This is a genomic window from Acinetobacter pittii ATCC 19004 = CIP 70.29 (genome assembly GCF_000369045.1).
GTDB classification, from domain to species: domain Bacteria; phylum Pseudomonadota; class Gammaproteobacteria; order Pseudomonadales; family Moraxellaceae; genus Acinetobacter; species Acinetobacter pittii.
In genome coordinates, this window is sequence record NZ_KB849789.1 from 184,586 (window position 1) to 242,256 (window position 57,671).

Genomic DNA, 57,671 nt, shown 5'->3' on the forward strand with positions numbered 1-57,671 from the left:
TGGCAGGGGCGGCTGGATTCGAACCAACGGATGCCGAGATCAAAACCCGGTGCCTTACCACTTGGCGACGCCCCTAACGTGTAACCTTAAAATGATTAAGAGGAGATTCTTTTAAGCTATTTACCAAGTAAGATTTACATGGCGAATGCTTAAGAATTTCATCAATATTCATTTCATTCGTTACTTCAATAAAAACACAAGCACCTGTACCTGTAAGCTTTGCTTGACCAAATTGATCTAAATATTGCATTGCTTCTTCTACTTCAGGGTATAACTGCCGAGCCAGTGGCTCAAAGTTATTTCCAAAATTAGAAGGTTCTAACTGATAGGCGCAAAATTTAGTGGTCTTAGAGTCTCTTGTCAATGTTTTTTGTGAAAAAAGCAATTGAGTGCTGATAAAACAATCAGGTTTTAAAATAATGAACTGTTTTTGATCTAAGTCTATGAATGATAAATGTTCACCGATGCCTTCAGCCCATGCATTTTTACCATAAATAAAAATTGGAACATCAGCACCGAGCTTAACACCGTAGTCCGCAAGTTGTTCTTGCTCTAGGCCACATTCCCATAATTGATTTAATACAATAAGTGTTGTGGCGGCATTAGATGAACCGCCGCCTAGACCCGCACCCATTGGAATATTTTTTTCAATTTTGATGTCCAAGCCACAAAGTTTTTTTGCATGTGGTTTTAGTATTTGGGCTGCTCGATAAATCAAATTTTCTTCAGGTCGAACTTCACTTAACCCATCGATTTTGACTTCTTCGCCCAAAGTCGGTGTAAATGTCATCCAATCATATAAATCAATCAGTTGGAAAATGGTTTGTAGCTCATGGTAACCATTTTCACGTCGGCCTGTAATATGTAAAAACAGGTTGAGCTTAGCAGGGGAAGGAACTCGAATCATAGATTTATATAATTAGACTTAGCGGTTTTGGATGACCATTGTAATACGGTTTTCTTTATCTTCAGCAAGAGCCTGCTTTAAAACCAGTTTGTTTGGCAAAGTTTGTTCACCATCGTAACTGAAATTAACTGTCCAGCCATCTTCAATCAGTTGACTCACTCGATTTGCAGCGTCTTTCGTAATTTGAGCATTTAGCGTTGCTGGTTTTGCTAAAATCCAGCTCGTTAAGTGTGTAATTGGTGCTTGCCAACCCGTTGCTCGCTCTAAAAGTTCTTCTGGAGAGGCTGCGCTAATAAGTCCTGTTTTAGAACTATTTAAAGTTACTTCGCCCGGTTTACCCTGAATTTGGGTTTTTCCAACGCCTAAAATACCGCTTAATTCGATATCAAAATTATCTTGCTGTTGAAGCCAAGTAAAAAAAGCACTACCAGTTTGCTGTGGTGTACGAACCCCAATCTTACCTTGCAAATTAAAGTGTTTTTCGTCTTGAACTTGTTGGGTAACCGCAGGTTTTGGTTGAGTAAAATGCTGACAACCGGTTAGAAATAATACACTTGATCCACAGATCGCTGTGCACAGTTGGGCAAATTTGCTCATATATTTAACTCTTTTTTGCAGATGTAGGTAAAATTAACGCATCAAGCTGTTGTAATTGTGGATCATTGGCATGTTTTTGTTTCAGTTGTTGTAACACTGCGCTAAATTGAGTGAGTGACCCTTGCATATACAAAGCTTTAGCATAACGAACGCCAATATTTATATTATGGCTAAGTTCATACGCTTTGCCTAAGGCTTCCGCCGCAGCTTCATAATCGTTCTGTAAAAATGCAATATAACCTAGAGTATCAAGAATTGAGGCCTGTTCAGGCGCATATTCTAATGCTTGCTCTGCATACTGACGTGCTTCTTTTAAACGACGGTTTTGCAGTGCCAGTGTATAAGCATATGCATTTAGATACGTTGGGCTGTTGGGCTCAAGTTGTAATAATTGTTTTAAGGTTTTGTCCAGCTTGTCACGGTCCGTATATGGATCAAGTAATAAAACTTCCGCATAAATCAGTTCTGGGTCGTCGGGTAGGTTTTTAATTGCTTCATCTAATAGATTTAGTGCAGCTTTTTTATTGCCCATTTTCTTTAAGATTTCAGCTTGGGCTTGATATAAGAAACTTGCATGTTGAGGATAATTTACTCGTTCTTGAGTAAGGAACCGTAAAGCATCGTGTAAATTTTCTTGTTTATCATATATTGCGATCAAGTTTCGTCTAGATACCACATATAAACTGCCATCAACTAAACGATAGTAAGCTTTTGCAGTTTCATAATGCTGTTTACGCTCTGCATTAATGGCTAAGTAGTAATACGCTTCATTTTGATATTTTGCCGAGTTTCGTAGGTCAACAAGATATTGTTCCGCTTTGTCATATTGCTTTAAATCAATACTTGTTAAGCCCGCAATAAATAAGGCTTCTTCAGCTTTAGGGTTGGTTTCTATAATCTTTTCAAGTTTTTCTAACGCAAGCTGAGATTGGTTAATTTGTATGAGATAGCGGATTTCAGCTAATCGAATATCTAAATTTTTCTTATTTTTACGACTCGACTTTGCATACCATTTAAGCGCACCTTCTTGATCGCTGAGAGCAATAAGTAAGTTTGCTTTCATTAAAATAAAGCTCGTTACTTTAGGACGTCGACGTAATGCTTTGTTAATGTTGGTTAGCGCAGTTTGTAATTGGCCATTTTGAGCTTCTAAATTGGCGATGAGTGCCAAAATAGAAGGATTGTCTTTTTCTGCGCTAGAACGTAAAGCTGTTAATAATACTTCTCGATCTTGCGCATTTTCTGGAGCAATGCTAGCTAAAATTTGTTCTAAATCGGCAGTGGGATCTATCTTTAAAATTTTATCTAATGTCTCAGCAGCAAGCTGATATTCGTGCGTTTTTAAAGCAATATGTGACAAATAAAATAAAGCTGGTACATCTTTAGGTTCTTGAGCTACCCAGTGTGTAGCAATATTTAACGCAGCTTGTAAATCATTATATTCAAGTGCAACGTCTAAAGCTCTCTGCTTAATTGATGTAGAGTTGCTTTTAATTGCGAGCACTGTGTAATTATGCAAAGCGTTTGGAATATCGTCATAAGCTAGAGCAAATTCAGCGACCATCGTTTGCTCTAGTGCCTGATCAAATGAATGCACGGCATAGGTCTCTTGCACAGGACGTGCATAGACATACGAGGACATGCTACCTAACAACAAGAATGTGGTAGAATACTGTCTTATCGAAGCACCGTTAAAATTAATACGGCTATTCATTTGACGCAATTTTTATTGATCCAAAGTAATGCTTTTTATGACACCGATGTTGCACAATAGCATAAATTTAGCGAAATGATGATCTGATATGTCTTTCTTTGCATTGGGTGTCAACCATCAAACAGCTTCTGTAGAACTCCGCGAACAAATTGCTTTCAATGCAGAGCGATTAAGTCGTTTGCTTGCCGAACAACGCCATCACCAAAACTTAAAGGATTTGGTGGTCGTCTCGACCTGTAACCGTACAGAAGTTTATGCCATGGCAGAAAACGCCGAAAGCCTTCTAAAATGGTTAGCCGATGCCAATAATATTGATGTAAAGCAGTTAATTCATCATGTTTATCGTTACGAGAATACGCAGGCGATTACACATTTAATGCGAGTGGCGAGTGGTCTAGACTCTCTCATGCTTGGTGAGCCACAAATTTTAGGGCAGGTCAAAAGCGCTTTGGCATTGTCTAAAGAAGCGCAAACGGTCTCTCCTGAATTAAATAGTGTTTTTGAATACGCTTTCTATGCAGCTAAACGTGTACGTTCCGAAACTGCGGTAGGTAGTCATGCTGTTTCAATGGGTTATGCAGTTGCACAACTGGCCTTACAGGTTTTTAGTAAGCCTGAAAAGCTTACTGTTATGGTGGTTGCTGCGGGTGAAATGAATAGCTTGGTGGCTAAACATTTGGCTGAAATGGGTGTCGCGAAGATTATTATTTGTAATCGTAGCCGTGAGCGTGCTGACCAGCTGGCTCAGGAGATTGCACATCAGGTTGAAGTTGAAATTATTGAGTTTTCAGCATTAGCAGAGAATTTATATCGTGCTGATGTCGTGTCGAGCTGTACTGGTAGTTTATATCAAGTTATTGCTTATTCTGATGTTAAGGCCGCATTGAAAAAACGTCGCTACCAACAAATGTTAATGGTTGATTTAGCGGTACCACGTGATATAGATCCTAAAGTGGAAGCACTTGATGGGGTCTATTTATATGGTGTTGATGATTTACAAAGTGTGATTGATGAGAACCTTGCACAACGTCGTCAGGCGGCTGTTGAAGCAGAGGTAATGGTTAATCAATTAGCTACTCAGCTTATTACGCATCAAAAAGTTAAAGAGGCGGGTAGCACAATTCATGCTTACCGCCAACACAGTGAAGAAATTAGTCAACAAGAGCTTACACATGCACTAGAAGCTTTGCATCATGGTGAGAATGCTGAACAAGTATTACAGCAATTTGCACACCGTTTGACGCAAAAGCTTATACATCCTACATCGATATTGCTACGTGAAGCCGCTAAGGCAGAAAATCCTGATTATTTTGAATGGTTACAACAGCATTTACAGGATGTATTTGATCATGAGCGTAAGCCAAAACATTAAGAAAGCAGTCTCAAGCTAATTTTCTTTGTTACTTCATTATACTGATGTCTTAAGTTGCTAGCTTCTTGTAGTGTTTTAGCTTTTTTTATTTTTAGTTTTAAATATTTATCTTGTAAGCCAAGAGAGTATTCATTGGCATGGTTAAAGGCTTTTTCTGGTGAAGTAAGCATAGAAAAAATATTTGTATGATTTAATACCTGAGAAATTTCATTAACGTACAAACTACAAGCGCCTAATACGTAATACATAGCCTGTTCTTGATCTTCTGGTATGTTTTCAGATACTTGATCTAATAGGGATAATATATCACCTAAGATCGTATCTTTATCTATGTAGGCTCTTAAGATTTCAAAATGTGTATATAAAAATGGATTTGCCATCAAAATTGCAATCGCAAAGTCTTCATCTTTTGTATAGATGTTAAACGAAAGCGAAGCATCGTGGCTGATTTGTGGGGTAAAACGTTTACCTAGTCCGAGTTTTTCACGGAAAGATTGAGTAAGTAAGTAACGGAAAGAACCTTGTTTTGGCAATAACTCGGTGAGTTCTCTGAGTTCTCCCATGACTAAGCTTTTCCCTTCAGGCGTACTGATATCGTGTTGACCTGTTAAGTGCGCAAACACGAAATCGGACAGAAGAGGGGCTTGTTGTAATAGTTTTTGAAAATTTTCGAGTCCTTCTCGACGGATGAGAGAGTCGGGGTCGTGATCATTGGGTAGAACAAAAAATTTAAGTTCACGACCATCATTGAGAAGGGGTAAAGCAATTTCTAAAGTTCTGCGTGCTGCTTTTTGACCAGCAGCATCACCATCAAAAGCAATGGTAATTCGGCTATTTTGTTTAAATAGAATATTAAGATGTTCTGTATTACTTGCAGTCCCTAACGTCGCTACAGCTCCAGTAATGCCATATTGCTGAAGCGCAATGACATCCATATAGCCTTCAACCATTAACCAATCGCTAGATTTAAGCTTTCTACCTTCATAAAGTCCATAAAGTAGCTGATTTTTATGAAAGACTTCTGAGTCTGGCGAGTTAATGTATTTGGGTTTTATTTCATCATTTAAGGCACGCCCACCAAAACCAACCACTCGGCCTTTAGGGTCGCGAATTGGGAAAATGACGCGGTCACGTAACAAATCAAAATCACGCCCATTATCACTTGAGCGGATAAGTCCGAGTTGTTTTAATCCGTCAATGTCATAAGGAAAAGCTTTTTCAAGGTGTTGCCAGTCTTCTGGAGCATAGCCTAAGCGCCAAAACTGAATCGTCTGATTAGTTAGTCCACGCTGTTTAAAGTAATTTTTGGCTTTTTGACTATGAGGTAATTGTTGTTCATAAAACTGAGCAACATTTTCCAGTAGGTCATATAAATTACCTTCTTGAACGGGTTCATCAAAGCTAAACGGCTGTTCGAACTGAGCAAAAGTGTCATCAAAAAATACTGGTTCAAGTGTGTTGTAGCTTTCATCCGATGGCTGCTGTGGAGTTACAGGTTCTGCTGCATTTGTTTTAGTAACGGGTGGCTTTGTAACCTGACGGGTATAAGATAGTTTTTTATTTTCAGTATTATCTTTAGGTAATTCAATTCCGGTACTACTCGATAACTCTTTCATTACCTCAATAAAGTTTCGGTTATCAATATCCATAAGAAAACGGATTGCATTTCCGTTAGCCTGACAACCAAAGCAGTGATAATACTGCTTGTCACGGTAAACATGGAATGATGGCGTTTTTTCTTGATGAAAAGGGCAGCAGCCGGAATATGTACGTCCGGTTTTTTTCAATTTCACACGCTGACCAATCAGATCGACAATATCTGTGCGATCTAGAATTTGATCAATCGTATGCTGTGGAATTGCCATAATTCAGATAACCGTAATAAAACTTGATGAGACAGTGAGTTAGAATATTCTGACATGATGAATCGAGATATGCCCAATAAATATTTTAACATTTTATAAAAACAAACAGGCAAGTGATATCACTTGCCTGTTTGTTGAAGTTTTTTTAAAGCTTAAACTTATTGAGCAGCGTCATCCGCACCTTTTGTTGCCTCATCTGATTGAACATCAGTTGAAGCTTCAGTAGAGGTTACAGCTGGTGCAACAGTTGTATTTTCTGCTGCTTGTGACTCAGGTTTGTCTAATAAACCGAAGCTTAAACGGTTTGTCCAACTACGTTCAGACTTAGGAGCTTCAACAGGTGTTTGTTCTGGTGCTTCAGTTTCTTCTTTATCTGAATTACCAATTAAACCAAAACTAACACGGTTGAGGAAACCACGTTTTGGAGCTTCTGCTTCAGTTGTGCTCTCTGGCGTTGCAGCAGTCGATTCACGACCGAAAATACCTAAAGTTGCACGGTTGATCCAGTTACCTTCTTTACGAGCAGCACGCATGTTAACTGTGCCGTCTTTTTTCACAAGGCTTGGATAATTAAGTTTTAAAACTTCAATATATTGTTGCGAAGTAGCTTTATCACCTAACTTGTCATAGCTATATGCCAAAGTGGCTAAAGCTTCTGGAATTTGAGGTGTTTGTGGATAGTGTTCAATCACCCATTGCGAACGTTCTGCGGCGGCGATCCAAGCTTTACGTTTAACGTTGAAGCGGGCAGCAGTCATTTCATTTTCGGCAAGTTCTTGCCCAATGAATTTCATACGCTGAGCAGCATCGACAGAATATTGGCTACTTGGGAAACGACGAATTAAATCAACAAAGTTTTGATACGCAACTTTTAAATAACTCACATCACGATGTGACTGTTGCAAAGAGGTATAACGCATCAAACTGTCGTAGTTTTGCTCCATATTGGCAACAGCACGAACATAATAAGCATAATCCACATTTGGATGTTGAGGATTTAAACGAATAAAACGTTCTGCTAAGGCAATGGCGCCTTCATAATCTTTTTGTTTAAATTTCGAATATAGAAGTTCAAGTTGTGCTTGTTGAGCGTATTGTCCAGTCGGATAATAAGTATCGATTGCTTCTAAAGACTTGGTCGCATCAAGATATTGACCACGGTCAAGCGACTTTTGGGCCTTTTCGAAGTAAGCTTGTTCACTAGATTGAGGGCCAGTATCGACCACTTCTTTTTTACTTGGATTGCTGCTACAGCCCACAAATGCAGACGCTACGCCTAAAGATAAGGCAAGCATCGTAATTTTATAACGTGGTAGCGACATAAAAACTCCTCTGTTATGTTGGGCAATGAGCTACAATTGCGCTATTAAACCACTTTTATCTCAATGATCAAATGACTTCAGCACAATCTTCAAACACAAACTTCTCTGAAACCGACTTCAATTTACTTGAAGATTCTGAGGATGCAGATAACCATACTTCTGATACAACTGCAACACGTTTATCGTTGCAAGTTCAGCTAGATGAAACCTATCTGGGACAACGTATCGATCAGGTAGCAGCTTTGGTGTGGAGCGAGTTTTCGCGTGAAAAGCTCAAGCAATGGTTGAAGGATGGCCATCTGTTGGTGAATGGTAACATTGTCAAGCCTAAGCACCGTTGTGAAGGAACAGAGCTACTTACGCTTGAAGTAGAGCTCGAAGCCCAGACGACGAGTCAACCTGAAAATATTCCACTTAATATTGTCTATGAAGACGATGATATTTTAGTCATTAATAAGCCAGTAGGCATGGTGGTACATCCAGGAGCAGGCAATAGTTCTGGAACTTTAGTGAATGCTTTGCTTTACCATTTCCCAAAATTGGCAGAACTTTCGCGCGCTGGTTTAGTACACCGTATTGATAAAGATACCAGCGGTTTACTGGTTGTCGCTAAAAGCCTAGAAGCTCAATTTTCTTTAAGTAAACAGTTGGCAAATAAAACGGTTTACCGTGTATATGATTTGGTTGTTTATGGAAATATTATTGCTGGCGGTACGATTGATGAACCAATCAAACGCCACCCAGTTGACCGTGTGAAAATGGCAATTTTACCGGGTGGGCGAGATGCGGTAACTCACTACAATGTAAAAGAACGCTTTAAAGATTTTACTCGTGTACAAGCTCGTCTTGAAACAGGACGAACACATCAGATCCGTGTGCATTTTAGTTATATTGGTTACGGTTTGATTGGCGATCAGGTTTATATGAACCGTGTACGTGTGCCAGCTGGTGCATCTGAATTACTGATTGAAACTCTACGTGGTTTTAAACGTCAAGCATTGCATGCAGCTAAATTAGGCTTGAAACACCCTCGTACTGGTGAAGAAATGCTGTTTGAAGCGCCGTGGCCTGAAGACTTTACACATTTAGTAAATGTGTTACGTTCAGAAAACGCTGCATATTAAGGACGTGCATATGGAATTTGTTCAAGGTTTACCTCAAGGCGTATTTGTAGGGCAGACACGTGTTCAACATCCTTTGGCATTACCAACGGATCAACTTGAATTATCTGGCTTTAATTTGGCTTTACATGTCAAAGATGAGGCACAACGTGTTCAACAGCATCGAATGATATTGTTAGATGAGTTTGCGAAATTTGGTGTTAAAAAAATGACATGGATGACCCAAACGCATAGTACGATTTGCCATACTGTAAATGAACAAATTCCTTTTAAAGCTTTAATTGGCGATGGTTTGGTTACCCAAACAAAAGGTCATGCTTTAATGATGATGACGGCTGATTGCTTACCTGTCGTGTTGGGAAATGCCGAAGGCAGTGAAGTTGCTAATTTGCATGCGGGGTGGCGTGGTTTAGCAGGTGGCATTATTGAAAATACAGTTACGGCTATGCAAAATCCTCCGACTTGGGCGTGGTTAGGAGCTGCAATCAGTCAACCTTGTTTTGAAATTGGGGCCGAAGTAAAAACTGCTTTTTGTGATAAATATCCAGAGTTGGAAACAGCTTTTGTTGAGGGCGTGGCTCCAAATAAATTTCATGCAGACTTATATGCCATTGCACGTTTTATTTTGCAAAGTCTAGGTGTGCAACAAGTCTTAGGTGGAGATCAATGTTCTTATCAACAGGGTGATGAGTATTTTTCTTATCGTCGTGATGCGAAGACAGGACGTATGGCTACGTTTGTTTTTATGTAAGTTTTGATAACTTCCTTAAATGACTCTCTTATTTTATATTTATTAAAAATAGGAGAGTTTTTTTATTTAATTTGAAAATATTTCTATAGTATGCAGTAGTGAAAACCTTATATTTCATATTTATAGATGAAGGTTTAGCAAGCGTTAATAAAATGATAAAATAGAAAAAATCGCTCAAAATTTTAATCTTATGTCTTTGCCTGAAAAACATCTCTCTATTGTCTACCACAGTCCATATGGTCATACCGCGAAGGTAGCTTCCGCTATTGCTGCTGGGGCAGAGGTGATGGGTGTAAAAGTACATTTAATGAATATTGAACATATTGATTGGGATGCACTTGATGCATCGCACGGTATTATTTTTGGTTCGCCTACTTATATGGGAAGTATGACCGCTGACTTTAAAAAGTTTATGGACAGTACTTCTAAACGTTGGAAAGAGCGTTTGTGGCAAGGGAAGCTTGCAGCTGGATTTGCAAACTCAGGTGGTCTAAGCGGCGATAAACTGGCGGTATTACAACAATTAAATATTTTTGCGATGCAACATGGCATGCTTTGGTCAGGTTTACCTTTAATGACGACTGGGCATAGTGAAAAAGATTTAAACCGATTATCGAGTTGTTTAGGTTTAATGACACAGTCAGATAATGCACCTGTTGAAATTACTCCTCCACAAGGCGATTTAGATACTGCAAAATGGTTTGGCGAATATATTGCTGGACTCTTATATAGATTAAATTAATAAATTCCGCGATATAAAAAAGCCTCTAAAAAGAGGCTTTTTATTTAATTACTTATGAAATATACGAGCTTTATCACGCTGCCAATCGCGATCTTTTTCAGTCGCACGTTTGTCGTGAAGCTGTTTACCTTTCACAAGCGCGATTTCAAGCTTCACCAAGTGACCTTTCCAATAACATGCTAAAGGAACACATGAGTAACCTTTTTGGTTAACTGAACCCGTTAGCTTTTCTAGTTCTCGGCGTGATAATAATAATTTACGTGTACGTGTAGCTTCAGGTACTACATGAGTAGATGCCGAAAGGAGCGGTTGAATTTGTGCACCAAATAAAAACGCTTCACCATTCTTAAAAATGACATAACTTTCTGTCAAACTCATGCGACCAGCACGTAAAGACTTTACTTCCCAGCCGAGTAAAGACATACCAGCTTCAAATTTTTCTTCGATAAAATAATCATGACGGGCACGTTTATTTTGTGCGATGGTTCCGCCATTATGTTTCTTTACTACTGTTGCTTTCGCCATAATTCAAACTTCCACAATTGCCCCTATTGTGCCGTAAACTGATGCTAAGGTGAAGTTTTTCCTGCACGTCAATATTTCGCCTCATGTATAACTTTTGCTAAAATAGGTTCACAATACAATTAGAGTACTAGCGGATGTCTAAAACGCGTGTAATTTATCCTGGAACATTTGACCCCATCACGAATGGACACGTTGATTTAGTTACTAGAGCATCAAGAATGTTTGATGAGGTTGTAGTAGCAATTGCAATTGGACATCATAAAAACCCTTTGTTCAGTCTAGAAGAGAGAGTTGAACTCGCCCAAACATCACTCAGCCATTTATCAAATGTGGAATTTGTTGGTTTTGATGGTTTGCTTGTTAATTTTTTCAAAGAGCAAAAGGCAACAGCAGTACTTCGTGGTTTAAGAGCAGTTTCTGATTTTGAATATGAATTTCAACTTGCCAATATGAACCGTCAACTTGACCCACATTTTGAAGCAGTATTTTTAACACCATCTGAGCAGTATTCATTTATTTCTTCGACATTGATTCGAGAAATTGCTCGTTTAAAAGGGGATGTAACCAAGTTTGTTCCGCAAGCTGTGGTTGAGGCCTTTGAACGTAAACATCAACAAGGTTGGTAAAGTGTCGTTATATATCACCGATGAATGCATAAACTGTGATGTTTGTGAACCAGTTTGCCCAAATGAAGCTATTTTCATGGGTGAAGTGATTTACGAAATTCATCCGGATTTATGCACTGAATGCGTTGGTCATCATGACCAGCCGCAATGTCAGTTATTTTGTCCAGTGGACTGTATTCCTAAAGATCCGCAGCATGTGGAAACGGAAGATGAGCTATTCGACAAATATAAAAGATTAATTGCTCAAAAAAGCACAAGCAATTAGTAAATAAATTTGTTAATATGCGCCCCTGAAGTGAGCTGGATGGTCGCTGCTGTGGAGGTCTTTGTGACTGAAGCAGGGGAGGAAAGTCCGGGCTTCATAGGGCAGGGTGCCAGGTAACGCCTGGGCGGTGAAAGCCGACGGAAAGTGCAGCAGAGAGTAGACCGCCTCATTCGTGAGGTAAGGGTGAAAGGGTGCGGTAAGAGCGCACCGCGTGTCTGGTAACAGTTCACGGCATGGTAAACCCCACCAGAAGCAAGACCAAATAGGAATCCTGAGGTACGGCCCGTACTGGATTCGGGTAGGTCGCTTGAGCGTATGAGTGATTGTACGCCTAGAGGAATGACCATCCTCGACAGAACCCGGCTTATAGGCTCACTTCACCTAATTTATTTAAAATTTTTCTTGACGTGCGTTAAAGAAGTTAAGATAATGCGCGCACAGTTTTCGGCTATGTAGCTCAGTTGGTTAGAGCACCGCACTCATAATGCGGGGGTCACAAGTTCAAGTCTCGTCATAGCCACCATTTTATAGACCACGCTCCTGCGTGGTCTTTTTTTATCCTTATTTTTTGATTAAACACAGTTTGTAAAGACCGACTTTATAGTTATGGCATTGTTTGTCTAGATCAATTTCTTCATGTTCTTATAACACTTAACAAGGATGTTGAAGACATGAAAAGGTCATTATTATTTTTAGGAATTTTAAGTTTAACTGCGGGAGTAGAGGCTTCTGCGGCCGATTTAAGTTGGGGAGATCCAACTTTGGATTCGGGTCAATTTAAAGTTTCTGGCGCAGTACGTTCTCGTTATTTGCATAAAGATTATGTGGTTGATGCAAATGAAGGTTCTCAAAATGATGACTGGCGATTAACTGATATTAAATTAGTGCTAGGTTATGAAAATCCAGATTGGATTGCAGGTGCGGATGCTCGTTGTTATCAATATGATCGCTTGTGTGATGCGATTTTTCTAAAAAAAGCTTGGGTAGGTTATAAATTATCTGATCAGCAGAGAATCACGGCAGGTTTACAACCCGTTGATTTTGGTTTTGGCGAATTTTGGGGAAGTAGTTATTACGAAACACTTTTAAATACAGTTGGTTTAGAAGATATCGATAATCTGGGGATTAAATATAAATTTGCAGATGACAAATACAATTTAACCTTAGGATTCTATCCAACTGATGGAGGAAACTATAAGGGAACTTCAAAGGACTCAAGTCGATACAGTGGTAATTTTGTTGAAGCGGATGATTTAAGTACAGGCACCAATATTGAAGAAAAAAATATGTGGATTGCTCGAGCATCTAGAAAATTTGAACTGGATAAATCTCAAAACTTTTCGACTGAGCTAGGTGGGTCAGTTTGGTACTCCGATTTAGGAAATAAAAGAACAGACGAAGATGGACACCGCAAGTCATGGAATGTATTTGCTCAAACGCAATATCAAGCATGGCAATGGATGTTCTTAGCAGGTAAGCAAGATGTCACCAATGGTGATAATTTATTGCCAAATAGCTCAACCATTGGAGCATTTGATTACCCGTATCAAGTCGCTAACAAAGGCAAATATCTGGTCAATGAAATTAACTATACCTTTGCTCAGCCATTTCACAAACTTGAAAATATTAAACCTTATATCTCTCATAGCCGCTTCTTTAAAGATGAGAATGGTTATAAAGACTCTGAACGCTTAATTGCAGGGGTTTATTTTAATTACAAAGCCATTGGTATTCAGGGTGAATACATTATGAGTAAAAATGATCCAATGGTTGGTGGTGGGGCTGATGGCCTTGCACAAGGTAGCAGTAATGATTGGGATAAATTATTTTATCTTTCAATCGGATATTATTTTTAAAATTTAAAAGCGATTTATTGCCCTAAGTGAATACACTTCACTTAGGGCTTTTTTATAGAAAGACTTTTTCAGGTGGTGGATCTCGTTTGACGGCTGGTGAAATGAGTTGTCCACGACTTAGGTTTTGTACATGCTTTAAACGATTGAGCAATTCGTTTTGAATAAACAAAATGCAGGTTTGTAATTTAGATGAGCTTTTGAGTCGTGATGGATAAACTGCCCAAACATCTGCATCTTGCCAATATTCGGGTAAAATGTGTTGGAGTTGACCTGTAATTAATTCATCTGCAACATCCCAAATTGATCGGAAAATAATCCCGTGGCCTTCTATGGCAAGTTGATGAATAATTTCGCCGTTATTCGAAACAAAACGTGGTTTGATATGCACTGAGACATCTTCAGAAGCATGCCTAAATTTCCATAGCACAGACGATTGATCACGCTCACTAATCGTCAAACAATCATGTGTTTGCAAGTCTTCAATGCTGTCTGGTACGCCGTGTTTAAGTAAATAACTTGGTGCCGCACATAAAATACGAAAATTAGAAGCCAGCTTCTTCGCAATCATGTTTGGCGCAATTTCATTACCAATTCTAATATCCAAATCAATACTGTGTTGAATCAAGTCCTTGGTATTGTCGATGGTGTCAAAATGAATCTGAAGTTTTGGATAGAGCATCATTAATTTAGACAAAATTGGTGCGATATGCTTTCTGCCAAAACCAAAGCTACTAATAATATCCATACGACCGGTAGGCGTACTGAGTGGGTTATTTACCAGTTCACAGACTTCATCAAATTCTTCAAGAATATTTGAAACTCTCTCAAGGATGAGTTTGCCATCTTCTGTCAGACTAACGTGACGCGTGCTGCGATGAAAAAGTTTGCAGCTTAACGTGTTTTCTAAAATATTAATTCGCTTGCTAATAAAAGCAGGCGAAGTCCCTAGTTCCTCAGCAGATTCGACAAAACTTTTTAGTTTGGCGACTGTGCAAAAAACCTTTAAATCCGATAGGTTAGGTAGATTGTTCACGATCCGTGTCCATTGGAGTGATAGTTCTGTTGTTGATCATTTTTGCTTAAAACATCATGTTTAAGCCATACAAGGATATTAGGCGAAGGTGTGAAGGAAGCTTATGGCAAAAAGATATAAAGTTGCCACGATTGCAGGCGATGGCATTGGTTTAGAAGTTCTACCAGAAGGCATTAAGGTTGTAAAGGCAGCAGCAGAGAAGTACGGCATTGAGCTTCAGCTAGATACATTTGATTGGGCAAGCTGCGATTACTACCTTGAGCACGGCAAAATGATGCCAGATGACTGGTTTGAAACTTTGCAGGGCTACGATGCAATTTATTTTGGCGCTGTAGGCTGGCCAGATAAAGTGCCGGACCATATTTCGCTTTGGGGTTCGCTGCTCCAGTTCCGTCGTGGTTTTGACCAATATGTGAATTTACGTCCAGTGCGCTTAATGCCGGGTGTTAAATGTCCCTTAGTAGGTAAAAAACCGGGCGATATCGACTTCTACGTGGTCCGTGAAAACAGTGAAGGTGAATATTCAGCCATTGGTGGTAAGGCTTTTGAAGGAACAGATCGAGAGTTTGTTTTACAAGAAGCTGTATTTACACGTCATGGTGTAGATCGCATTTTGCGTTATGCATTTGAGTTTGCAAATCAGCGTGACGCGAAAAAAATTACAGCAGCGACCAAGTCTAATGGTATTGCGGTCAGCATGCCCTATTGGGATGAACGTGTGGATGCGATGGCAAAACAATATCCACAAATTCAGGCCGATAAACAGCACGTTGATATTTTAGCAGCTCGTTTTGTTTTACAACCTGAACGCTTTGATGTGGTTGTTGCATCGAATTTATTTGGCGACATTCTTTCTGATTTAGGCCCTGCATGTACAGGAACTATTGGTTTGGCTGCTTCTGCAAATTTAAACCCAGAAAGAAAATTCCCATCATTGTTTGAACCTGTACATGGTTCGGCACCAGATATTTACGGTAAACAAATTGCCAATCCAATCGCTGCGATTTGGTCAGGTGCAATGATGCTCGAATTCTTTGGCGAAGAAGACGAACGTTGCATTCAAGCAGGTCAGGACATTATGCAGGCGATTGAGAATGTATTAATTAATGGGCCAAAGACAGCCGATATCGGCGGTCAGGCAAAAACTTATGAGGTAGGAGATGCAATTGCATCGTGTGTAGCCCAAATTAAAATGGACGTGTTCGCTATGGAATAACGCCATCCAAAAATGGATGTATGGATATGGATAATCAAAACACAAAAATTTATACGGATAAAGTTCTTGCCGTAACCAGTTTACTGTTTGTATTTATTTCAGTTGCTGGTTTGGCGATTTATTCGCAAGAGTCGATCAAGATCGCTGCAACATGGATGCAGTGGACGACATCGGTATTTACCACCCCAGTATTACTGTTTGCTTTTTTAGCCATTATTTTTACTTTTGGTCTAGCTTTTAGTAAATACGGCAAAATTAAACTCGGTGAAGGAAAGCCTCAATACACCACGATGTCATGGATATTCATGTTCATTTTGTCAGGTATTGGGTCTTCTACACTGTACTGGGGCTTTTTAGACTGGGCTTACTATTATCAAACACCTGGTTTGAGCTTACCGCCTGAGTCAGCAGAAGCATTGAAATATAGCGTGGCTTATTCGTTTTTTCACTCAGGTTTAAGTGCATGGGCAATTTATGCTTTGGCATCAATTTCTTTGTGCTACAGCTACCATGTTAGAAAAAACAAAGGTTTAAGTTTAGCTTCAGTGATTGAGGCTGTGACAGGCTTTAAATCAACTGGTGTGGTTGGTCGTTTAGTCGACTTAATGTTTTTGCTTTGTATGTTTGGCGCATTGACGATTTCATTGGTACTCACTGCTGTGACATTTACCAATATTTTGTCTCAGCTCACAGGTATCCCAAATACTTTTATGACTAAGGTCATCATTATTTTGGGTGTTTCGGTTCTATTTGCACTTAGTTCGTATGTAGGTATGGATAAAGGCATGCAACGTTTAAGTCACATGGTGTGTTTAGGCGTGGTGTTATTTGCGATTTATGTACTGTGCTTTGGTCCAACTCAATTCATTTTGAATAATTCATTAATGAGTTTCGGGTTAATGGCAACCAACTTTGTTGATATGAGTCTGTTTACCGACCCAATGGGCGATGGCAAGTTTACTCGTGAATGGACTGTTTTCTACTGGTTATGGTGGATTTCATATGCACCGGGTGTGGCACTGTTTGTAACGCGTGTTTCTAAAGGCCGTACTATTAAAGAAGTGATCTTTGCCATGGTGATTGGCGGCAGTGTTGGTCTTTGGTTTATCTTTGGTGTGTTTGAAAACTACAGCGTTTATAGCTTTATTCATGGGGCTGTAAATGTACCGCAAATCTTAAGCCAACAGGGTGGTGAGGTTGCAATTGGACAATTGCTCAGCCTGTTACCTGCTGGAAAGCTGATGATGTGGATTTTCCTCGGCATTATGGTGGTGTTCTTGGCAGCACATATGGATGCGGTTGGGTATGCGGTTTCAGCAACATGTACACGCGGTTTAAGTGAAGGGCAAGATCCATCGCCAAACGCACGTCTGTTCTGGTGTGTCATGCTGACTTTGGTTCCAATTGCCATGATCTTTAGTAAGGCACCTTTAGACACAATGAAAACAGCAACTATTGTGACGGCTTTACCATTCATTGTGATTATTCTGATTCAAACCTATGGTTTAGTGAAATGGTTGATTCAGGATTATGCCAAAGTCCCATCACATTTAATTGAGCAACAAGGTTATGATGATGTGGAAATTGGTTTAAACCAGACTCAAGATGAACATGCGAAACGGATGCAGCTTGAGCTTGCAAGCTCAATCAAACTGGACAGAAAAACCAGCTAGAGGGAACGGTAATGACTACATGTGAACAGACCACGTATGTTTTAAGTGAAGAAATGCAAAGCCTTGTGTATTGGAGCAGCATTTATTCACCAGCAGATGCAGATATTGACTCAGTCCGCGCGGCCTATGACGCGATGTGTCGACACTACACTTTGCCTCGTGATGGCAAGATCGAAGTAGAAGATAGAGTTGTTGCAAATGCAGAGCATCCTCTACCTGTTCGCATGTATTCACCAAAAACTAAACGACCTGAAGCTGGTTGGCCATGTGTGTTGTATTTACATGGTGGCGGTTGGATGGTGGGTGGACTCGATTCACATGAGTTTATTACCAGTTATTTATGTCAGGACTTAAATGCAGTTGTCATTGGTGTGGATTATCGCATGGCACCAGAACATCGCTTTCCAGCAGCTTTTGAAGATTGTTTAGCAGTTTATCAATGGCTTAAACAACATGGTTCTGACTGGCAGATTGATAGTGAAAATATCGTTCTAGCAGGCGATAGCGCAGGCGGTAACTTAGCAGCAGCCCTTGCAGTGCATCTACAGCATAGTGGTATGCAAGCTCAAGGTCTGGCTTTGTTTTATCCGTGTTTAACTACAGCACTTGATACACCAGCCGCACAACAGCATGCCCATGCGCCGTTACTCACAACGGAAGATATGCATTTTTATTTAAAGGAGTATGCACCGAATTCACAAGATTGGCAGGATTTACGTCTAGCACCTTTATTGGCAACTGATTTTTCAGATATGCCTACAAGTTTTGTGGCGGTTGCAGAATATGACCCTTTAAGTGATGACGGTTATTTCCTTACCCAAAAATTGGAACAAGTAGGTATCCCTAACGAGTTCCATTTAGGCAAAGGTTTATTACATGGCAGTTTACGTCTGATGCGTGACTGTCCTGAAGTTCAACAGTTATATCAAAACATGCTGAGTGCGATACGTCGCATGTTTGGCAGTGTCGAAAAGATATGAATTTAATATCGAGTCATTTGGACGAAAAGAATTTAATGGAGTAATAACATGAGTGCAGTTGAAAAATTACCTGAAGATTTTTGCGCAAACCCAGATGTTGCATGGACTTTCCCTAAAGTTTTCTATACTTCATCGCAAGTATTTGAGCATGAGAAAGAAGCAATCTTTGCTAAAAGCTGGATTTGTGTTGCACATGGCAGTGAATTGGCACAACCGAATGACTATATTACCCGTAAAGTAATTGGTGAAAATATTGTCATCATTCGTGGTAAAGATAGTGTTTTACGTGCGTTTTATAATGTGTGTCCGCACCGTGGTCACGAGCTTATAAGTGGCAGTGGTAAAGCAAAAAATGTAATTACTTGCCCATACCATGCTTGGACTTTTAAGCTAGATGGTAGCTTAGCTTTGGCACGTAACTGTGACCACGTTGAATCTTTTGACAAAGAAAATTCAAGCATGGTGCCTTTAAAAGTTGAGGAATATGCAGGCTTTGTTTTCATTAATATGGATGAAAATGCGACTTGTGTAGAAGACCAACTTCCGGAATTTGCTGAGCGTTTAAATCAAGCATGTAGCGTAATTAAAGATTTGAAACTGGCAGCACGTTTTGTGACAGAAACTCCAGCAAACTGGAAAGTGATTGTTGATAACTATCTAGAATGTTACCACTGTGGACCAGCGCATCCAGGTTTTGCTGACTCCGTACAAGTTGATAAATATTGGCATACCACACATCAGAACTGGACATTGCAATATGGCTTTGCACGTTCATCAGAGAAATCATTCAAGCTTGATCCATCTGTAACAGATCCTGAATTTCACGGTTTCTGGACTTGGCCTTGCACGATGTTCAACGTACCACCGGGCAGCAATTTCATGACTGTGATCTATGAGTTTCCAGTAGATGCAGAAACGACTTTGCAGCATTACGATATTTACTTCACGAATGAAGAACTCACTCAAGATCAGAAAGATTTGATTGAGTGGTATCGCAATGTATTCCGTCCTGAAGATTTGAACTTGGTCGAAAGCGTACAACGTGGTTTGAAATCACGTGGTTATCGAGGTCAAGGCCGTATTATGACTGATAAGCAACGTTCAGGAATTAGTGAACATGGTATTGCTTACTTCCAACATTTAGTGGCGCAGCATCACAAATAAAACAAATGGATTTATTCAGGTGTAAAGATGACTTACACCTGATTCTTCAGTTAGGAAGATGATATGTCGAGTTTACAAAGTACTGAATTATTTCAGCAACAAGCCTACATTAATGGGCAATGGTTAGATGCACAGTCAAATGCAACGGTTCCAGTGACTAACCCTGCAACAGGTGAAGAAATTGGCACAATTCCTAATATGGGAGCGGCCGAAGCGACACAGGCTGTTGAGGCTGCTTATATAGCTTTGCAAAGTTGGAAGGCTTTAACTGCTCAAAACCGTGCAGATATTTTATTGGCTTGGTACAAACTGGTTCTCGAACATACCGATGAACTTGCTTTAATCATGACCATTGAACAAGGTAAACCTTTGGCAGAAGCGAAAGGTGAGGTGCGTTATGCTGCATCATTTATTCAATGGTTTGCCGAAGAAGGTAAGCGTATTTATGGTGATGTGATTCCAACCGTCAATAATCAGCAGCGTTTTATTATCAGTAAAGAACCTGTGGGTGTGGTGGCTGCGATTACGCCGTGGAATTTCCCAATCGCCATGATTACCCGTAAAGCAGCACCAGCTTTAGCAGCTGGATGTACGGTCGTGATTAAGCCAGCGAATGAAACGCCTTATTGTGCTTTAGCGATTGCGAAGCTTGCAGAAAAAGCAGGTATTCCGGCTGGTGTGATTAACGTTGTTACAGGTAAATCACAAGAAATTGGTTCTGTATTTACTTCGCATGAAAAAGTGAAGAAATTGACTTTTACTGGCTCAACTCCAGTGGGCCGTTTATTGATGCAGCAGTGTTCAAGCACCATTAAAAAATTGGCGCTTGAGTTAGGCGGTAATGCTCCACTGATTGTGTTTGACGATGCCGATTTGGATAAAGCTGTACAAGGTGCGATTTTTGCCAAGTTCCGTAATGCGGGCCAGACCTGTGTTTGTGCTAATCGCATTTATGTCCACGACAATATTTATCAAGCTTTTGCCGAGAAGTTTGTACAAGAAGTACAAAAGTTTAAAGTCGGTAATGGACTTGAAGATGGTGTGCAAATTGGTCCATTAATTAATGAAAAAGCAGTCTTGAAAGCACAGCAGTTGATTGATGATGCAGTGAGCAAAGGCGCTAAGGTAGCTTGTGGTGGCAAACAGCATGTTCTAGGGCAAACCTTTTATGAACCATCAGTTTTAACTAACGTTGACCGTACAATGGAAATTGTCCAAGAAGAAATTTTTGGTCCAGTTGCGCCCCTTATTCGCTTTACAGATGAAGCAGATGTGGTTGCTCAAGCAAATGACACGATCTTCGGTTTAGCTGCTTATGTGTATAGCGAAAATATTTCACGTTTATGGCGAGTATCAGAACAGCTTGAATATGGAATGGTCGGCATGAATGCCACAGCAATTTCAAATGAAGTTGTACCATTCGGTGGTGTGAAGCAATCAGGTGTTGGGCGTGAAGGCTCAAAGTATGGTCTTGAAGAATTTATGACCATTAAATATATGTGTTTAGGGCTTTAAGGATAAGCCCTAACAACAAGAATATGCGGTAAAAGAAGGATTCTAATATGGCTAATCATTATGAAATGTTCCCAGCGGTTGTTACTCGTGTGGAACAGCTAACCCCTTTAATCAAACGGTTTACGTTCAAACGTCAAGATGGGCAGAACTTTCCTCGATTTAGTGGGGGAAGCCATATTATTGTCAAAATGAATGAACAGCTTTCAAATGCGTATTCATTGATGAGCTGTACGCAAGATTTATCAACTTACCAAGTCTGTGTTCGTAAAGATGTGGAAGGTAAGGGTGGTTCAGTGTTTATGCATGATCAGTGTAATGAAGGCTGTGAAATTCAGATTTCAGAACCAAAAAATTTATTTCCATTAGCTGAAACAGGGAATAAACATATTTTAATTGCAGGTGGAATTGGCATTACACCATTCTTGCCTCAAATGGATGAGCTTGCAGCACGCGGAGCAGAGTATGAGCTGCACTATGCTTACCGTTCACCTGAACACGCAGCTTTACTTGATGAGCTAACACAGAAACATGCAGGGCATGTATTTAGTTATGTTGACTCAGAAGGCAGCATGCTTAATTTAGACGAATTAATTTCATCGCAACCAAAAGGCACACATGTATATGTATGTGGACCTAAACCTATGATTGATGCTGTGATTGATTGTTGTAACAAGCACCGTTACCGCGATGAATACATTCATTGGGAACAATTTGCCTCAACAGTTCCTGAAGATGGTGAAGCATTTACGGTGGTACTTGCCAAATCTAATCAAGAAATTGAAGTACAAAGTAATCAGACGATTTTACAAGCTATTGAAATATTAAATATTGATGTGGAATGTCTATGCCGAGAAGGGGTTTGTGGTACATGTGAAACTGCTATTTTAGAAGGCGAAGCAGATCACTTTGATCAATACTTAAGTGATGCAGAAAAGGCTTCACAAAAGAGCATGATGATTTGTGTGTCGAGAGCTAAAGGTAAAAAACTAGTATTAGATCTTTAATATATTTCTGTGGCCGATCAATTGTTTAAAGTAAAAAATGCTAAAAAAAGAACAAATAATGATGATCTGAATCTTATTTGTTCAATTGATGGGCATTAAGGGTTTTTACCTATTGACCTGCTATACAGAACTATAGATAATGCGCACACAGTTTACGGCTATGTAGCTCAGTTGGTTAGAGCACCGCACTCATAATGCGGGGGTCACAAGTTCAAGTCTCGTCATAGCCACCATTTTAAAAACCACGCTCCTGCGTGGTTTCTTTTTATCTATTTTTTACTCATTAAAATGTTTTTCAATCATATCGAGTGTTTTTGAGCTTTGATAAAAAGGAGCTAAAAGCGCTTGAAGTAATGGTTCTAAAATACCGTGTTCATTAAAGGCATCCATAACCTTCGGATAAAAACGTAAAGCTTCTGTTTGTAAGTCGCTTTCGGTTAATCCAATCTCACTTAATACTTCAAATAAACTCTGATCTTTATAAAAGTCATAAAAAACTTCGACACCATACAAAATCAGATCTTGCATAAATTGCGATTGGCGTAATTCTTTCCAGTATTCGTAAATTAAAACAAAGAACTCTTCTACATCGAGAGGAGTGAGCTGTTTCATAAATTCATACATTTTTTTATGTCTAATATCTTCCCAAACATGACGTACTAGACTTTCTAAATCTTCACTCGATAAAAGACTTAATTCTGTAAGTTGCTCATGAATAAAACTGGCAATCCAAGTTTCAAGTTTATGCTCGAGGCGTTGTTGTTGTAAAAAAGAGAATTTTTTGAGCTTATGTTGCCATTCAAAATGGTAGTCATCTACTCTAGATGCAGTTAGAAGTTTTGGTAATTTTTGTTCTAGAGTCGAGGTTGCAATATATTGGCAAAGCTGTTGTACAGAAGGGCTAGTTCTTAAAAACTGATTAAGATAATGAGGAATATGTTCCATTTCTAAAAATTTAGAAAGCCACATTTCAAATTGGTGGTCAGAGACCAAGTCTTGTAACTGAATTGGAGACTTCATAGCAGATAAATAAATACGCTGCGCGATTTCCCCAATAAACTCAAGTAAACCGGCACCTAGCTGCATTTCAAAAGCATAGCGTTTCACAACGGCTTGTAGTTGTTCTAAATCCACAACTTCATGTAGCTTGATTTCGTCAGCATGTTGCATAAATAACTGAATGAACTGCTGGAAATAAATAGGTGAGTTTTCTATAGATAATTGTTTTTTGAAAAATTCCACCTGCTCAAGCAAAAGTGCTTGAGCAAGTGCTGTAGTTTTTGATGAGTTTTTCTGCTCAGTCATTCGCTGTCCAACCGTTGACAATCGGATAACGTCGTTCGCGACTAAATGCACGAGAGGTAATTCTCGGGCCAATCGCACCTTGACGACGTTTGTATTCATTACGATCAACTAAACGGATGACTTTTTCAACAACTTCTTTATCAAAACCTTTGGCAATAATGTCGGCCTGACCTAAATCTTCTTCAATGTATGCGTAAAGGATGGCATCCAATACATCATATGCTGGTAAAGAGTCTTGGTCTTTTTGATCTGGGCGAAGTTCTGCTGAAGGTGGGCGGGTAATCACACGCTCAGGAATCACAGGGGTTTCGCTTAAGCTGTTACGGTATTTTGCTAATTCAAATACGATAGTTTTATAAACATCTTTTAGAACCGCAAAGCCACCAACCATATCGCCATAAAGCGTACAGTAGCCAACTGAAAGTTCAGATTTATTCCCTGTAGCAAGGACTAAATTACCAAACTTGTTTGATAAACCCATAAGCAATGTGCCACGAGCACGCGCTTGTAAATTTTCTTCAGTTGCATCAGCTGGTGAATTACCAAAGAAAGGATACAGGGTTTGCATGAAGCTATTTACGATTGAGTGAATTTCAGCAATACCGAAAGTCACCCCCATACGGCGAGCTTGTTCAGTCGCATCTTCTACACTAATTTGAGAAGTGTAAGTATAAGGCATCATTACAGCTTGCACTTTTTCTGCACCGATTGCATCAACAGCAATCGCAAGTGTAAGGGCAGAGTCGATACCACCAGAAAGACCCAGAATCACACCTGGGAAGCCTGAGCGCTCTACATAGTCACGAGTTGCCATGACTAAACCTTGATAGATTTCTGCAAATGTTTCTAATGCAGGAGCAGATTCAGTGACTTTATATAACTTTGTATCACGGTCAAATTCAGCAATATAAATGTCTTCTTTAAAGCTCGGTGCTTGTAAAGCAATCTCACCATTTTGATTACTGACAAAACTTGTACCATCAAAAATTAAATCGTCTTGTCCGCCCACTTGGTTAACGTAAACAATATTTAGATGAAGTTGTTTTGCAAGTTCACTTAAGGTCTGTATACGGTGTTGTGGTTTGCCGACTTCATATGGTGATGAGTTGAGTACAAGAACTGTATCAACATTTAATTGGCTCAACTGTTTGACCGTATTAATTGACCAGATATCTTCACAAATTAATACACCAAATTTATGTCCAAGATATTCAAACACCAAATGCTGATGGCCTTTTTGGAAATAGCGTTTTTCATCAAAGACGCCATAGTTTGGTAAATTGTGTTTGTTAAAAACACCCAAAACTTGACCGTCTTTCATGACAGCAGCAGAATTATAACGTTGACCATCTTCTGTCTGGTTTACAAATCCGAAAACCATAACAATATCTTTAACTTCGGCAAGTTGTGCAAAAGCCTTTTGCATACGTTTATTTAAATTTGGACGTAACAATAGATCTTCAGCTGGATAACCAATAACAGAAAGCTCGGGAAAAATAATCAGGTCAGCGTCTTGTTTTTTCGCCTGATTTACTTGCTCAATCATCTTTTGGGTGTTTGAGTCAATATTGCCAATATGCGGAGAAAACTGAGCAAGGGCAACTTTAAAACTTTTCATTCAAACCTAATCCTAGATCATAACGAATATAGATACACACAGTGTTGATTTTTATGAATATAATTTTTCAACGATGTGTATGATACGATAGTAAACAATTAAAATAGTAAACAAAAATGTCAAGATCAATAATATATACCAATCCCATATTTTCTGCGTAAAAATAACGAGATTTTCTGTATAGAATAGAAACAGGCTTCATTATTTTTATTGTTTGTATACTGCCTTATCACAAGCTAATTTGGAATAAGTCTGTTCTATTTTTTTCAATAATTTGAATTGAATAAGCGCACTTTTATAGTTTAGATAAGTATTTCTGATTTATAAGAATTCTCATTTACATTACGCAAAAAATGTTACGTTCAAAGTGAGATTGATTATTTAGTTACAAATGAAGTTGAGGTGAACAGATAATATTTGGGATTTTTCCAGAGCAAATATCGCGCGCAATTTCGCCTTGCTGTTCAATATTATACGTACTAAATGCCTTGTCAGGGTGGTAGGTATATTTGTAGGGATTGTAACTTTTAAAGCTGAGGTAATAGGCTGATTGTAATAAAGCACCTTTAAATAGTACATGAATGCCTTTTTGATATTGCATGACGTGGGTGAGTTCGTGAATAAAAATACCCTGCATAAACTTAGACTCTAGAGCGTAATCTTCGCTGTAATCAGCAGGATTGACATAAATATTCCCATTGGGGGCCATAAAAATACCGCAACTCTGCCAAGGGAGGTAGCGCGTAGCAATAATTTTAGGCCGTTCGCAATCAAGCATGTCACCGAAAACCATTTGCGCTAATATTTTTTCTTGAGCAGTCAAATGTCTAATCGGATAGTTTTTTAAGTGACGGAAAATAAAAAGTATAAGAAGAATAAATGGTGTATGGATTAAGCGTTTAAGGGCATTAAAAGTTAGCATAGCTTTGCCATTAAATGAGTTCATCTATTTGTTTAGCATAGTATAGATCATGTGTTGCTAAATAAAGAGCTATGACTATTCATTAGTTTTATAGTTCTGTTTTTATAAATATTTAAATGAATTTCATGTTTTTATTATTGTGAATATAAGACTTCTTAGAGAAGAAAAGCAAAAGCCCCAGTTAGAACTGAGGCTTTACAACAACTAAAATCACAACAGCAAATAAAATTAAGGTTGGCATTTCATTAAAAAAGCGCCAGAACTTATGTGATTTATAGTGAGCATTTCCGATGAGCTTTTTACGATAATAGCCACATACCAAATGATAAATCACTAATAAAGCCACTAATCCAACTTTGAGGTAAAACCAAGTCGCTTGATGGTAATGTCGAGTTGCATCACCCCACTCTACAAGGAAATGGGCGGTAATTAATGTAGCAATCATCGAAGGCCACATGATTCCACGATACAACTTGCGTTCCATTACCTCAAAGCGTTGATGACTTGCAGCATCTTCACTCATAGCATGATAAACATATAGACGTGGTAAGTAGAACAAAGCAGCGAACCAGCAAACCACGGCAATAATATGTAATGCTTTTACCCACAAAAAAGCATCAGAAGGTGCATCCATCGATAATCCTAGGTGGGATTATGCATCCCACTTCTTGAAAATAAGGCAAGCGTTAACACCGCCAAAGCCAAAACTGTTACTCATTACAGTATTCAATTTTGCATCACGTTTTTCAAGTACGATATCAAAAGGTTTTGCCCCTTCATCAAGTTCAGTCACGTTGATGTTTGGTGCAATAAAGTCATTTTGCATCATTAGCACAGAGTAAATAGCCTCCTGTACACCAGCCGCACCCAAGCTATGACCTGTCATAGATTTGGTTGAGCTAAGAGGAGGTACGTTACCTTCACCAAATGCACGTTCCATTGCTTTAAGTTCTGTAATGTCACCAGCTGGAGTAGAAGTACCATGTGTATTTACATAGTCAATTTTCTCTACGCCATGTTGCTTAGCTTCTTCAAGTGCCATTAATACACAACGTGTAGCACCTTCACCACTTGGAGCAACCATGTCCGCGCCATCACTGTTCGCAGCATAACCTACTACTTCAGCTAAAATGTTCGCACCACGTGCTTGCGCGTGCTCAAGTGATTCAAGTACTACAAAACCGCCACCGCCAGCAATAACGAAGCCGTCACGGTCTGCTGAATAGGGGCGAGATGCTGTTTCTGGAGAGTCGTTATATTTCGAGCAAAGTGCGCCCATTGCATCAAATAATAAACTTTGAGACCAGTGATCTTCTTCACCGCCACCAGCAAGCATAAGGTCTTGTTTGCCAAGTTGAATTAAGTTGTACGCATAACCAATTGCATCTGCAGAAGTTGCGCAAGCACTTGTAATAGTATGTGAAATACCTTGTAGCTTAAATGCAACACCTACGTTTGCAGTAATGGTGTTTGACATGTTACGTGGTACGAAAAATGGACCCACTTTACGTGCGCCTTTAGTCTCTAATAATTCTGTCATTTCAACAACAGAAGCAGTTGAGCCACCACCTGAACCACCTGCAATACCATAACGTGGATTACCAGCAAGTTGTTCAGGAGTAAGGCCTGCATGTTCAACTGCAGCTACAGCAGCGTTGTATGCATACATCGCACATACGCCCATGAAGCGTTTTAATTTACGGTCGATATTATCAAAGTCTTGTTCTGCAGCAGCGCTGACATGACTTTTAAAATTGAGTTCAGCATAAGTTGGGTTAAAACGTGTCCCGGAGATTCCATTTTGAAGTGAATGAGTAACTGCTTCTAAAGAGTTACCGATACATGAGTTAATACCCATACCAGTGATTACAACACGTTTCATCTACAGGTCCCTTTATGGTGATATTTAAGAGTCTATCGTGTTCAACAGCTATGAAAATGAATAGGAGAATATAGCTGTAAGAAAACGGGACTCATGTTTTTCGTTGTTAACATGATAGCAGAAAGGATTTTTATTTCTTATGGCAAATCTTTATGACAATTTTACATTTAAAAAAAATAACCAAATACATAGTATGTTGCATTTAGGGTTAACTAAAATACACACATTCAAGTTGAGATAAATCCACATTCCACCTAGTATTTATCTCTAATTAGATAAATTAAAAAATCGAGGTACTTGATGACAAAATTTAATAATAATCAATCTGACAATTTGTTTTCTCAGGTCTTCGGAGTGGCTAAAAAGCTCAGTTCTACAGGATTGAGTATCTTGCAACAGAACCAATCAGGTGACGTCAGTAAGGTAATTGAACCAATCCCAACTGGAAAAACTGTTGAAGGTAGATCGAGAACAAAAAGCCCATTTGAAGTTGAGCAATATGAAAGTCCTCAACAAATGCTAAGAGAACATTTACCAAAAGTCACACGTCAGGTATTTGGTCGACATTTTAAAAAAGTAAATGGTGTTGCTACATTTCTTTCGCCAGATTGGGATGAAAAAATCTCAGGCCATTTATTTAATTGGTTAAATGACTTTAGTTCAAAAAGTACCTTAACTGAAAAAATCCTAGAAGAAGCGGGTGCTAAAGATTTATTTGAATTAACTAAAGATACAGGTCGTTCTCAACGTCTAAGTCAGGCACTTATAGAACAAAACAAGCTCATTGCGACTGTACAAGGTGCAATTACAGGTGTATCAGGTGTCGTTGGTGCAGCTGTAGATATTCCAGTTTCATTAGTTTTGGTCTTAAGAACTATTTACCAGACAGGAAGGTCACATGGCTTTGATCTGCTGGAGGTGGCAGACCAAGATGTTGTTGAGTTTATTTTTAAAGAAGTTGACATTAGCTTGATTGCAGAGAAACAAACTCTCTTGTTGGCTTTGAAAACATTGCGAAATATGTTGGAAACTCAAGATATTCATCAATTTCAGCAAGTATTAGGTTCAACCACAGATATAGATACTTTAAAGAACTGGTTAACAGATGAAGAAGGGGAGTTTAAATGGGAATGGTTAAATCGTATTCCTAAACTTTCAGCTTTTGGTAAGTTTACTCCAGTTGCAGGCGCTGTTTTAAGTGCAGTATACAGCTGGAAATTACAAGAAGATGTAGGACATAAAGCTCAGGCAATTTTTGGAGCTGCAAGACATTATTTAAACGAACATCCAAGTGAGCATTTATCTCCACTACAGGCTTATTATGCTGCGGTTACACTCATTCAAAAAGCAAGCCCAAGACTTTTAAATGTAGGCGAAGATGGCAATATTCATGCTGCTCATCATCATAAAGTAGAAAATCACGAGGTAATCTCGAAAGTATCTATTGTGTTAAAACCTACAGAAAGCGAAAAAAGTGAAGAGAAAGTTCAGGAAAATGTTCATAAGGGCTTAGAAAAACTTGCTGACAAACATGTGACAGAACATGAGCATACTGAACAAAAGCCTGCTCTAACACCAGAGGATGATGACGAGATATTAGAAGATAAAAAATACTCTTAACAATACGCTTACAAAGTGAAGGTTTAAAAAGTAAAAATAGCCTCTATTTAAATTTGTAAATCGTGCTGTCAAACATTGATATGGTCAACATTTGGTAAGTATTGCCGTGTTGACCATTTTTGCATCTTGGCTTACAATTATGTGCCCTTAAAAAGAGGTATTTTCTTTTTAAGGTTTTTTAATAACGGGAGAATTGCCATATGGCAACAACGAATCAGTTGATCCGTAAGGGTCGTACGACTTTGGTTGAAAAATCCAAAGTTCCTGCGTTGAAGGCTTGTCCACAACGTCGTGGTGTTTGTACACGTGTTTATACAACTACACCTAAAAAACCTAACTCAGCTATGCGTAAGGTTTGCCGTGTTCGCTTAACTTCAGGTTTTGAAGTATCTAGCTACATCGGTGGTGAAGGCCATAACTTACAAGAGCACAGTGTTGTTCTTATCCGTGGTGGTCGTGTTAAAGACTTACCGGGTGTACGTTACCATACCGTTCGTGGTTCATTAGACTGTGCTGGTGTTAAAGATCGTAATCAATCACGTTCTAAATACGGTACTAAGCGTCCTAAGAAGTAATTCTAGGAAACTAGTCGAATAAGCCCTTTAGCGTTTCGCTTGTTTGAATTCTTCATAGATTTGTAATTCAAGCGACGTATAGTAAGGCCAGCGTCGTGTACATGACACTTGTACAAACTGCTGGATCATCCTGAAGTGTCATATTATTAGGTGTATTAAAATGCCAAGACGTCGCGTAGTCGCTGCTCGTGAGATCCTTCCAGATCCAAAATTTAGCAGCCAAACAATCGCTAAATTCATGAACCACGTAATGCAAGATGGTAAAAAATCTATTGCAGAAAGTATCGTTTACGGTGCTTTAGAACGCGTTCAAGAAAAAAACAAAGTAGACCCAGTTGAATTTTTCGAGACTACTCTTGAAAAAGTTCGTCCTATGGTTGAAGTAAAAGCACGCCGTGTTGGTGGTGCTACTTATCAAGTACCTATGGAAGTACGCCCATCCCGTCGTACTGCCTTAGCTATGCGTTGGTTAGTAGATGCTGCTGCTAAGCGTTCTGAAAAAACGATGGCTTTACGTCTTGCTGGTGAGTTGCTTGATGCAGCTGAAGGTAAAGGTGCAGCAATCAAAAAACGTGAAGATGTGCACCGTATGGCTGAAGCTAACAAAGCCTTCTCTCACTACCGTTTCTAAGCGGATAAAACAGGCCTTATTCAGGAGAATATTCATGCGTACAGCAGCTCGATTCAACATTGCTCTCTATCAAAGTGGGGGCTTTGCAGGTATTTAAGTTGCCTGTTTGGATATTCGCGCGCATCAATTTAATTGGTGCGTCCTGTTTTAAATATAACATTTAGGAATGTAGACATCATGGCTCGCCAAACCCCAATTACTCGTTACCGTAACATCGGTATTTCTGCGCACATTGACGCAGGTAAAACAACTACAACTGAACGTATTTTGTTCTACACAGGTGTATCTCACAAAATTGGTGAAGTACACGACGGTGCAGCAACAATGGACTGGATGGAACAAGAGCAAGAGCGTGGTATTACAATTACCTCTGCTGCTACGACTTGTTTCTGGTCTGGTATGGGTAACCAATTCGAACAACACCGTATCAACGTAATTGACACCCCGGGACACGTAGACTTCACAATCGAAGTTGAACGTTCTATGCGTGTTCTTGACGGTGCGTGCATGGTTTACTGTGCTGTAGGTGGTGTACAACCTCAGTCTGAAACTGTATGGCGTCAAGCGAACAAATATAAAGTGCCTCGTTTAGCATTCGTGAACAAGATGGACCGTACTGGTGCAAACTTCTTCCGTGCTGTTGAGCAAGTTAAAACTCGTTTAGGTGGTAATCCTGTTCCTATCGTTGTGCCAATTGGTGCTGAAGATACATTCCAGGGTGTTGTTGACCTTATCGAAATGAAAGCGATTATCTGGGATGAAGCATCTCAAGGTATGAAGTTTGAATATGCTGATATCCCAGCTGACCTAGTTGATACGTCTAACGAATGGCGTACAAAAATGGTTGAAGCTGCGGCTGAAGCTTCTGAAGAATTAATGGACAAGTACCTAGAAGAAGGTGATCTTTCTAAAGAAGACATCATCGCTGGTTTACGTGCTCGTACATTAGCTTCTGAAATTCAAGTAATGCTTTGTGGTTCTGCGTTCAAGAACAAAGGTGTTCAACGTATGTTGGATGCTGTAATTGAATTCTTACCATCACCTACAGAAGTTAAAGCGATCGAAGGTATCCTTGACGACAAAGACGAAACTAAAGCGTCTCGTGAAGCATCTGACGAAGCTCCGTTCTCTGCACTTGCGTTCAAAATCATGAACGACAAATTCGTAGGTAACTTAACATTCGTACGTGTTTACTCTGGTGTTCTTAAACAAGGTGATCCGGTTTATAACCCAGTTAAAGCTAAGCGTGAACGTATCGGTCGTATCGTGCAAATGCATGCGAACGAACGTCAAGATCTTGATGAAATCCGTGCAGGTGATATCGCAGCGTGTGTAGGTCTTAAAGACGTTACAACTGGTGATACATTATGTGATGAGAAAAACATCATTACTCTTGAGCGTATGGAATTCCCAGAGCCAGTAATTTCATTGGCTGTTGAACCAAAAACTAAAGCAGACCAAGAAAAAATGTCTATCGCTTTAGGTCGTTTGGCTAAAGAAGATCCATCGTTCCGTGTTCGTACAGACGAAGAATCTGGTCAGACAATTATTGCTGGTATGGGTGAACTTCACCTTGACATCATTGTTGACCGTATGAAGCGTGAATTCGGTGTTGAAGCTAACATTGGTAAACCAATGGTTGCTTACCGTGAAACGATCAAAAAGTCTGTTGAACAAGAAGGTAAGTTCGTACGTCAAACTGGTGGTAAAGGTAAGTTTGGTCACGTATATGTACGTCTTGAACCGCTTGATGTTGAAGAAGCTGGTAAAGAATACCAATTCGTTGAAGAAGTTGTTGGTGGTGTAGTACCTAAAGAATTCTTTGGCGCGGTTGACAAAGGTATTCAAGAACGTATGAAGAATGGTGTATTGGCTGGTTACCCTGTTGTTGGTATTAAAGCGACATTATTCGACGGTTCTTACCATGACGTCGACTCTGACGAATTATCGTTCAAAATGGCAGGTTCTTATGCCTTCCGTGATGGTTTCATGAAAGCGGATCCTATCCTTCTTGAACCTATCATGAAAGTTGAAGTGGAAACTCCAGAAGACTACATGGGCGATATCATGGGTGACTTAAACCGTCGTCGTGGTATGGTTCAAGGTATGGACGATCTTCCTGGTGGAACAAAAGCAATTCGTGCAGAAGTTCCTCTTGCTGAGATGTTTGGTTACGCGACTCAAATGCGTTCTATGTCTCAAGGTCGTGCGACTTACTCTATGGAATTTGCTAAATATGCTGAAACTCCACGTAACGTGGCTGAAGGCATCATCGCTAAATTCCAAGCTGGCGGTAAAAAAGGTGACGACGAGTAATCTTTCGATTACTATAAGCCCAAACTAATTTCTTAGTTAAAAACCAAGTGCTCATGGGGTGACCCTCCATGAGTAGTTTATAAAGGAAGATCATCATGGCTAAAGCCAAGTTTGAACGTAATAAGCCACACGTAAACGTGGGCACAATCGGTCACGTTGACCATGGTAAAACAACTTTAACTGCTGCGATTGCAACAATTTGTGCAAAAACTTACGGCGGTGAAGCGAAAGATTACTCACAAATCGACTCAGCACCTGAAGAAAAAGCACGTGGTATTACAATTAATACTTCACACGTAGAATACGATTCTCCAATTCGTCACTACGCGCACGTTGACTGCCCAGGCCACGCCGATTACGTTAAAAACATGATTACTGGTGCTGCTCAGATGGACGGCGCGATCCTTGTGTGTGCTGCGACTGACGGTCCAATGCCACAAACTCGTGAACACATCCTTCTTTCTCGTCAGGTTGGTGTACCTTACATCATCGTATTCTTAAACAAGTGTGACCTTGTTGATGATGAAGAATTACTTGAATTAGTAGAAATGGAAGTTCGTGAACTTCTTTCTACTTATGACTTCCCTGGTGATGACACTCCAGTTATCCGTGGTTCTGCGCTTAAAGCGTTGGAAGGCGATGCTGGTCAATATGGTGAGTCTTCAGTTCTTGCTCTTGTTGAAGCGCTTGACTCTTACATCCCAGAACCAGAACGTGCTATCGACAAAGCATTCTTAATGCCAATCGAAGACGTATTCTCAATTTCTGGTCGTGGTACTGTAGTAACAGGCCGTGTAGAAGCTGGTATCGTTAAAGTTGGTGAAGAAGTAGAGATCGTTGGTATTAAAGATACAGTTAAAACAACTGTAACTGGCGTAGAAATGTTCCGTAAACTTCTTGACGAAGGCCGTGCAGGTGAGAACTGTGGTATCTTACTTCGTGGTACTAAGCGTGAAGACGTACAACGTGGTCAAGTACTTGCTAAACCAGGTACAATCAAGCCGCACACTAAATTCGACGCAGAAGTATACGTACTTTCTAAAGAAGAAGGTGGTCGTCACACTCCATTCTTAAATGGTTACCGTCCACAGTTCTACTTCCGTACAACTGACGTAACTGGTGCAATCCAATTACAAGACGGCGTTGAAATGGTTATGCCAGGCGACAACGTTGAAATGTCAGTAGAATTAATCCACCCAATCGCAATGGACCCAGGTCTACGTTTTGCGATCCGTGAAGGTGGTCGTACTGTAGGTGCTGGTGTTGTTGCGAAAGTAACTGCATAATCACTTTCAGTGAAAAAAAGCGCTCTTTTTAGAGCGCTTTTTTTATATTTAATTGTCTAACAATCACTATAAAGGCTGGCCCTAACTGATATTTCAATGTCCTTATTTCCCCTTAATCCTTTTTATTAACTTTGTATGATAAGAATCAAGAAAACGAACAATAAAGTTTGAGTAACTAGGGTTACTTACTAAGGAGCTTTGGGTATGAATGCTAAAGTGAATATTACGAATCGTGCAGGCGCAAGCTTTCCAGTACGTCGTATGAATTTTGACTTTAATGATGTACCAGAATATTGGATGAATGGTTCTGCTGGACTCACACATTTTATGACCGCATTGTCAGCATTGTTTCCGGCTGGTGAGAAATTCTTTATAGATAGTGTACGAGCAGTACGTTATCACCCAGCTATTAAAGATGATGAAGCGCTCCAAAAAGAGATTAGTGCTTTCATTGGACAAGAAGCAATGCATACTCAAGAGCACGTAAACTTCAATGCTTCTGCTCAAAAGTTTGGTCATGATGTAGAAACGTTAGAGAAATTTACCGATACGGCAATTCAAACAGCAATTAAAACTTTTGTAAAAATTGTCAAACCTTTCGGTATGACGAAAGAAATGGTTGATTTGACTGCTACAACGGCTCTTGAGCATTTTACCGCTACTATTGCTTCGCAATTATTGGTCAATAAGCACATTCAAGAGCTTATGACAGATGAGACAATGTCAACAATGTGGTATTGGCATGCGATTGAAGAAAATGAGCATAAAGCCGTAGCTTATGACGTGTACGAAGGTGTGTTTGGTAAAGGCATAAAAGCTTATGCGTTACGAACCAGTTCTTTAGTATTTGCTATGACTTTAATCTTTTTAATCCAGTCATCCTTTGTGCTTCGTTTATTAAAGCAAGACAACAAGTTGAATTTAGATGAACTGTCAGTAATTTATAAATACGGATATAGTCCATCTAAAGGTATTATTAGTGGTATGGCTAAAGAAATGTTAGCTTACTTTAAACCTGGCTTTCATCCGAATGACCTAGATACTGTTGGGCTATTGAAAACATGGAAAGCAAAATTAGGTTTATAGATTTAATTCATGATTTATAAAGGGCCCGATAGTGGCCCTTTTTATTTTTCTATAACTATTTTAAAGAGATCATACCGCAGATATTGCACCTTTATGTGTCTATGAATGACCTCATCTGATATTTCTCTGTCCTCATCTGCACTTAATTGGTACATCGAAAGACGTATGATTATAAATATTAAGAAAATAAATAAAGTTATATGTGAATTAGCTATTCACTTAAAAGGAGTCTGAGATGAATGCTAAGGTAAATATTTCCAATCGTGCTGGCGCTAGTTTCCCTGTGCGTCGTATGGATTTTGAATTTGCTCAGGTCCCACGTTATTGGGCAAATTATGATGCAGCATTAACACATTTTATGACAGCATTATCGGCCCTTTTTCCAGAAGGTGAGCAGTTCTTTGTAAATAGTACGCGTGCTGTTCGAAATGATCCAAAGCTTGCTGATTCAGATCTTCAAAAAGAAATTAGTGCTTTTATTGGTCAAGAAGCGATGCACTCCAAAGAGCATTTAGCATTTAATGCTTCAGCGCAGGCTTATGGTTATGATGTGCGCCATATGGAAAAGCAAACAGGAAAAGTCATTAAGATGGGTACAGCTGTTGTAACCAAATTGATGAAACCTTTTGGCTATACCAAAGAAATGATTGATTTAACTGGAACCTGTGCTCTAGAGCATTTCACATCGACCATTGCAGCTGAACTTTTACAAAACCCTGAAATTCAGGCCATGTTCCAAGACGACACTATGTATCATTTGTGGATGTGGCACGCAGTTGAAGAAAATGAACATAAAGCTGTGGCATTTGATGTGTATACTAGTATGTATGGACAAGGTCCGAAAGCTTATTTTATGCGTTCAACAGCCTTGATTATTGCAATGGCATTAATCTTCGCAACTCAGTCTTATTTTACTGCTAAGTTACTTAAAACTGATGATAAATTAACTTGGAAAGATACCAAATACATGCTTAAGTTTATGTATGGTCGTAAAGGTTTTATGACTCGTCAAATTCCAGAATTGCTTGATTTTTTAAGACCAAAATTTCATCCAAATGATTCTGATACCACAGCATTGTTGGCAACATGGCGTGAAAAATTAGGTCTTTAACAAATACTGAAAAAAGGGACAATTCAATTGTCCTTTTTTTTGCTCGTTTTTTCTTGGGAAGTTTTTATAATACGCACTACTTTAGAATCTTCATTGCGTTGAAACTCATGATTCGTACTATGCAAAACATTGATGTGGATATTGTCGTTCAAATTGAAAAATCAGTTCAGACACATCCGTGGTCAAGACAGCAATTTATTGAATCTTTGAATTCTTATCAATGTACAGTGATTGAGTCACAAAACAGAGTGGTTGGATTTTGTATTTTACAGCCTGTTTTAGATGAAGCTAATTTGTTACTCATGGCCGTTGATCCTCAAATGCAAGGGCAGGGTTTAGGATATGAGTTATTAAGTGCATCAATTGAAAAATTAGAAAATCAGCCAGTACAAATCTTTTTAGAAGTCCGTGAAAGTAATAAAGCTGCTATTGGTTTATATGAAAAAACAGGCTTTCACCAAATTGACCTGCGTCGCAATTATTATCCTACCCAAGATGGCGGGCGGGAACATGCGGTTATTATGGTAAAAACCTGTACAGATGATTTCGCATCTTTATTTAATGATTAAATTATTCCATTCAGAAGGTAACGTAGTCATAAGAGACGTACCTAGCTGTTGAATTTCTTCTGGTGATAATGACCTGTTTAAACGGCGCCATTGCCCATCGAGCAGAAGTTCTAAAGGGGTATATTGCGATTTATAGTTCATTTTGGCTGAGTGCGGTACCCAATAGCCTAAATAAAGATACTCTAAACCGAGCGATTTTACATATTCAATTTGGTTAAGAATAGAGTAAACACCAAGTGATCTGCGATGCTCGTCTGGATCAAAAAACGTATAGACAGCCGATAGCCCATCATCCATTAAATCGCAAGTAGAAACACTAATGAGACGATTGTCTTTCCAAAGCTCAAGAAAAAAACTATCTGTACAGCTATGTACTAAAAACTTTTCAAACTGATCTAAGCTCGGTGGAAACATATCACCATCTGCATGGCGTTCATTAATATAGCGTTCGTATAAATCATAATGAATTTGAGCTGCTTGTCGCGTAGGCAGAACAGTCATGGTGAGATCTTGATTTCGTTTCCATGCTTTTTTTTGCATGCTGTTCATTTGGAAATCGGCAACTGGAACACGACAAGACAAACATTGTCGACATAAGTGACATTCAGGGCGATAAACAAAGTCGCCACTACGGCGAAAGCCTAAACGAGAAAGTTCTGAAAGAGTGACCACATCAATTCGATGGATGGGGTCTAAAAATACCATGCGTGCAGATTTATTTTCTAAGTAGCTGCAATCATGAGGTGGAGTAATATAATACTGCAGATCATTTAAAAGGGACTTCGGGTGATATGATTTCATGATTGGTCCCTCCTGTTATCATTCCATTAATTTTGCATCTAATGCTATTGTTTTACTTGAAAATACACGTTCTTGATACTTTTTCCAATTGATAGAGGGGTGAATAATTACATCTTGTAACGATTTTAAGTAGTCTTGACGAGAAAGTGTACTGGCTCCCAGACTAATTAGGTGACTATTGACGAGTTGGCAGTCTATCCATGGTAGCTGATTTTCTTGTCCAATCAGCATTAATGTATAAAAAGCCATTTTTGAAACATCGGTTTCATTGCTAAACATTGACTCACCGAAACACCCTTTACCAATCGTAACACCATATAAACCTCCTACAAGATCCTCTTGTTGCCATACTTCAATACTGTAACCATAACCAGCATTAAACATCTCACAGTAGCCTTGAATAATATCTTCACTAATCCATGTTTCGTCTGCATAACTTCTTGGCAAAGAGCAAGAGCGAATAACTTGTTCAAAAGCATGATTAACCGTAATTGCATAGTCATGTTTTTTCATATTTCTCAGTAATGACTTGCTTGGTTTGTAGTTTTGAGGGTAGATCACGCAACGAGGTTCTGGGCTCCACCAACAAATAGGCTCATCTTCATTAAACCAAGGAAAGAGACCATGGGTGTATGCTTCATATAGGGTAGAAGGGGAGAGGTCCGCTCCGATACAAATTAAACCATGCCCATCTGGATCGGCTTCAATGGGATCAGGAAAAATGAATTGGGAAAGTGGAAGTGTATTCATAAAAACAAAATAAGATGAGCTTTAAGGTTATGCTATAAAAATTAATATATGTCAGCTAGTCATTATTATAAAAAAACAGCCGTTATAAGAACGGCTGTTTTAAAAACTCTAGAAATCTATGATTTAAAGATTATCTAGATATTTTTCAGCATCTAGAGCCGCCATACAGCCAGACCCAGCAGAAGTAATCGCTTGGCGATAAATGCTGTCAGCGACATCACCAGCAGCAAAAACACCAGCTACAGAAGTCGCTGTTGCATTACCAGAGGTACCGCTTTGCACTTGGATGTAGCCATCACGTAGGTTTAACTGGCCTTCAAACATTCCAGTGTTTGGCTTGTGACCAATTGCTACGAACAGACCATGAACCTCTACGTCTTGCTTAGAATCATCTTGAGTTGATTTAAGGCGAACACTGGTTACGCCAGTATTGTCACCCAATACTTCTTCAACTTCGTGGTTCCAGATAATGCTGATTTTGCCTTCTTTTTCTTTGGCAAATAAATGATCTTGCAAAATCTTTTCAGAACGTAAAGTATCACGGCGGTGTACTAACGTTACATGTGAAGCAATATTTGATAAATAAAGTGCTTCTTCAACAGCAGTGTTACCACCACCAACAACCATTACTTTTTGGTTTTTGTAGAAGAAACCATCACATGTTGCACATGCGCTTACGCCTTGTCCCATAAAGTTTTGTTCAGACTCTAGGCCAAGATATTGAGCTGTAGCACCAGTTGCAATAATTAAAGCGTCACATGTGTACTCTTCCATGTCACCTTTTAAAACAAAAGGACGTACATTTAAATCCACTTCGTTAATATGGTCATAGACGAGTTCTGTACCAAAGCGTTCAGCATGTGCTTGCATACGATCCATTAATGCAGGACCTGTTAAACCTTCAGGATCGCCCGGCCAGTTGTCAACTTCGGTTGTTGTTGTAAGTTGCCCACCTAGTTGTAAACCTGCAATTAAAGTAGGTTTAAGGTTTGCACGCGCTGCATATACTGCTGCACTATAGCCCGCAGGGCCAGAACCGAGAATAATTAACCGAGAATGACGAGCACTCATTGAGGGTATCCTTATTTATTTCGAGAATTTTGAAAATTATACGTGAATTTGCCGATCAATAGCGTTAAATCAATGTGGATAATATTGATCAGGTCAATCGAATTAAGTTATATAACAATATAGAAGTGCCTTATGTTAACAACAACTGTAAAGAATCATGCACCTTTTTTGTAAGAACAGGTGCATAATATAAAGTTCATTCGTTGAAGATCTAAAATATAGTTCTTCACATCTCTAAACCAATAATTAAATGGGTTACAGGACAGTATATGACTGCGGTGTCAAGTGTTTATGCACAGCGCTTATTGATGACATTATTCTTGGTTTCTTTTGGTATTTATATGTTTCTGGCAACAGTAACATATACACCATTTGACCCGGGCTGGATGCATATTTCCAGTGATACTCAGCAAGTATCCAATGCAAGTGGTATTGCTGGCGCATGGATTGCAGATTTGCTGTTTGGTTTTTTAGGATGGGCAAGTTTGCTTATTCCAATTTTCCTTTTCATTGAAGCAATTCAGGTTTGGTGGCCACGTAGTTTCCTAAACCGCCCATTTCGTTATGCTGCACAATTCTTCTTAATTTTAGTTGTATCTAGCTTACTTTATTTACACTGGAATGTGCCGGCAGATACTTTAGATAATGCAGCTGGGGGAATTATTGGTTATGAGTTAGGTCAAAGCCTATCTCAGTTGTTAACAATTTACGGTGCAACCTTATTTTTACTGGTTTTCGGGGTCGTGTTGTTTACTCTTGCATTTGGGGTGCAATGGAGTAAAACATGGGTTACGCTCAAAGCTACACCAAGTTATTTACAAGATTTATTTTATAAGAACGTATCTCCGAATGAATCGGATTATGACTTAACAACTCAACCTGCCAATAAAGCAGCCGCAGTTAAAGTTGTTGATAATGCAGAGACGAATGCGAATGCTTCAGATGAGAAAGAAGCATCAGTTCAATCTGACACAGCTCAACCACAATCTACGACAACGCGACATGATGCGGTTGCTGAGCGCTTATTTGCAGATGTGCTAGCGAAAGAGCAGAGCCGACCTGAACCTGTAGCAGATACACCAGTTGCAAATACTCAGAACTTTGAGCATACGCTTGAACAGGCCCATAAACTTGAACGAGATAGCCAACGTTTAGTTGCGACTGGCGAAGTATGGCGTGCTTTACAGCGTGATGATGCGAGTCATAAGCAAGAAATTGATGCGCTTTTAAGAGCAGCTGATGATTCGACAGAGATAGAACAAGTTCCTGCTCATGAGCAATTTCAGCAAACAATTTCTCAAGTAAATCAAAATCAACCATCATCTAAACAAGACTTACATGGTCTTGATTGGAATGATGATGAGATTTTTGATGAGTTGCTTGCCGCAGTTCCAAACAGTAAAACTGCAACAGATGTGCATACACCGTTTGTTCAAGATCACCATGTAGAAGCCGAACCAACTTCGCAATCTGTTAATATTGCGAATGAAACATCTTCAAATATTTCAAATTTAAATCAATCACCTAAAAATTTAGCAAACGAACAAGTCTTTGAAGATTTTGATGATTTATTAATAGATGAAGACATTGCTCCAACTGAACCTGTGAGAGCAAGTAGTTATGCGCAATCTTCAGCATTTGTAAAAGCTCCTATCCAAACGACTATTCAGGCCGACAAACTTTCAAAAGAAGAGTTTATTGAAGCTTGGCAGGAGACTGCTGGAAAACCGCAGGAAAATGTTGATTTTGATGAAGATGAATTCGATTTTGATGCACCGTTAACAGATGCATCAGGTCGCCCAATGTCTCGTGCAATGCAAGTTGCTAAGAAGCGTTTGGATTTGCCAACTTTACCGGGTCTTGACCTACTCGATAAGGTCGATCCAAATAAGAAAGTCAACTTTACTGAAGAGCAACTTTCACGTTTGTCTGAATTGCTTGAAATTAAATTGCAAGAATTTAACGTAAAAGCTCAGGTGGTAGAGGCTCAACCAGGGCCAGTTGTAACTCGCTTTGAGTTAGATTTGGCACCCGGTGTTAAAGCTTCTAAGGTTACGAATATCTCACGTGACTTGGCGCGTTCAATGTCGATGGCATCTGTACGTGTGGTCGAAGTTATTCCTGGTAAACCATACATTGGTATTGAAGTGCCAAACAGTGCCCGTGAAATGGTACGTTTGATTGAGTTATTGGAAACACCAACATATCGCGACCCAAGTGCATTAATTAGTATGGCGATGGGTAAAGATATTTCAGGTAATCCTGTACTCACTGATTTAGCGAAAGCACCACATATGTTGGTTGCTGGTACGACAGGTTCTGGTAAATCGGTTGCGGTCAACTCGATGATTTTATCGATGTTACTTAAATATACGCCTGACCAATTACGTTTAATTTTAATCGATCCAAAACAGCTCGAACTTGCAAACTATAATGATATTCCACATTTATTAACTCCAGTCGTTACTGACATGAAAGATGCGGTAAGTGCTTTGAACTGGTGTGTGAATGAAATGGAACGTCGTTATAAACTTATGTCGTTCTTAAAAATTCGTAAATTAAGTGACTATAACCGTAAAGTTGAAGAAGCGATTGCGAATGGTGAAGACTTAATTGATCCGACTTGGAAGCCAAGTGATTCAGCGACACAAGAACGTGCACCTCGTTTAACGCCATTACCATCTATTGTCATTGTTGCGGATGAGTTCGCCGACATGATTATGCAAGTGGGTAAAAAAGCAGAAGAAATGATTACCCGTTTGGCGCAAAAATCTCGTGCTGCTGGTATTCACCTATTGCTTGCGACTCAACGCCCATCTGTTGATGTTATTACCGGTTTGATTAAAGCCAATATTCCAACGCGCGTAGCACTACGTGTAAATAGTAAAATTGACTCACGTACTATTTTGGATGCTGGTGGTGCAGAAGACTTGTTAGGTCATGGTGATATGCTGTTCTTGGGCCCTGGTAAAATTGAGCCGGAACGTGTGCATGGTGCTTTCATTAGTGATGATGAAGTAAACCGTATTTGTGATGCTTGGCGTGAGCGTGGCGAGCCTGATTATATTGATGAAATCTTGACTCCATTTGATGAAGAGCCTGCATCACGTGGCTTTGAAGAGGGTGAGGGTAGTTCTGACCGAGATGCACTCTATGATCAATGTGTGTCATTCGTATTAGAAACTCGAAAAGCGTCTACATCTTCGCTACAGCGCAAATTTAGCCTTGGTTATAACCGTGCCGCTCGTATCATTGATCAAATGGAAGAGAGCGGCATTGTGAGCTCAATGGGCCCTAATGGTAAGCGGGATATTCTAGTTTAATACGTATAATTTAAGCCTCTTCGGAGGCTTTTTTATAACTTAAATAAAGTGAACCTATTTATAAATGACTTAAAGATTTTATCGTCTAGTAAAAAAATGCTAATGTATTTTCCCTAAATGAATAACAATGAATTAAATCAGGAGAAAGACATGTTATTAGCTCTGATTACGTTAGCCTTTATTCACTTTTGTGCACTTATCACTCCTGGGCCTGATTTTTTTCTTGTATCTCAAACCGCCATTAGTCGATCTCGTAAAGACGCTATGCTGGTCGTTGCTGGTATAACGGCGGGTGTTATGTTTTGGGCGTGCTTAGCACTGATGGGATTAAATCTTATATTTGAGAAAATGGCTTGGTTAAAGGAAGGATTGCTCATTGCTGGTGGCTTATATCTATGTTGGTTGGGCTATCAGATGCTACGTTCGGCTTTTTCAAAAAATCAGCAAGAGGGCCGTGTTGCTGTTGAGCTCCCAAAAGCACCTTACTTATTTTTTATTAAAGGTTTGATAACCAATTTATCAAATCCAAAAGCTGTTATTTATTTTGGTAGTGTTTTCTCTTTATTTTTAGCTAATCCTCAACTTGATCAAGTTCACTGGCTACTCTTTATTATTGTCACGGTCGAGACAATTTTATGGTTCTGCTTTGTGACTTTTATTTTTTCATTACCGAGTTTTAGAGCAGCTTACCGTAATTTTTCAAAATGGATTGATGGTATTTCGGGCGGTATTTTTACCGTATTTGGTATTTTCCTGATTGGTAATCGATAAGTTTAGATAAGAAAAAAGCCTCTTTAAGAGGCTTTTTATTTTTAAGCAAACTTTGCTAGAACTTCTAAAAATGGTGCTGATTGACGCGGAAACTTAGCAATTACATCATGGATGCGTTGGCCTTCAGGATCTTTGGCATTAATATCGCGTCCGTCCGCAATAAATTGAGTTAAAAGACGCTCATAGTCTGTTGGGCGCATATGTTTGAATGCATGGTAGAGCACATGAAAATCTGCATTCACACCACTTGGAGGAAGTTGGTTGAGGTAGGCAAAAACACGCTCATCGGACCATTCTTCATTGAAAGTTGCTGGCTGTGATAATGCCATGACAATCTCCTCATTTTAAAAAAGGCAAAATAACTTGCGTTATTTTGCCTTGATTCTGATTTATTGAATAGTCAGAAATAGAATTATCGTTCTTCAGGTAAATTGATATTCATTTCTAACATTTCGATATTGGCTTCAGAGCGAACTTGCATTTGGATATGCTGTTCACCTACACCGCTAACATAACGACTAACCACTTGCATGATTTCTTTTTTCATCTGATCAATTTTGTCTTGGCTTAAACGGCGGCCTAAACCTTGTTCAGAAGCAACAATAACTTTCAAACGATCTTTGGCAGTTTGAGCACTTGATGGTTTTTCTTCGCTGCTAAATAATTTACTCCAGAATCCTGCCATATCTACGCTCCAAATAGTCGTGCTAACCAGCCTTTAGGTTGAGCTGTGATGTGTCGATAAGGACGGTCTTCGCCAAGGAAGCGTGCAACCAAATCATCATACCCCTGACCAGCTTTAGTTTCTGAATACAGAATAACTGGCTTACCTTCGTTTGATGCTTGTAATACACTTGGACATTCTGGAATAACACCTAATGTCGGTACGCGTAAAATATCTTTAGAAATATCATCAATTGTCAGCATTTCCTGACGGTCAGCACGTTCCGGGTTAAAACGTGTAATACATAAATGTTTACGTATACGCCCTTCGTTGTGTTCAACTTTCTTGGTCTTGCTATCTAACATACCAATAATACGGTCAGAGTCACGTACTGAAGAGATTTCAGGGTTTGTTACAATGATTGCTTCATCTGCATGATACATGGCTAAAATCGCGCCACGCTCGATCCCTGCAGGTGAGTCACAAATGATGTAATCAAATTCTTGAGATAGCTCATCAATAACACGAGCAACACCTTCGTCGCTCAACGCATCTTTATCACGTGTTTGTGAAGCCGGTAAAATATAAAGGTTTTCGATATCTTTATCGCGAATAAGGGCTTGCTGCAGACGTGCTTCGTTATTAATAACATTAACAAAATCATAAACAACACGACGCTCACAACCCATAATCAAATCAAGGTTACGTAAGCCTACATCAAAATCAATCACAACAGTTTTATGACCACGAAGGGCTAAACCTGTTGCAAAAGATGCGCTCGTTGTAGTTTTACCTACACCACCTTTGCCTGATGTTACGACAACAATTTTGGCCACCGAATCCACTCCTATTATGGTCATACACCCTTAAAAGGGCTGTTTTTTGGTGATTTGCTTAATAAATTAAAGTTCTAGAGCTTCAAATTCAAGCTCTTGCTTTTCATTTAAATAAATATGTACTGGTTTTTTTACCACATGTTTAGGGATATCATCTGCGACACAATACGTTCCGGCAATGGAAACGAGCTCAGCCTCTAAAGATTGGCAAAAAATGCGTGCAGCTGCGTGCCCGCCCGCACCAGCAATGACTCTACCACGAACTGTGCCATAAATATGTATATTTCCTGAAGCGATCACCTCGGAACCACTATTCATGCCAGCCTTTAAAATAATATCGCCGTTATCTTGTACAAGGGATTGGCCTGTACGCAAAATTTCATCATGATAAGAGGTAATATGAGCGACCGCTATCTTGTTTAGTGGTTTTTTTGTTTCTGCTGAAGACGAGGCAGGAGCTGTAGCAGGTTTTTCCACAATAGCCACTTGTTCAGCTGTCGCTTTAATGCGTTGTAATGGTTGATCTGCCGGTAAAACAGGGAATTGAATAGCGCGAGCCTCATCTCCTAAAATACCGTCGATTACCGCCATTGGTTGTAAACCTAAGCTCACCAGAAGTTGAATCAATGCAATTAACTCTTGCTCAACTGTACTGTCAATAATCACTAAAGTTCCTTGATAGGAACCTTCATTTAAAATATTTGATAATTGCTGGCGGATCACATCATGATCATTGGTATCGAAGGTTATCCTGCTAAAGTTAACCATTCTGCCGGTAATCCGTATATCAGCCATAAGTCTTCCTTCAAGGCGTTAAACGAGCTGTAATATCGTTAAGTTTATTGTAAATAGGGCAAATGCTAGAACAATTCGTGCCAATTCTCTAGCGTGATTCATAAAAAATTAAATAAATGCTTATTCTTTGATTCGATCATACTCCGCAAGGGTTTGTTGCCATTGTTTGACCTTGACTTGTTTACGTACAGACTCCAGTGTCTCGAACACGACAGATTCAATCAATTGCTCAAGCTGACGATTATTAATATTGATTTCACTTACTCTTTGAGAAATTAATTGATAAGTAGGGTTCGGACTATTTGGTGAGCCCTCAATTAAAGGTTCAATTAAACCTGCACTAATATTTTCACCTAATCTTTGACCAATGCTTTGAATTTGCTGTTCAATGCGGCCCCCGACTAAAGGAATTAAGCGTAATAATTGAGTTAGCTCAGGCGTATCAATAATGGCTTGATCTACAATTTTGCCCACACCTTTTGTAATGGCAGGCTTTTGTTCTTTTAAAGCGGTGGCTAAAGATTCTTGTAATAATGCGGTTAGAGCGACAGTAAATTGCTCACGATGATGATTAACCAAATCATGAATAATCTGTTTATGACTAGAACTGGTTTCAAGTTCATATCTAATGCCATCAATCACGGTAATTACAACGCGGTCAGATAACTCTTCCATTACGACGCGATAATAAAATAGCCCAGTTTTCCGCCAGCTTTCCGGAACAACTGGATAGCCCAACTCATGTAAACGGTAAGCAATAATCCCAGCGCGGAATAAACGTAAAAAACGGAGCTGAGGAATAATAGCTAAAATTTCATACCAGTGAATAAACGGGAAAAAGAACCAACGCTTATGGTGCTTATTGATAATGGCAATAGCCCAGCGCACAAGCAACTCAATAATTAAAAAACCAATAAACCAAGCTTCTGATGTAATCACCCATGGATGTAGTGAAGTACGATAAAAGCTGAGTACTTGGGGCAAGTGAATATGTTCAAAGAACCATGCCCCAATACTGCTCATTAAAAAGAAATTAGTTGCAAGACAGAACAAGTTAAAAATGATAATAAACACCATAAAGATGTCGTAGATCAAAAACAGCTTAAATGAAAGGCTGTTTGGGTCTACATGATGATATTTCGTTTTTTTCCCAGAACTGTTTTGCATAATAACGGGCGCTTTCTTAAATATTTGCAGTGGTATATTGAGATTTCATTTGTTCAATAAGTTGATCTTTTTCGGTCCAAATGTCATGAACCCATTGCTGAAAACGTTCACGATAAGCCGCGTCATCTTCATAGTTGCCGCCAAGTACCCATTCCGGAATTTCAATTTTACGTAAGTTAACCGCAATTTTAGAAACATCCCCAAGCCAGAAATTGCTATATCCCGGTACGCCATCAGGATAGACGATGGTCATATCAACTAGGGCATCGATTTTGTCACCCAAGATGTTTAATGCAAGCGCCAAGCCACCTGCTTTGGGTTTTAGTAAATGCTTATAAGGGGATTTTTGCTGGTCATGTTTTTCTTGAGTAAAACGAGTCCCTTCCAAATAATTTAATAGTGTGAAGGGCTGACTTAAAAGCTGCTCACAAGCTTTACGTGCTTCCATCATGTCACGGTCTTTAAGTTCAGGATTCTTAGCGATCTGTTCTTTAGTGTGACGCTTCATCATTGGGAAGCCTAAAATTTTAAATGCTTGCCCAACAAAAGGAATAAAGATGAGTTCCCATTTAGTAAAGAAACGGGTAAGGGGCATACGGGTTAAACCAAAATATTGATTTACAGTCGTGTCAACCCAACTTTGATGATTACAGGTCATGAGATAACGACCTTGCATATTCAGATCAAGCCCTTCATCAATGGTAATGTCCCATTTTAGATTGGGTAGAACATGGTCAATTAACCAGTTATTTACCCCTAACCAGCTATTTGTAATTTGAATATTAGTTTCATCTATTTTTGATGATTTTTTTAAAAGCTTGGTCAGACCTAATGCAAGAACAGGAGGACCATGAAAAAAAGTACTTCCTGTAATGACTGTACCTACAGTGAGTCCACGTGTAATTTTTTTTAGCGCAGATTGTTTATTGGGTGCAGTTGGCATATAAATGACCCCGAATGTCTCAAATCCATAGAAAAGTTGTTCAACTATAACTGTCATAATATGAAATACAACGTTATCTTAGACAACAATGAAGAAATTGTGATGAGCTAGCATCTTAAAGTGCATCAAAATATTACAAAAACATAACTAAACTGTTTATTATTAACAAAATATCAATGTTTTATACTTCCTTTTTGTTTCATTATTCATTCAGACAACAAAACACACAAAGTGAGGAGGCATGCAATGCGTGCATTAGTTATTTCAACAGTGGTAGGGGCAGCAGTAGTTCTTTCTGGTTGTCAAACAACTGGTAATAATCTTGGTGGCGTTGAATACGATAAAGCCGCATTAGGTACTTTAATTGGTGCAGCAGCTGGTTATGGTATTTCTAAATCAAATGCAAACTCTAGCCGTCAAAACAACCGTGCTGCGGCAATTGGTGCAGTTCTTGGTGCTGCTGGTGGTGTATATCTTGACCAGAAAGAGAAAAAATTACGTCAACAAATGGCGGGTACTGGTGTAGACGTTGGCCGTAACCCAGATGGTTCTGTTCAATTGATCATGCCTGGTAGCATTACTTTTGATACAAACAAATCAAATATCAAGCCAAACTTCTACGCAACTTTGAACAAAGTGGCTCAAACTTTGGCTGAAGATAACAAGAGTGCAATTCTTGTAACTGGTTATACTGATAACACTGGTAATGACTCTATCAATATTCCATTATCACAAGCACGCGCTCAATCAGTACGTAGTTATTTAGCTAGCCAAGGCGTATCTGCTAGCCGTATCGACGCGCAAGGTTATGGTTCATCTAACCCGATCGCAGATAACTCAACTGCATCTGGCCGTGAACAAAACCGCCGTGTAGAAATCAGCATTTATGCTAAACAATAAGATCTAGTTTATTGTTTCAAAAACCACCTTCGGGTGGTTTTTTTATGGGTGCAGTACAAGAAATAATCACGACATTCTGCGGCGCATAAATTGCATTATTAGACATCATTTATACATATCCGTAGATTTACTATTGGGATTCTAAAAAAGAGATGACTATAATCATGCTCGAAAAATTAAGAGGTAATACACGATGTCATCTGCCAGTCAATTGAACAACAAGCAAGAAGAAGCCATGAAATATACTCAGGGCCCTTTATTGGTGCTTGCTGGCGCTGGTTCAGGTAAAACATCGGTAATTACGCGTAAAATTGCCTATTTGGTGCAACATTGCCGTATTCCTGCGCATCGTATAACCGCGATGACCTTCACAAACAAAGCTGCACGTGAAATGAAAGAACGTGTGACTAAGCTTTTGTCACGTGAAGAAGCAAAAGGTTTATCTGTTTCTACCTTCCATACTTTTGGTTTAAATCTTTTACGTTTAGAACTTAAAAATTTACCTTTAAAAGCTAATTTTTCGATTTTGGATGCAGACGACTGTAAACGTATTTTGATGGATCTCATGCATCGCGATAATTTATCGGGTGCAGAGAGTAAAGAATTAATTGCCAAGGCAATGAAGAAAATTTCAGATTGGAAAAACGATCTGATTTTGCCTGAACAAGCGCATTCGACTTGTGAAACACCAGAAGATGTCCAGTTTGCTCATCTTTATCAACTTTATGAACGTAATTTACGTGCCTACAATGCTGTCGATTTTGATGACTTGATTGTTATACCAACACGCTTATTGCAAGAAAATGCAGAAGTACGTGACAAGTGGCAAAACCGTGTCCGTTATTTATTAGTCGATGAATATCAAGATACCAACACCGCGCAGTATATTTTGGTCAAACTTTTAGTTGGGGTAATGGGGCAGTTCACCGCGGTAGGTGATGATGACCAGTCGATTTACGCATGGCGTGGTGCTAAGCCTGAAAATATGGCATTGCTTAAACAAGATTTCCCAAATCTACATATTATTAAGCTTGAACAAAATTACCGTTCGACCAGCCGTATTTTAAAAGCAGCTAACTGTGTGATTCAAAACAACCCACATATTTTTGACAAGAAATTGTGGAGTGATAAAGGACATGGGGAAGTCATCCGAATCATTACATGTCGTAATGATGACGATGAAGCAGAGCGCGTGGTCAAAGACCTACTAACTCACAAGCTGATGAACGGTAAGAACTGGAAAGATTATGCTGTGTTGTATCGCGGAAACTTTCAGGCACGTGTGTTAGAAACCCAGCTTCGTCAAATGCAAATTCCGTATAAACTCTCTGGCGGTACATCGTTCTTCGCCCGTGCAGAAATTAAAGACGTGATGAGTTACTTACGTCTTATTATTAATCCAGAAGATGACAGTGCTTTCTTACGAATTATTAATACGCCTAAACGTGCGATTGGCCCTGTTACTCTAGAGAAGCTAGGTTTATTTTCACAAGAAAATAATTTGTCTTTACTCGGTGCTTCTGCTGACCAGCGTTTAAGTATGGTGCTTCCTAAAAAGGCAGAAACACAGCTTCATGAGTTTGCTGACTTTATTGCGACATTTACTCGTGAATTGTTGGAAGATGATGAGCCTGTGCCTAAAGTTCGTCAAATGATGAATGAAGCGGGTTATATGGATTATGTTCGCGAACAGTCAGCTACACCTGCACAAGAGAAAAGTAAACTCGATAACATCGAGAATTTATTTACCAGTATTCAAAATCTGATTAATCGTGCAGAAGATGTTGATGAAAAGAATATTGAAAGTGTTATCCGAAAACTAGTTTTGCTCGATCTGTTAGAACAGCAGCAGGAAGAAGAAGATACAGACAAAGTGAACCTTCTTACTTTGCATGCAGCAAAAGGTCTGGAATTCCCATATGTGTACATTATGGGACTTGAAGAAGAACTATTGCCTCACAAGAACTCGATTGCAGCAGAAACCATTGAGGAAGAGCGCCGTCTCATGTACGTGGGAATTACACGTGCACGCCAAGGTTTAACGTTAACTCTAGCGGAACAGCGTAAAAATGGTGGACAGATGAAACAAATGACGCCTAGCCGTTTCCTTGATGAGCTTCCGCAAGATGAACTTGAGTGGTTAGGGCGTAAAAAGAAAATTGCGGCTAATGTTGATCCTAAAGAACAGGCTCAACAATATCTGGCAAATTTAAAAGCTTTATTAAAGCGTTAATTTTTTTATTTTTTAGGAAATCCCATGAAAGTTCAAGTGAAATTGCTCGATCCACGTTTAGGTAAAGAATGGCCTTTACCTTCATATGCAACAGCAGGTTCAGCGGGTTTAGATTTACGTGCCTGTTTAGATGAAGCAATTGATATTGAACCAGGACAAACTGTTTTAGTTAAAACAGGTATGGCAATTTATATTCATGATGTAAATTTTGCTGGTTTAATTTTACCGCGTTCAGGGTTAGGTCATAAACACGGTATCGTGCTTGGCAACTTGGTTGGTTTGATTGATTCGGATTATCAAGGTGAATTGATGGTTTCAGTTTGGAACCGTGGTCAAACCACATTCCGTTTAGAACCAGGTGAGCGTTTGGCACAATATGTTTTAGTACCAGTCGTACAAGCCGAATTTGAGCAAGTAGAAGAGTTTGAAGAAACTTTACGTGGCGCTGGTGGCTTTGGCCATACAGGTAAACAATAAGTTTTTTAAATATTAACGAAAATCAAACGCCTGTTGAACAGGCGTTTCTTTTTACATCTTGAATGTTACAAAGGATTATATTACAACACGCTTTACTCATATTCTTTTAACTTTTTTAGCAAACAAACCTTTCAAAAATTTTGAATAATCTATGTTTTTGCGATAGATCGAATTGATCTTTAAATAGAAGATACGCTATGAATGTAAGACACTCATTTCCAAAAAGTATTTTTCGTGCTTACGATATTAGAGGCAAACTTTCTTTCTTAACCACGGACGTTGTCCGTTCAATTGCCTACGGATTGGCACAACAATACAAACAAGCAAAACAAACTCAATTGGTAATTGGCTATGATGCCCGTCTCACAAGTCCAGCCTATGCACACTTAATCGAAGAAATTTTAATAGAACAAGGTTTAAAAGTGACCAACATTGGTTGCTGTTCATCCCCAATGATGTACTACATCGCACGAGATTTTGGTGGCAATGGCATTATGGTGACAGCAAGCCATAACCCAAAATCTGATAATGGTATTAAGTGGATTTTAAAAGGCGAACCGCCGTCTCCAGAAATGATTCAGCAGGTGGGTGAAGAAGCTCAAACTTATGTACCATCTCATTCAATTTCTGTACTTGAGTTAACCTTACCGCAATTTAAAGCTGAATTTTGCCAACAATACCAACAAGCTATTTTTAAAGATATTCAGTTAAAACGTCCTTTAAAAGTTGTTTTAGATGGTTTGCATGGCTCAGCCGGGCATTGTTCAAAACTAATCTTAGAAAAAATGGGTTGTGAAGTCATTGCTTTACGCACCAATCCAAATGGTGAGTTTCCAGATCACGCACCAGACCCTTCACATGCGGCACATTTAACTCATTTGCGTAAAGCCGTGGTCGAGCAGCAGGCGGATATTGGCATCGCTCTTGATGGCGATGGAGACCGTGTTGTTTTAGTCGATGAAAAAGCACAGATATTGACAGCAGACCGCTTATTGTCGCTTTTTGCCCAAATGTGCCTTGAGCAGCACCCAGAGCAAGAAATTGTTTTTGATGTGAAATGCTCACGTATGGTTCAAGAAACCGTCGAGAAACTCGGCGGAAAAGCAAAAATGATCCGCACGGGAAGTAGTTTCCTACGGGCTTATTTATCTCAATCGAATGGCCGTGCAATTTTTGGTGGAGAATATGCAGGTCATTATGTGTTTAATGATGGCCGTGGTTTTGGCTACGACGATGGTTTATATGCTGCATTACGAATAATGGAGTATTTTACCCAATCTAATGCCGCTACAATTTCTGAATTATTTGCTCCATATCCAGAAAGATGTTGTACAGAAGATACCTATATTGGTACTTATCAGTCTGATCCAAAGTATGTATTACAAGATATTGAGATTTTAAGTCATCGCTTAGGGGCACGTATTAGTAAAATTGATGGCGTACGTCTTGATTTTGATGATGGTTTTGGCATTATTCGAGCATCAAATACTGGTGAATACTTTACAGTACGATTTGATGCAGATAATCCTTTACGATTAAAGGAAATCCAGCAAAAATTTGTGGATATGTTACAAGAACACTATCCGCAAATTGCACAAGAACTTTCAGAGGCCTAAGTAAGGAGAGGCGTAATGCCACAACATCAGCATATCGGTGTCGACAAAGCAAAAATCTTGATTGAAGCTTTGCCGTATATTCAACGCTTTACTGGTAAAACGCTGGTGGTGAAATACGGTGGCAACGCAATGACTGATCCGGAGCTTGAAAGTTCATTTGCCCGAGACATCGTTTTACTTAAAACAGTAGGATTAAATCCGATTGTTGTTCACGGTGGTGGACCACAAGTGGACTCATTCTTAAAACAGTTAGGCCGTGAATCTGACCGTATTGACGGTATGCGTGTAACTGATGCTGCAACCATGGAAGTGGTTGAAATGGTGTTGGGCGGTAGCGTAAATAAATCAATTGTTAATCTGATTAATAAACACGGTGGACGTGCGATTGGTTTAACAGGTAAAGATGGTAATTTACTTCGTGCCCGCAAATTGCTCATGGAAAAGCAAGAAGAAGATGGTTCTATCAAACATATCGACTTGGGTATGGTTGGTGAAGTGACAGGCGTTAAAACAGATGTATTGGAAATGTTCACCCAAAGTGACTTTATTCCAGTGATTGCACCGCTAGGTGTAGATGAAGAAGGCAATACTTATAATATTAATGCTGATTTAGTTGCAGGCAAGGTTGCAGAAGCCCTAGGCGCTGAAAAATTAATTTTGCTCACCAATATTAGCGGTGTGCTTGATGAAAATAAAAATCTGTTAACTGGTCTTACGACACAAGAAGTTGATCGCCTCATTGAAACAGGTGTGATCTATGGTGGTATGATTCCTAAGGTAGGCTGTGCGCTTGATGCTGTTAAAGGCGGCGTTGTGAGTGCGCATATTGTTGACGGTCGCGTGCCACATGCAACATTACTTGAAATCTTCACTGATCATGGTGTTGGAACGCTGATTTCTAACCGCACTAAAACAGCTTAAGAAATCCGTTATTCTCAATAAAAAGATCACCCTAGGTGGTCTTTTTTTATACCATCTTGATTTGGTCATTTTTTTGTCATGAGCTTTGACTAGTGTAGGGGGTGTCACTAGGAGCGTTCATTATGCTGGAAAAATTTAATCAATATCGCCAAACCTGGACTTTACCTTTAAATCGTCATAAAGCAATAAATCAGACGCAATTTCGTTTTGAGTGGGTTGATAATTTAAAAGAATTACAAGATGTACAACGGTTTCGTGCACAACAATTTAGTCAACAATTTGGAATCAAGTTTGAAGATAACTTAGACCAAGATATTTACGATTTTGGTTGTGAACATGCGGTCTTGCGTGAAAAGTGGACTGGAGAAATTGTAGCGTATACGCGTCTAAAACTATTTCAAGGCCACGAAATAGCACAGAGTTACAGCGCACATGAGTTTGATATTGTTCCTCAGTTATCGCATCTTCCAAATGTGTTAGAAATAGGCCGTACTTGTGTACATCCTCGCTTTCGTAATGGTAAAGCATTATCTATGCTGTGGTTAAATCTTGCACCTAAAGTGCTATGGTCAATGCGTGCTAAATATTTAATGGGCTGTGTCAGTATTCATTTGCAAGATAATTTGGCTAGAGCGTACTACACGCATCGTCAGATTCAGCAGTTACCTGAAAGTAAAACGATTGATATCCGTTCGAAAAAAATCTATGAACCTGAATATCCTGAGTTTAGCTTTCCACAAGATGAACGTATGCCAAAGCTATTCCAAATGTATTTGAGCATGCAGTCAAAATTATCGAAACAGGCATTTTTTGATGAAGAGTTTAACTGTTTGGATTATTTTGTATTTCTCGAGGTCAATAAAGTCGCGACCTCGTTTGTAATGAATAAAATGGTGCAGCGTTAATCATATTTTCTATTTTGTAATAGCCAGCACATATTGAGATTTGCAAGCACTTTTACTCTCATGCACAATAGAGCATATGGGGTAATTAGAAGTAGTTTAAAAAGCGATATGTGCCAGCTATTAGGAATGAATTGTGCAACACCAACGGATATCACTTTTTCCTTCCGTGGTTTTTCACAGCGTGCAGGAATTACTTCAGATCATAGTGATGGGTTTGGCATTGCATTTTTCGAAGATAAGGCGTGCCGTTTATTCGTTGATAACCAATCGGCAGTTGAGTCTCCAATTGCTGATCTCGTTCGTAATTATCCTATTAAATCACGCAACGTGATTGCACATATCCGCAAAGCTACTCAAGGTAAAATCACTTTAGAAAACTCTCATCCGTTTATTCGAGAGTTGTGGGGGCGACACTGGATCTTTGCCCATAATGGTGATTTACATGACTTTAATCCGCCGTTAAGTGGACGTTTCACACCAGTAGGTAATACCGATAGTGAGCGTGCATTTTGTTATTTGCTCGATCAACTCGTTGAAGCTTTTGGTTATGAAGAACCAAGTCTTGAACAGATATTTGAAGTGTTAGAAAAGATTTCTCCACAAATTGCAGAATACGGCACATTTAATTATTGTCTATCTAATGGCAAAGCATTATTTAGTTATGCCATTACTAAATTACATTGGCTCGTTCGTGAATATCCATTTAATCATGCTCATTTAATTGACTTAGATGTCGAAGTCGATTTTAGCCAGGTAACCACTCCAGAAGACCGTGTGGCAGTAATAACAACTGAACCTTTAACACATAATGAAAATTGGACAGCATACCAACCTGGTGAAATGATTTTATTTCAATATGGTCAACCAATTAAAAAGGCTATTACCTTTGTAGAAAGATTAAAGCGCGAACAGGAAAATCCTGAACTTAAACGTATTACGCGTGCAGATCAGTATTAATATAAAATACATTTAAAACATATGAATAAGGATATTTATATATTTTTATCATTTAATAATTAAATAGTTTGTTTAAAAAATACTTTATTATTTTAGTTGGTTAATTTTAATTAAATATTTTAAAAACAATAACTTGAGTTGAATATAATTTTTATATGCTAAAGCCGACAAAATAGGTTTGTTTTTATTTATATTCTTTAAATATATCATGGAGTTTATGCAACGATCATTAATCATCATTGGGGAGATGTATGAAAATGAAATGGGCTTCAGAATATAATACGGGTATTGATGTTATTGATGAGCAACATAAACGAATACTTGATTATATTAATGAAATTGATGATGTAAAAGATGAAGAGGATAGACGTCGTATTAAAGATGTTCTAGACAATATTATCGATTACACGCAATCACATTTTACTTTCGAAGAAAGTTTGCAAGAGGAAGCTGATTATAAATATCGTGTACCTCATAAACGTGTACATGATTTATTTATTAAAAAAATAGAGTTATATCGTGAACGTTTTGAAATGGGGCACACGATTGAAGCAGAATTACAAGAAATTTTGGCTAAATGGTTAATTAACCATATTCAACATGATGATGCCGATTATGTAGGAGCAGTAAAAGAAAATATGATGGGAATTATTAGAGAAAAAGAAAAGAAAAAAGGGAAAAACTGGTTTGCTCGGTTTTTCTCATAAACTGAAATAAAAATAACTCATAATTTCAGTTAGCGCGGCAAACTATCATTTCGGTAGTTTGCTTTTTTTATTGAGCAAACTTTGATTTTCAAGCATGACACGGGCAAAATATCTCTAGTCTTTTTCAAGGAATGCATAATGCAGGACATACCTATGTCACGATGGTTATCGCCCCTGATGGCGTTTTGCTTATCTTTCATCATTATGGCGACATTGGCACCCACGATGGGCATCCAGATTGATCGTCAACTCGATTTCTGGTTGTTGTGGTTAGGCACAATGTTGCTATTGGCACTACCAGTTTGTTATTTGGAAATTGCTTTAGCAAAACGGTCGAAGACTACAGCCTTAAATGCTTTATCAAGTTTAACTCGTGAAGCAGATAGTTCCCCAAAATGGCGTTTGGTTGGCTGGCTTGCAGTTATTTTTATTCCATTTTTAGCTGGTAATGTATTAAGTACCGCTGGCAATTTACTGACTACACAACTTAATAATAGTGTTTCAGGACAACTTGTTTTTGCTGGCCTTGCTGTTGTGGCTCTCATTTTATCTTTTATTCCACGTCAAATTTTAATTTTACTGATGACGGTTGGTGTAATTGCTTCTCTTGTTTTAGCTAACACAATGGGAACAACTTTACAGCCTTGGCACTGGACCCATGTTGA

At 39.1% G+C, this 57,671-nt stretch carries 53 protein-coding genes, 3 tRNA genes and 1 other RNA gene (1 of these 57 cut by a window edge); 35 read left to right on the top strand and 22 right to left on the bottom strand.

Translation table 11 applies throughout. The features are described from left to right. From F928_RS11340 to F928_RS11355, 4 genes are all read right to left on the bottom strand, one after another. Positions 1 to 75, bottom strand: a tRNA-Gln gene (locus tag F928_RS11340). After that, positions 74 to 907: a 4-(cytidine 5'-diphospho)-2-C-methyl-D-erythritol kinase gene (ispE, locus tag F928_RS11345; protein WP_005075262.1), complete on the bottom strand. Its 834-nt coding sequence runs from the start codon at positions 905 to 907 to the stop codon at positions 74 to 76. The genes F928_RS11340 and ispE overlap by 2 nt, the downstream gene beginning before the upstream one ends. Positions 908 to 925: 18 nt before the next feature. Next, positions 926 to 1,504 carry a lipoprotein insertase outer membrane protein LolB gene (gene lolB / locus F928_RS11350; protein WP_005070955.1) on the bottom strand — a complete coding sequence of 193 codons (579 nt, stop codon included), beginning with the start codon at positions 1,502 to 1,504 and terminating at the stop codon, positions 926 to 928. Positions 1,505 to 1,508: 4 nt separating this feature from the next. Then, the gene (locus F928_RS11355; protein WP_005070953.1) at positions 1,509 to 3,218 is read right to left on the bottom strand and encodes a tetratricopeptide repeat protein; all 1,710 of its coding nucleotides are present in this window, start codon (positions 3,216 to 3,218) and stop codon (positions 1,509 to 1,511) included. A gap of 88 nt (positions 3,219 to 3,306) precedes the next feature. Between F928_RS11355 and hemA the strand changes: the two genes are divergently transcribed. After that, a complete protein-coding gene (gene hemA / locus F928_RS11360; RefSeq protein WP_005075265.1) occupies positions 3,307 to 4,590 on the top strand; it encodes a glutamyl-tRNA reductase in 1,284 nt (427 codons plus the stop codon). Here hemA and dnaG read toward each other — a convergent pair. Next, positions 4,587 to 6,455 (bottom strand): DNA primase, encoded by a 1,869-nt coding sequence (dnaG, locus tag F928_RS11365; RefSeq protein WP_005075267.1) that lies wholly within the window; start codon positions 6,453 to 6,455, stop codon positions 4,587 to 4,589. The two genes, hemA and dnaG, sit on opposite strands and share 4 nt — an antisense overlap. A 158-nt stretch (positions 6,456 to 6,613) precedes the next feature. Beyond that, on the bottom strand, positions 6,614 to 7,777 hold the full coding sequence (comL, locus tag F928_RS11370; protein ID WP_005075268.1) for an outer membrane protein assembly factor BamD: 1,164 nt from the start codon (positions 7,775 to 7,777) through the stop codon (positions 6,614 to 6,616). A gap of 71 nt (positions 7,778 to 7,848) precedes the next feature. On the opposite strand from comL, the gene rluD reads away from it, so the two are divergent. The 3 genes from rluD (at position 7,849) to F928_RS11385 (ending at position 10,391) form a co-directional block, all read left to right on the top strand. Next, complete coding sequence (rluD, locus tag F928_RS11375) at positions 7,849 to 8,901, top strand: 23S rRNA pseudouridine(1911/1915/1917) synthase RluD (protein ID WP_005075271.1); 1,053 nt, start codon at positions 7,849 to 7,851, stop codon at positions 8,899 to 8,901. Positions 8,902 to 8,911: 10 nt separating this feature from the next. After that, positions 8,912 to 9,649 (top strand): peptidoglycan editing factor PgeF, encoded by a 738-nt coding sequence (gene pgeF / locus F928_RS11380; RefSeq protein WP_005075273.1) that lies wholly within the window; start codon positions 8,912 to 8,914, stop codon positions 9,647 to 9,649. Positions 9,650 to 9,839: 190 nt separating this feature from the next. After that, positions 9,840 to 10,391 (top strand): flavodoxin family protein, encoded by a 552-nt coding sequence (locus tag F928_RS11385; RefSeq protein ID WP_005075275.1) that lies wholly within the window; start codon positions 9,840 to 9,842, stop codon positions 10,389 to 10,391. Between the two features lie 48 nt (positions 10,392 to 10,439). Here the strand turns inward: F928_RS11385 and smpB are convergent, their stop codons facing one another. After that, positions 10,440 to 10,916 (bottom strand): SsrA-binding protein SmpB, encoded by a 477-nt coding sequence (smpB, locus tag F928_RS11390; protein WP_002120348.1) that lies wholly within the window; start codon positions 10,914 to 10,916, stop codon positions 10,440 to 10,442. A gap of 134 nt (positions 10,917 to 11,050) precedes the next feature. Between smpB and coaD the strand changes: the two genes are divergently transcribed. From coaD to F928_RS11410, 5 genes are all read left to right on the top strand, one after another. Beyond that, the gene (coaD, locus tag F928_RS11395) at positions 11,051 to 11,542 is read left to right on the top strand and encodes a pantetheine-phosphate adenylyltransferase (protein WP_005070938.1); all 492 of its coding nucleotides are present in this window, start codon (positions 11,051 to 11,053) and stop codon (positions 11,540 to 11,542) included. Between the two features lies 1 nt (position 11,543). Further along, positions 11,544 to 11,807: a YfhL family 4Fe-4S dicluster ferredoxin gene (locus F928_RS11400; RefSeq protein WP_005075278.1), complete on the top strand. Its 264-nt coding sequence runs from the start codon at positions 11,544 to 11,546 to the stop codon at positions 11,805 to 11,807. 27 nt (positions 11,808 to 11,834) lie between these two features. Further along, an RNA gene (rnpB, locus tag F928_RS12615) (RNase P RNA component class A) lies at positions 11,835 to 12,190 on the top strand. A 63-nt stretch (positions 12,191 to 12,253) separates the two neighbouring features. Continuing rightward, positions 12,254 to 12,330 (top strand) — tRNA-Met (locus tag F928_RS11405). Between the two features lie 148 nt (positions 12,331 to 12,478). Continuing rightward, the gene (locus F928_RS11410; RefSeq protein WP_005075281.1) at positions 12,479 to 13,663 is read left to right on the top strand and encodes a porin; all 1,185 of its coding nucleotides are present in this window, start codon (positions 12,479 to 12,481) and stop codon (positions 13,661 to 13,663) included. A 52-nt stretch (positions 13,664 to 13,715) separates the two neighbouring features. Here F928_RS11410 and yeaT read toward each other — a convergent pair whose 3' ends face one another. Beyond that, positions 13,716 to 14,696, bottom strand: coding sequence for a LysR family transcriptional regulator (gene yeaT / locus F928_RS11415; RefSeq protein WP_002120373.1), 981 nt, complete (start codon positions 14,694 to 14,696; stop codon positions 13,716 to 13,718). A 103-nt stretch (positions 14,697 to 14,799) separates the two neighbouring features. Here yeaT and yeaU point away from each other — a divergent pair, with 103 nt between their 5' ends. The 7 genes from yeaU (at position 14,800) to F928_RS11450 (ending at position 22,481) form a co-directional block, all read left to right on the top strand. Further along, a complete protein-coding gene (gene yeaU, locus F928_RS11420) occupies positions 14,800 to 15,912 on the top strand; it encodes a tartrate dehydrogenase (protein ID WP_005075283.1) in 1,113 nt (370 codons plus the stop codon). 20 nt (positions 15,913 to 15,932) lie between these two features. Next, a complete protein-coding gene (gene yeaV, locus F928_RS11425; protein WP_023187688.1) occupies positions 15,933 to 17,585 on the top strand; it encodes a BCCT family carnitine transporter in 1,653 nt (550 codons plus the stop codon). Positions 17,586 to 17,596: 11 nt separating this feature from the next. Continuing rightward, positions 17,597 to 18,565 (top strand): alpha/beta hydrolase, encoded by a 969-nt coding sequence (locus F928_RS11430; protein ID WP_005075287.1) that lies wholly within the window; start codon positions 17,597 to 17,599, stop codon positions 18,563 to 18,565. Between the two features lie 48 nt (positions 18,566 to 18,613). Further along, positions 18,614 to 19,729, top strand: a complete 1,116-nt coding sequence (gene cntA / locus F928_RS11435; RefSeq protein WP_005075288.1) for a carnitine monooxygenase subunit alpha — start codon at positions 18,614 to 18,616, stop codon at positions 19,727 to 19,729. A gap of 63 nt (positions 19,730 to 19,792) precedes the next feature. Then, positions 19,793 to 21,244, top strand: a complete 1,452-nt coding sequence (locus tag F928_RS11440; protein WP_005075291.1) for an NAD-dependent succinate-semialdehyde dehydrogenase — start codon at positions 19,793 to 19,795, stop codon at positions 21,242 to 21,244. A 47-nt stretch (positions 21,245 to 21,291) separates the two neighbouring features. Beyond that, complete coding sequence (gene cntB / locus F928_RS11445; protein ID WP_005075293.1) at positions 21,292 to 22,248, top strand: carnitine monooxygenase, reductase subunit CntB; 957 nt, start codon at positions 21,292 to 21,294, stop codon at positions 22,246 to 22,248. A gap of 156 nt (positions 22,249 to 22,404) precedes the next feature. Beyond that, positions 22,405 to 22,481, top strand: a tRNA-Met gene (locus F928_RS11450). A gap of 43 nt (positions 22,482 to 22,524) precedes the next feature. On the opposite strand, the gene F928_RS11455 is transcribed toward F928_RS11450, so the two are convergent. From F928_RS11455 to fabB, 5 genes are all read right to left on the bottom strand, one after another. Then, a complete protein-coding gene (locus tag F928_RS11455) occupies positions 22,525 to 23,553 on the bottom strand; it encodes a hypothetical protein (RefSeq protein WP_002120422.1) in 1,029 nt (342 codons plus the stop codon). After that, positions 23,546 to 25,171, bottom strand: coding sequence for an NAD+ synthase (locus F928_RS11460; protein WP_002120406.1), 1,626 nt, complete (start codon positions 25,169 to 25,171; stop codon positions 23,546 to 23,548). Before F928_RS11460 ends, F928_RS11455 begins: the two co-directional genes overlap by 8 nt. 385 nt (positions 25,172 to 25,556) lie before the next feature. Beyond that, a complete protein-coding gene (locus tag F928_RS11465; RefSeq protein WP_005075294.1) occupies positions 25,557 to 26,117 on the bottom strand; it encodes a hypothetical protein in 561 nt (186 codons plus the stop codon). A gap of 157 nt (positions 26,118 to 26,274) precedes the next feature. Further along, positions 26,275 to 26,727 (bottom strand): protoporphyrinogen oxidase HemJ, encoded by a 453-nt coding sequence (hemJ, locus tag F928_RS11470; protein ID WP_002120291.1) that lies wholly within the window; start codon positions 26,725 to 26,727, stop codon positions 26,275 to 26,277. A gap of 18 nt (positions 26,728 to 26,745) precedes the next feature. Next, a complete protein-coding gene (gene fabB / locus F928_RS11475; RefSeq protein ID WP_002120440.1) occupies positions 26,746 to 27,975 on the bottom strand; it encodes a beta-ketoacyl synthase N-terminal-like domain-containing protein in 1,230 nt (409 codons plus the stop codon). A 300-nt stretch (positions 27,976 to 28,275) separates the two neighbouring features. Here fabB and F928_RS11480 point away from each other — a divergent pair, with 300 nt between their 5' ends. The 8 genes from F928_RS11480 to rimI all read left to right on the top strand — a co-directional run bounded on the left by F928_RS11480 (position 28,276) and on the right by rimI (position 37,169). Then, positions 28,276 to 29,595: an EcsC family protein gene (locus tag F928_RS11480; RefSeq protein WP_002120376.1), complete on the top strand. Its 1,320-nt coding sequence runs from the start codon at positions 28,276 to 28,278 to the stop codon at positions 29,593 to 29,595. Between the two features lie 200 nt (positions 29,596 to 29,795). Further along, positions 29,796 to 30,170, top strand: coding sequence for a 30S ribosomal protein S12 (rpsL, locus tag F928_RS11485; RefSeq protein WP_002050319.1), 375 nt, complete (start codon positions 29,796 to 29,798; stop codon positions 30,168 to 30,170). A gap of 160 nt (positions 30,171 to 30,330) precedes the next feature. Then, positions 30,331 to 30,801: a 30S ribosomal protein S7 gene (gene rpsG / locus F928_RS11490; protein ID WP_001138055.1), complete on the top strand. Its 471-nt coding sequence runs from the start codon at positions 30,331 to 30,333 to the stop codon at positions 30,799 to 30,801. A gap of 177 nt (positions 30,802 to 30,978) precedes the next feature. Continuing rightward, positions 30,979 to 33,117: an elongation factor G gene (gene fusA, locus F928_RS11495; RefSeq protein WP_002120436.1), complete on the top strand. Its 2,139-nt coding sequence runs from the start codon at positions 30,979 to 30,981 to the stop codon at positions 33,115 to 33,117. A gap of 95 nt (positions 33,118 to 33,212) precedes the next feature. Further along, a complete protein-coding gene (gene tuf, locus F928_RS11500; RefSeq protein WP_005065785.1) occupies positions 33,213 to 34,403 on the top strand; it encodes an elongation factor Tu in 1,191 nt (396 codons plus the stop codon). Positions 34,404 to 34,607: 204 nt separating this feature from the next. Then, the gene (locus F928_RS11505) at positions 34,608 to 35,489 is read left to right on the top strand and encodes a metal-dependent hydrolase (protein WP_002121792.1); all 882 of its coding nucleotides are present in this window, start codon (positions 34,608 to 34,610) and stop codon (positions 35,487 to 35,489) included. Between the two features lie 235 nt (positions 35,490 to 35,724). Continuing rightward, a complete protein-coding gene (locus F928_RS11510) occupies positions 35,725 to 36,600 on the top strand; it encodes a metal-dependent hydrolase (RefSeq protein WP_005075295.1) in 876 nt (291 codons plus the stop codon). Between the two features lie 107 nt (positions 36,601 to 36,707). Continuing rightward, entirely contained in the window at positions 36,708 to 37,169 is a 462-nt protein-coding gene (gene rimI, locus F928_RS11515) for a ribosomal protein S18-alanine N-acetyltransferase (RefSeq protein ID WP_005075296.1), read from the top strand. On the opposite strand, the gene F928_RS11520 is transcribed toward rimI, so the two are convergent. The 3 genes from F928_RS11520 to trxB form a co-directional block, all read right to left on the bottom strand. Further along, a complete protein-coding gene (locus F928_RS11520) occupies positions 37,155 to 37,970 on the bottom strand; it encodes an arginyltransferase (RefSeq protein ID WP_004703325.1) in 816 nt (271 codons plus the stop codon). The two genes, rimI and F928_RS11520, sit on opposite strands and share 15 nt — an antisense overlap. Before the next feature lie 18 nt (positions 37,971 to 37,988). Then, positions 37,989 to 38,720: a leucyl/phenylalanyl-tRNA--protein transferase gene (aat, locus tag F928_RS11525; RefSeq protein ID WP_005075298.1), complete on the bottom strand. Its 732-nt coding sequence runs from the start codon at positions 38,718 to 38,720 to the stop codon at positions 37,989 to 37,991. Positions 38,721 to 38,843: 123 nt separating this feature from the next. After that, a complete protein-coding gene (gene trxB / locus F928_RS11530; protein ID WP_002121722.1) occupies positions 38,844 to 39,791 on the bottom strand; it encodes a thioredoxin-disulfide reductase in 948 nt (315 codons plus the stop codon). A gap of 269 nt (positions 39,792 to 40,060) precedes the next feature. Here trxB and ftsK point away from each other — a divergent pair, with 269 nt between their 5' ends. Both ftsK and rhtC read left to right on the top strand, forming a co-directional pair. Next, positions 40,061 to 43,114: a DNA translocase FtsK gene (gene ftsK / locus F928_RS11535; protein WP_005075302.1), complete on the top strand. Its 3,054-nt coding sequence runs from the start codon at positions 40,061 to 40,063 to the stop codon at positions 43,112 to 43,114. Positions 43,115 to 43,264: 150 nt separating this feature from the next. After that, positions 43,265 to 43,885 carry a threonine export protein RhtC gene (gene rhtC / locus F928_RS11540; protein WP_005075303.1) on the top strand — a complete coding sequence of 207 codons (621 nt, stop codon included), beginning with the start codon at positions 43,265 to 43,267 and terminating at the stop codon, positions 43,883 to 43,885. 41 nt (positions 43,886 to 43,926) lie between these two features. Here the strand turns inward: rhtC and F928_RS11545 are convergent, their stop codons facing one another. From F928_RS11545 to yihG, 6 genes are all read right to left on the bottom strand, one after another. After that, positions 43,927 to 44,214 (bottom strand): PA4642 family protein, encoded by a 288-nt coding sequence (locus F928_RS11545; RefSeq protein ID WP_002121755.1) that lies wholly within the window; start codon positions 44,212 to 44,214, stop codon positions 43,927 to 43,929. Between the two features lie 83 nt (positions 44,215 to 44,297). Then, positions 44,298 to 44,570, bottom strand: a complete 273-nt coding sequence (gene minE, locus F928_RS11550; protein ID WP_000896934.1) for a cell division topological specificity factor MinE — start codon at positions 44,568 to 44,570, stop codon at positions 44,298 to 44,300. Between the two features lie 2 nt (positions 44,571 to 44,572). Then, positions 44,573 to 45,385: a septum site-determining protein MinD gene (minD, locus tag F928_RS11555; protein ID WP_002121719.1), complete on the bottom strand. Its 813-nt coding sequence runs from the start codon at positions 45,383 to 45,385 to the stop codon at positions 44,573 to 44,575. Between the two features lie 66 nt (positions 45,386 to 45,451). Then, positions 45,452 to 46,180, bottom strand: coding sequence for a septum site-determining protein MinC (gene minC, locus F928_RS11560; protein ID WP_005075304.1), 729 nt, complete (start codon positions 46,178 to 46,180; stop codon positions 45,452 to 45,454). Between the two features lie 120 nt (positions 46,181 to 46,300). After that, positions 46,301 to 47,347 (bottom strand): hypothetical protein, encoded by a 1,047-nt coding sequence (locus tag F928_RS11565; RefSeq protein WP_002121797.1) that lies wholly within the window; start codon positions 47,345 to 47,347, stop codon positions 46,301 to 46,303. A gap of 16 nt (positions 47,348 to 47,363) precedes the next feature. Next, the gene (gene yihG / locus F928_RS11570) at positions 47,364 to 48,290 is read right to left on the bottom strand and encodes an acyltransferase (protein WP_002121700.1); all 927 of its coding nucleotides are present in this window, start codon (positions 48,288 to 48,290) and stop codon (positions 47,364 to 47,366) included. A 246-nt stretch (positions 48,291 to 48,536) separates the two neighbouring features. On the opposite strand from yihG, the gene yiaD reads away from it, so the two are divergent. The 9 genes from yiaD to F928_RS11615 form a co-directional block, all read left to right on the top strand. Then, positions 48,537 to 49,190, top strand: a complete 654-nt coding sequence (gene yiaD / locus F928_RS11575; RefSeq protein WP_005070886.1) for a YiaD family glycine zipper/OmpA-like lipoprotein — start codon at positions 48,537 to 48,539, stop codon at positions 49,188 to 49,190. 193 nt (positions 49,191 to 49,383) lie between these two features. Beyond that, positions 49,384 to 51,423, top strand: coding sequence for a UvrD-helicase domain-containing protein (rep, locus tag F928_RS11580; protein WP_002121773.1), 2,040 nt, complete (start codon positions 49,384 to 49,386; stop codon positions 51,421 to 51,423). 24 nt (positions 51,424 to 51,447) lie between these two features. After that, on the top strand, positions 51,448 to 51,900 hold the full coding sequence (gene dut, locus F928_RS11585; RefSeq protein ID WP_002121799.1) for a dUTP diphosphatase: 453 nt from the start codon (positions 51,448 to 51,450) through the stop codon (positions 51,898 to 51,900). 197 nt (positions 51,901 to 52,097) lie between these two features. Continuing rightward, positions 52,098 to 53,516 (top strand): phosphomannomutase/phosphoglucomutase, encoded by a 1,419-nt coding sequence (gene algC / locus F928_RS11590; RefSeq protein ID WP_002121781.1) that lies wholly within the window; start codon positions 52,098 to 52,100, stop codon positions 53,514 to 53,516. A 15-nt stretch (positions 53,517 to 53,531) separates the two neighbouring features. Then, a complete protein-coding gene (gene argB, locus F928_RS11595; RefSeq protein ID WP_002121716.1) occupies positions 53,532 to 54,437 on the top strand; it encodes an acetylglutamate kinase in 906 nt (301 codons plus the stop codon). A 122-nt stretch (positions 54,438 to 54,559) separates the two neighbouring features. Next, the gene (locus tag F928_RS11600; RefSeq protein WP_002121744.1) at positions 54,560 to 55,342 is read left to right on the top strand and encodes a GNAT family N-acetyltransferase; all 783 of its coding nucleotides are present in this window, start codon (positions 54,560 to 54,562) and stop codon (positions 55,340 to 55,342) included. A 108-nt stretch (positions 55,343 to 55,450) separates the two neighbouring features. Beyond that, positions 55,451 to 56,299 carry a class II glutamine amidotransferase gene (locus F928_RS11605; RefSeq protein ID WP_002121748.1) on the top strand — a complete coding sequence of 283 codons (849 nt, stop codon included), beginning with the start codon at positions 55,451 to 55,453 and terminating at the stop codon, positions 56,297 to 56,299. Between the two features lie 251 nt (positions 56,300 to 56,550). Beyond that, positions 56,551 to 57,006 carry a bacteriohemerythrin gene (locus F928_RS11610; protein ID WP_002121698.1) on the top strand — a complete coding sequence of 152 codons (456 nt, stop codon included), beginning with the start codon at positions 56,551 to 56,553 and terminating at the stop codon, positions 57,004 to 57,006. A gap of 153 nt (positions 57,007 to 57,159) precedes the next feature. Continuing rightward, on the top strand, positions 57,160 to 57,671 hold the start of the coding sequence (locus F928_RS11615) for an SLC5/6 family protein (RefSeq protein WP_005075306.1). Its footprint extends 556 nt past the window's final position; only the first 512 of its 1,068 coding nucleotides appear in the window; its start codon is at positions 57,160 to 57,162; its stop codon lies off the right edge, out of view.

Coding starts and splice junctions, on each gene's coding strand:
- trxB (WP_002121722.1), bottom strand. CDS start 39,791: ATGAGTGCTCGTCATTCTCGGTTAATTATTCTCGGTTCTGGCCCTGCG.
- rpsL (WP_002050319.1), top strand. CDS start 29,796: ATGGCAACAACGAATCAGTTGATCCGTAAGGGTCGTACGACTTTGGTT.
- rhtC (WP_005075303.1), top strand. CDS start 43,265: ATGTTATTAGCTCTGATTACGTTAGCCTTTATTCACTTTTGTGCACTT.
- minC (WP_005075304.1), bottom strand. CDS start 46,180: ATGGCTGATATACGGATTACCGGCAGAATGGTTAACTTTAGCAGGATA.
- F928_RS11565 (WP_002121797.1), bottom strand. CDS start 47,347: ATGCAAAACAGTTCTGGGAAAAAAACGAAATATCATCATGTAGACCCA.
- rluD (WP_005075271.1), top strand. CDS start 7,849: ATGACTTCAGCACAATCTTCAAACACAAACTTCTCTGAAACCGACTTC.
- F928_RS11410 (WP_005075281.1), top strand. CDS start 12,479: ATGAAAAGGTCATTATTATTTTTAGGAATTTTAAGTTTAACTGCGGGA.
- F928_RS11465 (WP_005075294.1), bottom strand. CDS start 26,117: ATGAACTCATTTAATGGCAAAGCTATGCTAACTTTTAATGCCCTTAAA.
- comL (WP_005075268.1), bottom strand. CDS start 7,777: ATGTCGCTACCACGTTATAAAATTACGATGCTTGCCTTATCTTTAGGC.
- argB (WP_002121716.1), top strand. CDS start 53,532: ATGCCACAACATCAGCATATCGGTGTCGACAAAGCAAAAATCTTGATT.
- dut (WP_002121799.1), top strand. CDS start 51,448: ATGAAAGTTCAAGTGAAATTGCTCGATCCACGTTTAGGTAAAGAATGG.
- tuf (WP_005065785.1), top strand. CDS start 33,213: ATGGCTAAAGCCAAGTTTGAACGTAATAAGCCACACGTAAACGTGGGC.
- F928_RS11430 (WP_005075287.1), top strand. CDS start 17,597: ATGACTACATGTGAACAGACCACGTATGTTTTAAGTGAAGAAATGCAA.
- fabB (WP_002120440.1), bottom strand. CDS start 27,975: ATGAAACGTGTTGTAATCACTGGTATGGGTATTAACTCATGTATCGGT.
- coaD (WP_005070938.1), top strand. CDS start 11,051: ATGTCTAAAACGCGTGTAATTTATCCTGGAACATTTGACCCCATCACG.
- lolB (WP_005070955.1), bottom strand. CDS start 1,504: ATGAGCAAATTTGCCCAACTGTGCACAGCGATCTGTGGATCAAGTGTA.
- dnaG (WP_005075267.1), bottom strand. CDS start 6,455: ATGGCAATTCCACAGCATACGATTGATCAAATTCTAGATCGCACAGAT.
- fusA (WP_002120436.1), top strand. CDS start 30,979: ATGGCTCGCCAAACCCCAATTACTCGTTACCGTAACATCGGTATTTCT.
- F928_RS11480 (WP_002120376.1), top strand. CDS start 28,276: ATGACAAAATTTAATAATAATCAATCTGACAATTTGTTTTCTCAGGTC.
- hemJ (WP_002120291.1), bottom strand. CDS start 26,727: ATGGATGCACCTTCTGATGCTTTTTTGTGGGTAAAAGCATTACATATT.
- ftsK (WP_005075302.1), top strand. CDS start 40,061: ATGACTGCGGTGTCAAGTGTTTATGCACAGCGCTTATTGATGACATTA.
- rep (WP_002121773.1), top strand. CDS start 49,384: ATGTCATCTGCCAGTCAATTGAACAACAAGCAAGAAGAAGCCATGAAA.
- F928_RS11505 (WP_002121792.1), top strand. CDS start 34,608: ATGAATGCTAAAGTGAATATTACGAATCGTGCAGGCGCAAGCTTTCCA.
- algC (WP_002121781.1), top strand. CDS start 52,098: ATGAATGTAAGACACTCATTTCCAAAAAGTATTTTTCGTGCTTACGAT.
- minE (WP_000896934.1), bottom strand. CDS start 44,570: ATGGCAGGATTCTGGAGTAAATTATTTAGCAGCGAAGAAAAACCATCA.
- pgeF (WP_005075273.1), top strand. CDS start 8,912: ATGGAATTTGTTCAAGGTTTACCTCAAGGCGTATTTGTAGGGCAGACA.
- yeaU (WP_005075283.1), top strand. CDS start 14,800: ATGGCAAAAAGATATAAAGTTGCCACGATTGCAGGCGATGGCATTGGT.
- aat (WP_005075298.1), bottom strand. CDS start 38,720: ATGAATACACTTCCACTTTCCCAATTCATTTTTCCTGATCCCATTGAA.
- F928_RS11510 (WP_005075295.1), top strand. CDS start 35,725: ATGAATGCTAAGGTAAATATTTCCAATCGTGCTGGCGCTAGTTTCCCT.
- smpB (WP_002120348.1), bottom strand. CDS start 10,916: ATGGCGAAAGCAACAGTAGTAAAGAAACATAATGGCGGAACCATCGCA.
- yeaV (WP_023187688.1), top strand. CDS start 15,933: ATGGATATGGATAATCAAAACACAAAAATTTATACGGATAAAGTTCTT.
- F928_RS11460 (WP_002120406.1), bottom strand. CDS start 25,171: ATGAAAAGTTTTAAAGTTGCCCTTGCTCAGTTTTCTCCGCATATTGGC.
- F928_RS11455 (WP_002120422.1), bottom strand. CDS start 23,553: ATGACTGAGCAGAAAAACTCATCAAAAACTACAGCACTTGCTCAAGCA.
- yiaD (WP_005070886.1), top strand. CDS start 48,537: ATGCGTGCATTAGTTATTTCAACAGTGGTAGGGGCAGCAGTAGTTCTT.
- F928_RS11600 (WP_002121744.1), top strand. CDS start 54,560: ATGCTGGAAAAATTTAATCAATATCGCCAAACCTGGACTTTACCTTTA.
- ispE (WP_005075262.1), bottom strand. CDS start 907: ATGATTCGAGTTCCTTCCCCTGCTAAGCTCAACCTGTTTTTACATATT.
- F928_RS11545 (WP_002121755.1), bottom strand. CDS start 44,214: ATGGCATTATCACAGCCAGCAACTTTCAATGAAGAATGGTCCGATGAG.
- F928_RS11605 (WP_002121748.1), top strand. CDS start 55,451: ATGTGCCAGCTATTAGGAATGAATTGTGCAACACCAACGGATATCACT.
- F928_RS11440 (WP_005075291.1), top strand. CDS start 19,793: ATGTCGAGTTTACAAAGTACTGAATTATTTCAGCAACAAGCCTACATT.
- F928_RS11355 (WP_005070953.1), bottom strand. CDS start 3,218: ATGAATAGCCGTATTAATTTTAACGGTGCTTCGATAAGACAGTATTCT.
- rimI (WP_005075296.1), top strand. CDS start 36,708: ATGATTCGTACTATGCAAAACATTGATGTGGATATTGTCGTTCAAATT.
- yihG (WP_002121700.1), bottom strand. CDS start 48,290: ATGCCAACTGCACCCAATAAACAATCTGCGCTAAAAAAAATTACACGT.
- cntB (WP_005075293.1), top strand. CDS start 21,292: ATGGCTAATCATTATGAAATGTTCCCAGCGGTTGTTACTCGTGTGGAA.
- F928_RS11610 (WP_002121698.1), top strand. CDS start 56,551: ATGAAAATGAAATGGGCTTCAGAATATAATACGGGTATTGATGTTATT.
- cntA (WP_005075288.1), top strand. CDS start 18,614: ATGAGTGCAGTTGAAAAATTACCTGAAGATTTTTGCGCAAACCCAGAT.
- rpsG (WP_001138055.1), top strand. CDS start 30,331: ATGCCAAGACGTCGCGTAGTCGCTGCTCGTGAGATCCTTCCAGATCCA.
- F928_RS11520 (WP_004703325.1), bottom strand. CDS start 37,970: ATGAAATCATATCACCCGAAGTCCCTTTTAAATGATCTGCAGTATTAT.
- F928_RS11385 (WP_005075275.1), top strand. CDS start 9,840: ATGTCTTTGCCTGAAAAACATCTCTCTATTGTCTACCACAGTCCATAT.
- hemA (WP_005075265.1), top strand. CDS start 3,307: ATGTCTTTCTTTGCATTGGGTGTCAACCATCAAACAGCTTCTGTAGAA.